Source organism: Streptosporangium sp. NPDC050284 (assembly GCF_044459525.1).
Classification (GTDB): domain Bacteria; phylum Actinomycetota; class Actinomycetes; order Streptosporangiales; family Streptosporangiaceae; genus Streptosporangium.
In genome coordinates this window covers 56,191-111,996 of the sequence record NZ_JBITIZ010000010.1, presented here as the reverse complement: position 1 = coordinate 111,996, position 55,806 = coordinate 56,191, and the positions used below count along the sequence as shown (strand labels likewise).

General features: G+C 67.2%; 54 protein-coding genes and 2 pseudogenes (1 of these 56 only partly in view). 16 read left to right on the top strand and 40 right to left on the bottom strand.

The window, feature by feature from the left end; genetic code table 11:
• Nucleotides 1–62: 62 nt before the first annotated feature.
• The 5 genes and pseudogenes from ACIBH4_RS23515 to ACIBH4_RS23495 all read left to right on the top strand — a co-directional run.
• Nucleotides 63–1,583 (top strand): recombinase family protein, encoded by a 1,521-nt coding sequence (locus ACIBH4_RS23515; protein WP_362764794.1) that lies wholly within the window; start codon nucleotides 63–65, stop codon nucleotides 1,581–1,583.
• A gap of 686 nt (nucleotides 1,584–2,269) precedes the next feature.
• Nucleotides 2,270–3,691, top strand: coding sequence for a replication initiator (locus ACIBH4_RS23510; protein WP_362764792.1), 1,422 nt, complete (start codon nucleotides 2,270–2,272; stop codon nucleotides 3,689–3,691).
• 491 nt (nucleotides 3,692–4,182) lie between these two features.
• Nucleotides 4,183–4,698, top strand: a complete 516-nt coding sequence (locus tag ACIBH4_RS23505) for a DUF4365 domain-containing protein (protein WP_362764789.1) — start codon at nucleotides 4,183–4,185, stop codon at nucleotides 4,696–4,698.
• 250 nt (nucleotides 4,699–4,948) lie between these two features.
• Nucleotides 4,949–5,857: a hypothetical protein gene (locus ACIBH4_RS23500; RefSeq protein WP_362764786.1), complete on the top strand. Its 909-nt coding sequence runs from the start codon at nucleotides 4,949–4,951 to the stop codon at nucleotides 5,855–5,857.
• Between the two features lie 170 nt (nucleotides 5,858–6,027).
• A pseudogene (locus ACIBH4_RS23495) lies at nucleotides 6,028–6,294 on the top strand (tyrosine-type recombinase/integrase); the annotation flags it as partial.
• Between the two features lie 287 nt (nucleotides 6,295–6,581).
• Here ACIBH4_RS23495 and ACIBH4_RS23490 read toward each other — a convergent pair.
• Nucleotides 6,582–7,352, bottom strand: coding sequence for a GntR family transcriptional regulator (locus ACIBH4_RS23490; protein ID WP_362764783.1), 771 nt, complete (start codon nucleotides 7,350–7,352; stop codon nucleotides 6,582–6,584).
• Between the two features lie 92 nt (nucleotides 7,353–7,444).
• Between ACIBH4_RS23490 and ACIBH4_RS23485 the strand changes: the two genes are divergently transcribed.
• The 4 genes from ACIBH4_RS23485 to ACIBH4_RS23470 all read left to right on the top strand — a co-directional run bounded on the left by ACIBH4_RS23485 (nucleotide 7,445) and on the right by ACIBH4_RS23470 (nucleotide 12,478).
• A complete protein-coding gene (locus ACIBH4_RS23485) occupies nucleotides 7,445–7,816 on the top strand; it encodes a hypothetical protein (protein ID WP_362764780.1) in 372 nt (123 codons plus the stop codon).
• Nucleotides 7,813–8,067: a hypothetical protein gene (locus tag ACIBH4_RS23480; RefSeq protein WP_362764777.1), complete on the top strand. Its 255-nt coding sequence runs from the start codon at nucleotides 7,813–7,815 to the stop codon at nucleotides 8,065–8,067. The genes ACIBH4_RS23485 and ACIBH4_RS23480 overlap by 4 nt, the downstream gene beginning before the upstream one ends.
• A complete protein-coding gene (locus ACIBH4_RS23475; protein WP_362764774.1) occupies nucleotides 8,064–8,276 on the top strand; it encodes a hypothetical protein in 213 nt (70 codons plus the stop codon). The genes ACIBH4_RS23480 and ACIBH4_RS23475 overlap by 4 nt, the downstream gene beginning before the upstream one ends.
• A gap of 782 nt (nucleotides 8,277–9,058) precedes the next feature.
• The gene (locus ACIBH4_RS23470) at nucleotides 9,059–12,478 is read left to right on the top strand and encodes a tetratricopeptide repeat protein (protein ID WP_362764771.1); all 3,420 of its coding nucleotides are present in this window, start codon (nucleotides 9,059–9,061) and stop codon (nucleotides 12,476–12,478) included.
• A 194-nt stretch (nucleotides 12,479–12,672) separates the two neighbouring features.
• Here ACIBH4_RS23470 and msrA read toward each other — a convergent pair whose 3' ends face one another.
• Nucleotides 12,673–13,335, bottom strand: coding sequence for a peptide-methionine (S)-S-oxide reductase MsrA (gene msrA, locus ACIBH4_RS23465; protein WP_362764768.1), 663 nt, complete (start codon nucleotides 13,333–13,335; stop codon nucleotides 12,673–12,675).
• A 136-nt stretch (nucleotides 13,336–13,471) separates the two neighbouring features.
• On the opposite strand from msrA, the gene rarD reads away from it, so the two are divergent.
• Nucleotides 13,472–14,503, top strand: coding sequence for an EamA family transporter RarD (rarD, locus tag ACIBH4_RS23460; protein WP_362515276.1), 1,032 nt, complete (start codon nucleotides 13,472–13,474; stop codon nucleotides 14,501–14,503).
• On the opposite strand, the gene ACIBH4_RS23455 is transcribed toward rarD, so the two are convergent.
• The 18 genes from ACIBH4_RS23455 to ACIBH4_RS23370 form a co-directional block, all read right to left on the bottom strand.
• Entirely contained in the window at nucleotides 14,416–14,769 is a 354-nt protein-coding gene (locus ACIBH4_RS23455) for a MarR family transcriptional regulator (RefSeq protein WP_362764765.1), read from the bottom strand. The two genes, rarD and ACIBH4_RS23455, sit on opposite strands and share 88 nt — an antisense overlap.
• 350 nt (nucleotides 14,770–15,119) lie before the next feature.
• The gene (locus ACIBH4_RS23450; RefSeq protein ID WP_362515282.1) at nucleotides 15,120–16,115 is read right to left on the bottom strand and encodes a polyprenyl synthetase family protein; all 996 of its coding nucleotides are present in this window, start codon (nucleotides 16,113–16,115) and stop codon (nucleotides 15,120–15,122) included.
• Nucleotides 16,116–16,129: 14 nt separating this feature from the next.
• Complete coding sequence (gene nuoN, locus ACIBH4_RS23445; RefSeq protein WP_362515285.1) at nucleotides 16,130–17,680, bottom strand: NADH-quinone oxidoreductase subunit NuoN; 1,551 nt, start codon at nucleotides 17,678–17,680, stop codon at nucleotides 16,130–16,132.
• Nucleotides 17,677–19,290: an NADH-quinone oxidoreductase subunit M gene (locus ACIBH4_RS23440; protein WP_362515289.1), complete on the bottom strand. Its 1,614-nt coding sequence runs from the start codon at nucleotides 19,288–19,290 to the stop codon at nucleotides 17,677–17,679. Before ACIBH4_RS23440 ends, nuoN begins: the two co-directional genes overlap by 4 nt.
• Nucleotides 19,290–21,152 (bottom strand): NADH-quinone oxidoreductase subunit L, encoded by a 1,863-nt coding sequence (gene nuoL / locus ACIBH4_RS23435; protein WP_362515494.1) that lies wholly within the window; start codon nucleotides 21,150–21,152, stop codon nucleotides 19,290–19,292. The genes ACIBH4_RS23440 and nuoL overlap by 1 nt, the downstream gene beginning before the upstream one ends.
• A 66-nt stretch (nucleotides 21,153–21,218) precedes the next feature.
• The gene (gene nuoK, locus ACIBH4_RS23430) at nucleotides 21,219–21,515 is read right to left on the bottom strand and encodes an NADH-quinone oxidoreductase subunit NuoK (RefSeq protein WP_350942636.1); all 297 of its coding nucleotides are present in this window, start codon (nucleotides 21,513–21,515) and stop codon (nucleotides 21,219–21,221) included.
• Nucleotides 21,512–22,345, bottom strand: coding sequence for an NADH-quinone oxidoreductase subunit J (locus tag ACIBH4_RS23425; RefSeq protein WP_362515292.1), 834 nt, complete (start codon nucleotides 22,343–22,345; stop codon nucleotides 21,512–21,514). Before ACIBH4_RS23425 ends, nuoK begins: the two co-directional genes overlap by 4 nt.
• Entirely contained in the window at nucleotides 22,338–22,853 is a 516-nt protein-coding gene (gene nuoI, locus ACIBH4_RS23420) for an NADH-quinone oxidoreductase subunit NuoI (protein ID WP_350942633.1), read from the bottom strand. Before nuoI ends, ACIBH4_RS23425 begins: the two co-directional genes overlap by 8 nt.
• On the bottom strand, nucleotides 22,840–24,189 hold the full coding sequence (gene nuoH, locus ACIBH4_RS23415; RefSeq protein WP_362515295.1) for an NADH-quinone oxidoreductase subunit NuoH: 1,350 nt from the start codon (nucleotides 24,187–24,189) through the stop codon (nucleotides 22,840–22,842). Before nuoH ends, nuoI begins: the two co-directional genes overlap by 14 nt.
• Complete coding sequence (locus tag ACIBH4_RS23410; protein ID WP_362515297.1) at nucleotides 24,189–26,774, bottom strand: NADH-quinone oxidoreductase subunit G; 2,586 nt, start codon at nucleotides 26,772–26,774, stop codon at nucleotides 24,189–24,191. Before ACIBH4_RS23410 ends, nuoH begins: the two co-directional genes overlap by 1 nt.
• Before the next feature lie 67 nt (nucleotides 26,775–26,841).
• Entirely contained in the window at nucleotides 26,842–28,128 is a 1,287-nt protein-coding gene (gene nuoF, locus ACIBH4_RS23405; protein ID WP_362515299.1) for an NADH-quinone oxidoreductase subunit NuoF, read from the bottom strand.
• 130 nt (nucleotides 28,129–28,258) lie between these two features.
• Entirely contained in the window at nucleotides 28,259–28,921 is a 663-nt protein-coding gene (nuoE, locus tag ACIBH4_RS23400) for an NADH-quinone oxidoreductase subunit NuoE (protein ID WP_362515496.1), read from the bottom strand.
• 161 nt (nucleotides 28,922–29,082) lie between these two features.
• Nucleotides 29,083–30,450: an NADH-quinone oxidoreductase subunit D gene (locus tag ACIBH4_RS23395; protein ID WP_362515301.1), complete on the bottom strand. Its 1,368-nt coding sequence runs from the start codon at nucleotides 30,448–30,450 to the stop codon at nucleotides 29,083–29,085.
• Nucleotides 30,447–31,133, bottom strand: coding sequence for an NADH-quinone oxidoreductase subunit C (locus tag ACIBH4_RS23390; protein WP_362515303.1), 687 nt, complete (start codon nucleotides 31,131–31,133; stop codon nucleotides 30,447–30,449). The genes ACIBH4_RS23395 and ACIBH4_RS23390 overlap by 4 nt, the downstream gene beginning before the upstream one ends.
• Nucleotides 31,130–31,684 carry an NADH-quinone oxidoreductase subunit B family protein gene (locus tag ACIBH4_RS23385; RefSeq protein WP_350942624.1) on the bottom strand — a complete coding sequence of 185 codons (555 nt, stop codon included), beginning with the start codon at nucleotides 31,682–31,684 and terminating at the stop codon, nucleotides 31,130–31,132. The genes ACIBH4_RS23390 and ACIBH4_RS23385 overlap by 4 nt, the downstream gene beginning before the upstream one ends.
• A gap of 2 nt (nucleotides 31,685–31,686) precedes the next feature.
• On the bottom strand, nucleotides 31,687–32,046 hold the full coding sequence (locus tag ACIBH4_RS23380) for an NADH-quinone oxidoreductase subunit A (RefSeq protein ID WP_362515305.1): 360 nt from the start codon (nucleotides 32,044–32,046) through the stop codon (nucleotides 31,687–31,689).
• A 121-nt stretch (nucleotides 32,047–32,167) separates the two neighbouring features.
• Nucleotides 32,168–33,445, bottom strand: a complete 1,278-nt coding sequence (locus tag ACIBH4_RS23375; protein WP_362515308.1) for a geranylgeranyl reductase family protein — start codon at nucleotides 33,443–33,445, stop codon at nucleotides 32,168–32,170.
• A gap of 152 nt (nucleotides 33,446–33,597) precedes the next feature.
• Complete coding sequence (locus ACIBH4_RS23370) at nucleotides 33,598–34,323, bottom strand: demethylmenaquinone methyltransferase (RefSeq protein WP_362515310.1); 726 nt, start codon at nucleotides 34,321–34,323, stop codon at nucleotides 33,598–33,600.
• A 78-nt stretch (nucleotides 34,324–34,401) separates the two neighbouring features.
• On the opposite strand from ACIBH4_RS23370, the gene ACIBH4_RS23365 reads away from it, so the two are divergent.
• Nucleotides 34,402–35,727 carry a hypothetical protein gene (locus ACIBH4_RS23365; protein WP_362764762.1) on the top strand — a complete coding sequence of 442 codons (1,326 nt, stop codon included), beginning with the start codon at nucleotides 34,402–34,404 and terminating at the stop codon, nucleotides 35,725–35,727.
• On the opposite strand, the gene ACIBH4_RS23360 is transcribed toward ACIBH4_RS23365, so the two are convergent.
• The gene (locus ACIBH4_RS23360; protein ID WP_350942619.1) at nucleotides 35,711–35,908 is read right to left on the bottom strand and encodes a DUF4229 domain-containing protein; all 198 of its coding nucleotides are present in this window, start codon (nucleotides 35,906–35,908) and stop codon (nucleotides 35,711–35,713) included. The two genes, ACIBH4_RS23365 and ACIBH4_RS23360, sit on opposite strands and share 17 nt — an antisense overlap.
• Before the next feature lie 263 nt (nucleotides 35,909–36,171).
• Here ACIBH4_RS23360 and ACIBH4_RS23355 point away from each other — a divergent pair, with 263 nt between their 5' ends.
• Complete coding sequence (locus ACIBH4_RS23355) at nucleotides 36,172–36,411, top strand: BldC family transcriptional regulator (RefSeq protein ID WP_012887349.1); 240 nt, start codon at nucleotides 36,172–36,174, stop codon at nucleotides 36,409–36,411.
• A 235-nt stretch (nucleotides 36,412–36,646) separates the two neighbouring features.
• On the opposite strand, the gene ACIBH4_RS23350 is transcribed toward ACIBH4_RS23355, so the two are convergent.
• Nucleotides 36,647–36,886 (bottom strand): hypothetical protein, encoded by a 240-nt coding sequence (locus tag ACIBH4_RS23350; RefSeq protein ID WP_362515316.1) that lies wholly within the window; start codon nucleotides 36,884–36,886, stop codon nucleotides 36,647–36,649.
• A gap of 10 nt (nucleotides 36,887–36,896) precedes the next feature.
• Nucleotides 36,897–37,655 (bottom strand): hypothetical protein, encoded by a 759-nt coding sequence (locus ACIBH4_RS23345; protein ID WP_362515318.1) that lies wholly within the window; start codon nucleotides 37,653–37,655, stop codon nucleotides 36,897–36,899.
• Nucleotides 37,656–37,847: 192 nt separating this feature from the next.
• Here ACIBH4_RS23345 and ACIBH4_RS23340 point away from each other — a divergent pair, with 192 nt between their 5' ends.
• Entirely contained in the window at nucleotides 37,848–38,144 is a 297-nt protein-coding gene (locus tag ACIBH4_RS23340) for a PLD nuclease N-terminal domain-containing protein (RefSeq protein WP_362515320.1), read from the top strand.
• Between the two features lie 163 nt (nucleotides 38,145–38,307).
• Here ACIBH4_RS23340 and ccsA read toward each other — a convergent pair whose 3' ends face one another.
• Genes ccsA through ACIBH4_RS23315 form a run of 5 tightly spaced genes read right to left on the bottom strand, consistent with a single transcriptional unit; the run spans nucleotide 38,308 to nucleotide 42,827 of the window.
• Nucleotides 38,308–39,264, bottom strand: a complete 957-nt coding sequence (ccsA, locus tag ACIBH4_RS23335; protein ID WP_362515322.1) for a cytochrome c biogenesis protein CcsA — start codon at nucleotides 39,262–39,264, stop codon at nucleotides 38,308–38,310.
• Nucleotides 39,254–40,825 carry a cytochrome c biogenesis protein ResB gene (locus tag ACIBH4_RS23330; protein WP_399172800.1) on the bottom strand — a complete coding sequence of 524 codons (1,572 nt, stop codon included), beginning with the start codon at nucleotides 40,823–40,825 and terminating at the stop codon, nucleotides 39,254–39,256. Before ACIBH4_RS23330 ends, ccsA begins: the two co-directional genes overlap by 11 nt.
• Nucleotides 40,825–41,559: a cytochrome c biogenesis protein CcdA gene (locus ACIBH4_RS23325; RefSeq protein ID WP_362515327.1), complete on the bottom strand. Its 735-nt coding sequence runs from the start codon at nucleotides 41,557–41,559 to the stop codon at nucleotides 40,825–40,827. The genes ACIBH4_RS23330 and ACIBH4_RS23325 overlap by 1 nt, the downstream gene beginning before the upstream one ends.
• Before the next feature lie 15 nt (nucleotides 41,560–41,574).
• A complete protein-coding gene (locus ACIBH4_RS23320; RefSeq protein WP_362515330.1) occupies nucleotides 41,575–42,144 on the bottom strand; it encodes a TlpA disulfide reductase family protein in 570 nt (189 codons plus the stop codon).
• Nucleotides 42,145–42,200: 56 nt separating this feature from the next.
• Complete coding sequence (locus ACIBH4_RS23315) at nucleotides 42,201–42,827, bottom strand: histidine phosphatase family protein (protein WP_362515332.1); 627 nt, start codon at nucleotides 42,825–42,827, stop codon at nucleotides 42,201–42,203.
• A gap of 87 nt (nucleotides 42,828–42,914) precedes the next feature.
• Between ACIBH4_RS23315 and ACIBH4_RS23310 the strand changes: the two genes are divergently transcribed.
• On the top strand, nucleotides 42,915–43,781 hold the full coding sequence (locus ACIBH4_RS23310) for a DMT family transporter (protein ID WP_362515334.1): 867 nt from the start codon (nucleotides 42,915–42,917) through the stop codon (nucleotides 43,779–43,781).
• A 42-nt stretch (nucleotides 43,782–43,823) separates the two neighbouring features.
• Here the strand turns inward: ACIBH4_RS23310 and ACIBH4_RS23305 are convergent, their stop codons facing one another.
• On the bottom strand, nucleotides 43,824–44,774 hold the full coding sequence (locus ACIBH4_RS23305; RefSeq protein WP_362515336.1) for a LysR family transcriptional regulator: 951 nt from the start codon (nucleotides 44,772–44,774) through the stop codon (nucleotides 43,824–43,826).
• Between the two features lie 74 nt (nucleotides 44,775–44,848).
• Here ACIBH4_RS23305 and ACIBH4_RS23300 point away from each other — a divergent pair, with 74 nt between their 5' ends.
• Together ACIBH4_RS23300 and ACIBH4_RS23295 are read left to right on the top strand one after the other, a co-directional pair.
• Complete coding sequence (locus ACIBH4_RS23300) at nucleotides 44,849–45,724, top strand: EamA family transporter (protein WP_362764760.1); 876 nt, start codon at nucleotides 44,849–44,851, stop codon at nucleotides 45,722–45,724.
• 78 nt (nucleotides 45,725–45,802) lie between these two features.
• Nucleotides 45,803–46,408 (top strand): Uma2 family endonuclease, encoded by a 606-nt coding sequence (locus ACIBH4_RS23295; RefSeq protein WP_399172796.1) that lies wholly within the window; start codon nucleotides 45,803–45,805, stop codon nucleotides 46,406–46,408.
• Nucleotides 46,409–46,416: 8 nt separating this feature from the next.
• Here ACIBH4_RS23295 and ACIBH4_RS23290 read toward each other — a convergent pair whose 3' ends face one another.
• The 11 genes and pseudogenes from ACIBH4_RS23290 to ACIBH4_RS23240 form a co-directional block, all read right to left on the bottom strand.
• Nucleotides 46,417–46,632 (bottom strand): DUF397 domain-containing protein, encoded by a 216-nt coding sequence (locus ACIBH4_RS23290; RefSeq protein WP_362764758.1) that lies wholly within the window; start codon nucleotides 46,630–46,632, stop codon nucleotides 46,417–46,419.
• Between the two features lie 45 nt (nucleotides 46,633–46,677).
• Nucleotides 46,678–46,872, bottom strand: a complete 195-nt coding sequence (locus ACIBH4_RS23285; protein ID WP_362764756.1) for a DUF397 domain-containing protein — start codon at nucleotides 46,870–46,872, stop codon at nucleotides 46,678–46,680.
• A gap of 61 nt (nucleotides 46,873–46,933) precedes the next feature.
• A complete protein-coding gene (locus ACIBH4_RS23280; protein WP_362764753.1) occupies nucleotides 46,934–47,137 on the bottom strand; it encodes a DUF397 domain-containing protein in 204 nt (67 codons plus the stop codon).
• Nucleotides 47,130–47,357: pseudogene (locus ACIBH4_RS23275) on the bottom strand (Scr1 family TA system antitoxin-like transcriptional regulator); the annotation flags it as partial. The gene ACIBH4_RS23280 and the pseudogene ACIBH4_RS23275, both read right to left, overlap by 8 nt.
• A 495-nt stretch (nucleotides 47,358–47,852) precedes the next feature.
• Nucleotides 47,853–49,151, bottom strand: a complete 1,299-nt coding sequence (gene hemL / locus ACIBH4_RS23270) for a glutamate-1-semialdehyde 2,1-aminomutase (protein ID WP_362515347.1) — start codon at nucleotides 49,149–49,151, stop codon at nucleotides 47,853–47,855.
• Between the two features lie 42 nt (nucleotides 49,152–49,193).
• Nucleotides 49,194–49,835: a bifunctional DNA primase/polymerase gene (locus ACIBH4_RS23265; protein WP_350942598.1), complete on the bottom strand. Its 642-nt coding sequence runs from the start codon at nucleotides 49,833–49,835 to the stop codon at nucleotides 49,194–49,196.
• A 192-nt stretch (nucleotides 49,836–50,027) separates the two neighbouring features.
• The gene (gene hemB, locus ACIBH4_RS23260) at nucleotides 50,028–51,014 is read right to left on the bottom strand and encodes a porphobilinogen synthase (RefSeq protein WP_362515352.1); all 987 of its coding nucleotides are present in this window, start codon (nucleotides 51,012–51,014) and stop codon (nucleotides 50,028–50,030) included.
• A gap of 253 nt (nucleotides 51,015–51,267) precedes the next feature.
• Complete coding sequence (locus tag ACIBH4_RS23255; RefSeq protein WP_362515355.1) at nucleotides 51,268–52,848, bottom strand: uroporphyrinogen-III synthase; 1,581 nt, start codon at nucleotides 52,846–52,848, stop codon at nucleotides 51,268–51,270.
• Nucleotides 52,845–53,717 carry a hydroxymethylbilane synthase gene (gene hemC / locus ACIBH4_RS23250; RefSeq protein ID WP_399172792.1) on the bottom strand — a complete coding sequence of 291 codons (873 nt, stop codon included), beginning with the start codon at nucleotides 53,715–53,717 and terminating at the stop codon, nucleotides 52,845–52,847. The genes ACIBH4_RS23255 and hemC overlap by 4 nt, the downstream gene beginning before the upstream one ends.
• A 44-nt stretch (nucleotides 53,718–53,761) precedes the next feature.
• Nucleotides 53,762–55,102, bottom strand: a complete 1,341-nt coding sequence (locus tag ACIBH4_RS23245) for a glutamyl-tRNA reductase (protein WP_362515359.1) — start codon at nucleotides 55,100–55,102, stop codon at nucleotides 53,762–53,764.
• Nucleotides 55,103–55,262: 160 nt separating this feature from the next.
• Nucleotides 55,263–55,806, bottom strand: the 3' portion of a protein-coding gene (locus tag ACIBH4_RS23240) for a redox-sensing transcriptional repressor Rex (protein ID WP_362515362.1). 164 nt of this gene lie beyond the right edge of the window; only the last 544 of its 708 coding nucleotides appear in the window; its start codon lies beyond the right edge, outside the window — the gene reads right to left on this strand; it ends in the stop codon at nucleotides 55,263–55,265.

The window sequence follows — 55,806 nt, the reverse complement described above, 5'->3', positions numbered from 1 at the left end:
CTTGTAGAGGTACTGCTGGTGGTAGACCTCTCACTCAGGCAATAATTCCTGCGGAGGTCCCCATGACACAGGTCGGCTCGGCTATCCCCGTCGTCTCCTACGCTCGCATCTCCGCGGACATCAGGAGGGACGAACACGGAGTTCAGGACCAGCACAAGCTCAACCGCGAGACGGCGGCACGGCAGGGCTGGACCGTGGTCCACGAGTTCACGGACAACGACAAGTCCGCGGCCAAGGCCGACGTGGTCCGTGACGGCTTCGAAGCGATGCTCAAGGCGCTTCGTGCCGGTGAGCTTTCCGACGGTACAGCGGTCCAGGGCGTCGTCATCGTGGCCGAGGACCGCCTTGCCCGCCGTCCGGGTGACTACGAACGTTTCGTAGAGGCGATCACATACCGGGACGGCCGCGTGTTCGCCGACGCCCGCGGGATGAAAGACCTCTACAGCGAGGACACCGAGAGCATGGGGCTCTTCGGCGCGGTCATCTCCAAGATGGAAGTCCGGAAGATGCAGCGCCGGATGCGCCGTTCACATCGGACGCGCGCGGAACTGGGCGTGCCCGCTGGCGGAACGCGTCCCTTCGGCTGGTTGCCCGATCGGCTGACACTCGACCCCCGCGAAGCACCTCTCGTACGGCAGGCCATCGCGGATCTGGTCAGCGGGCGCTCTCTTCACTCGATCGCGAACCAATGGCAGAAGGAAGACATCAAGACCACCCTGGGCAACGCCTGGACGCCAAGCTCTCTCAAGATCACAGTGACCAACCCCCGGGTCTGTGGCTGGCGCCAGATCAACAAGGAGCTCGTACGAGACTCGGAGGGGAACCCGGTCGTCGGACAGTGGGAGCCGATCGTCTCCCCCGAGCAGTGGATGGCGGTCAAGAACCTGTTCGACGCTCGCAAGGGCCACTACATCCACCGGGACGGGCGGATCGGCCACATCCTCTCGCGAGACTTCCGGGAGCCCAACTACCTGCTCACCGGTTTCCTACGGTGCGGGAGAGCCAAGCCCGACGGCACCCCCTGCAACACATCCCTGCGCGTCACTCACAGCAAGGACTGTGTCCAGCACATCTACATCTGCCCCGCCAAAACGGTCGGAGGGTGCGGCAGCCTCGGTAGACGCGGCGACATGGTCGACCTCTACATCTCGGAAGCGGTTCTCGCCAAACTCGAAGAGGTCCAAATGGCCTCCTCCGCCGAACCCACCGAATGGATGGGAAAGCAGGAGTACGAGGACACGAAATCCCGGCTCGAAGAACTGCGCAACCAGTGGACGGCCGGAAACATCAGCAACGAGCTGTTCTTCTCCATGGCTCCCGATCTCGAAAAGCGGATCAGCCGTCTGCGCACGGAAGCGCAGAACTTCACGGCATCCGTCGAACGTCATCTGGCCCGGTCCACTACAGACGTGGCCGAGATCCGGCGACGCTGGTACCTCACCGAGGAAGAGGGCGGCCTACCCCTGTCCATCAAGCGGTCGTACATCCGCGAAGCCCTGCATGCGGTGATCATCTACCCCAGCGGCGGAGGCCGTAGGCCCTTCAATCCCGATCTCCTCGAACCAATCTGGCGGGAGACTTGAGTCTCAGGACGTCCTGGACGTCTTCCACGAGCAGGCGAGCCGTTGCCCTTACCCAAAGGTGACGGCTCTCTTACTTCATACCCGGGGTAGCCGTACGCCACAGGACTTTAGAGGACGTGCACGGACGTCAGGGGACGCCGACGGACGCCTCTGAGCGGCCGGAACACGCGCAGTTCATGAGGCCTATTTAGCGACTCCCGGTGGTAAAAGAATAAGTAATCAAAACCGCGCCAAGAACGAGGGAGAACAGCGAGAAACCGGCCTGCGGCCCAATCCGAGCGTGTAAGAGAACCGGGCACGACCACATCACCTAGACAGCCATTCCGCTGGAGACACCCGGCCCAGCGGTAGGCCAGCAACGCACGGCACGCTCGCCGGTCATCGTCGCAGCAGACACTCCATTTCTCCTCTCGCTGGCAGTACCACGACTCGCCACCGGCTGTCTTCGGCATGTTCGCGATGCTGCTCGCCCTTCCCGTCCGTCGGCGACGGTTCCCTACTCGGAAAGGAGGCACTACGAAGTCCCTACCACCCACCGCGCAGGCCCAGGAGTGGGGCAGGCGCCAAGCAGCCCGATCCCCCAAGTGGGATCGCGACAAGTGGCGACGCGTCGCCACCGTCTTTGGTGTCGAGATCAGCGACGAGATCTCCGATGCCACCCCGGAGAGCGGCGAGAGGGGTGCCGCATGAGCAACGACCTCTCCTTCTCCTCTGACGTGCTCGCCGCCGTACAACGCGCGGCCATGCCGGACTTCGACCGGTGGCAGCGCATGGTGTACGCCACTGGCGGCTGCGCCCAGCCCGTCCGGCTCCACGGCGAACGCATCACCGTGGACGCCGGAACGGGCGAGGTCCTGGACGTCTACCGAACCGCCGACGAACCCACCGGTTTTCTACTGACCGCATGCTGCAACCGCCGCGCGTCCCGCTGTCCCGCCTGCTCGGCCACCTACAAGGACGACACCTACCATCTGGTCATCTCGGGATTACGCGGCGGTAAGGGCGTCCCCGAGGAGGTGAGTGGGCATCCCCGCGTGTTCGCCACCTTCACCGCCCCATCCTTCGGCGTGGTCCACGCACACCGGTCAGGCGAGAACGGTAAGCCGCTGCTGTGCCGTCCTCGGCGTGATCGTCCAGTATGCGAGCACGGGCGACCGGAAAGCTGCGGCGCACCTCATGACAGCGACGACTCCCAAGCGGGGCAACCACTCTGTGTGGACTGCTACGACTACCGCGGTGCGGTGCTATGGAACGCACACGCGGGCCGGCTCTGGCAGGAGTTCACCAAAACCGTCCCCTCGGCCTTTGCCCGACTGCTCGGAGTCAGCCGTACCGAGCTACGCCGGACACTGCGCCTGTCGTACGCCAAGGTCGCCGAGTACCAGGCCCGTGGCCTGGTCCACTTCCACGCGGTGATCCGCCTCGATGGTCCGGAGGGGCCAACCGATCGGCCTCCGGACTGGGCTACTGTCCCGCTCCTCGATCGCGCGATACGACAGGCCGTTGAGCAGGCCGCCCTCACTGTTCCCGGCGGAGCATCCGCCGGTTCCCCGCCGATCTCGTTGCGTTGGGGAGACCAACTCGACGTACGGCCGGTGTATGTCTCCACCGGCCTGGACGGGGTAAGTGATCAGCGGGTGGCGTCCTACGTGGCCAAGTACGCCACCAAGGGCGCGGAGTCAGCCGGGACGGTGGACCGACCGATCCGCAACATCTGGGACATCACCGGCTTGGATGTCACTGAACACACCCGCCGCATGATCATGACCTGCTTCACTCTTGATGAGCTACCCCAGTACCGAGACATCCCGTTGCGGCAATGGGCTCACATGCTCGGCTACCGGGGGCACTTCTCCACGAAGTCCCGCCACTACTCCACCACCCTCGGCAACCTCCGGCAGGTACGAGCCGACCACCGCGCCGAACAGGCTCGTCTGATTCTCGGCCTACCAGCTTCGGAAGACCATGCAACGGTCACTGTGCAGAACTGGCGCTATGGCGGGAGCGGCCATCGGCACGGCGAACCTCTCTGGGCTGAGCTGGCCCGGCAAGACATCATCACCGCGCGCAAAGTAGCCCGCGAGCAAGACCAAGACGAAACAGCCTGACCATCTGCGTTGCGACAAGCACTAGAACCCAGGCGTCCACGGAGTCAGTTTTCACCCGTCGTCGACAGACTTTTCGCTGACTCGCCAACCCCCTCCGCGGGGCTAATCAACCGACGTCCATGTCCATCGCCTTCCCCTGCCACCGGCGAATACGGCGGATGCGCTTCCAATCAGCTTCAGGATCATGGATGCCCCACCTCACCCGACGCTCGATACGCCTCTGCAAGATCTCACCAGGGGGTGCATCACGGAGCTTCTTCCAGCGCTTCGGCCGCCTGACGTATAGACGCTCTTCGACAGCTCCGCTCGACTGCTCGTCGGCGGCTCCCCGGGCATTCTCTTCGTCACATCTACATCAAACCAGACATTAAGCAATATACACATATAGAATCGTACATTTAGTTGCATTAGGGCATAATTAATCCGATGTCGCGCCGTTGCGATCAAATTGTGATCTTCACAGCGGGACTTTTTTTGTACACAATGAGCAAGTGGATGCAGTCGAAGTCTCACTTGAGGGCGATTTTTCGGACTTTGAAACACTTACCCCTAACGGCTCTAAGGCGCGATTCGGAGTGGCATACCTCAAGACAATATGCAGTCAGGCGGGTGTCGGAATATCAGAAACGCCTGCCGATGAGGACGTTAACGCTGTTGATTGTGCCATTGACTTCGAAGTCGGATCCGTCCGCGTGCAAGTTAAGTGCTCAGCTCAGTTCCGGGTGGACGGCAGGTCGGCCAGTTGGCCAGTGGAGCCAACATGGCGATTAAAATGGGCAAAGTGTGGCGTACCCGTATATCTGGTGCTAGTCATTGTCGGCAACGACGAAGCCCACCATTGGCTAGACCATCTACCTAAGGGAACCATGCAGCACGCCGCAGCATTTTGGGTGAGAGTCAACACACTAAAATCTGACCAGACTCGTATCAATGTCCCGAAGAGTCAACGCTTGACTGCCGCTACTCTGAAAACATGGGAGTCCGACCTCAACGCGTGCTTCGCCTGAACGGATGAGCGCCATGACCCAAGTAACCCTTCCTCGGCTCAGGGAAATCCACCGTTTCTTACGCGACGTAGGCTGGAATGAGATTGGTCAAGGTGACGTCGGTTCTATGTGGATGAAGAATGACCGTAGAGTAGGCGTACCCTCCGAGGAGTACGCGGAGCCGAGTTCAGTCGTAGGAGCATTACAGCGGATCGCCCGCGTAGAAGAACTTAGCCCTGCAGATTTAGTAGATAAAATCCACTATCGCTTGATGGATCGCACTGAACTCAAGGCTGAGGCAGATCGAGACATCGTAGATGCGATACCGCTGCGTGCGGCGAGCACCATGCTAGGGTCCGTACGATTCCTTCTGCGCTCAGCTGCAACGACAGCGATGTTTGAGAGAAGCGAGATCGCAGGAAACTACGCCACGAGGGGCGACGAGGTCGTTAAGCGCGCGCATATGGCTCACACTAAACGAGGCTCATTCATTATCCCAATACTCGTCCCCTTGCCCGATGTAAGCGATATCGAATCACCTCAAGCCCCTATTGAAGGCATTGAGTACCAAGCCCTCCCAGAGCCTTTTGAGAGACGCGTTACTCGAACGTTCGCACAATCACTCAACGCCCTTCAAGAAACAGTGATAGAACCCGCCCGAAATCCTACCCCCGAAATTCTTTACGAGTTAGTCGGCCGTGGGGTGAGTCGCGAATTCTGCTCCCACCTCGGAAAGATACTAAAGGAGCCCAATATAGGTGGGCTCAAAGCATCATTTGAATGGGCTAGCGGCGTGTCGACGTCGGTTAGCATTCCGCGTGAAGTCAGTATCGATGCAGGCGCCGTAAACCTGATTGAGATAACAGCTGAGAGACTCAAGCGTAGCAAAGTAGACTTGAGTCAGACGTTCTCAGGCAATATCGTGGCACTTAGGCACAGCCCAAAGGATCCCGTGGGAGAAGTTGCCGTCGCGACTATTCGCCGCGGACGCCCATGCGAGATCTGGATAACTCTCCCCCTTCGCGATTACGACGATGCGATTTCATGGCATCGTGAAGGGCGAATCATCCTCGCTGAGGGAGTCGTGCGGAGAGGTCCGGATCGACGACTAGAGGTGAGCGAACTGCGCCGTCTTACACCGATAGAGGACATGTATATACCTGGCGTCACCGCTTCCTAGTGGCGCGTCACGCAACCTTGGTGGGATAACTGGTTCACGGATCGGGGAGCTGGCCGCGAAGCTGACCTTGGGCCGGGCGTGCCGGACCCGGCTCAGGCTGCCCTCAGCTCCATCGCCCCGCTGCGACGGGGTCAGCGGCGAAGGTCTCTCACCTCCACTCGAATCACTACGCCTCACGGCGCACCCACGACCTCCGGCACTGCTATGCCACCTGGCTCGTCTCCAGCGGCGTCCCGGTCAACGACGTCGCTGGGCTCATCGGCCACGAGCAGATCTCGACTACGCTCAACCGTTACACGCACGCCTTACGCGACCGCAACACCAGGGCTCGCGCGGCGTTCGCTGACTTTTCGCTGACTCCCGCCCCGAATCAGCTCCCTGGGCCGGACATCCACAAGAGCAATCGGAAGACACCGAGTAGCCGAACAACCCTCTGAACAGCACAAAGGCCTGTCCGATCACCCCGGACGGGCCTTATTGTGTCTCGTGGAGATGAGGGGATTCGAACCCCTGACCCCTTCGATGCGAAGCCAAGTCATCCGGCCTGGGGCCTGGCCTTCGCGCTACTTAAGCTGCGGGGACAGTCCCTCATCGTCCGTGATCGTCCGGCCTCGTCCGTCGCCGTTGTCACCCATTTGGTCACTCAGTTCTCCGCGGGTCTGCCCTCGGTGTACGACAAAGCTCCCGCGCTGAAGCAGAGTGATGGCACGTCCCTCATGACGGGTCATCCGCTCGCGCGTTCGCCCACCGGACCGGAGTAACCGAGTTGCGAGGTCTCCGCCGGGACCACGATGTCGGCGACCTCGACCGGCCGCCCATCGGCGAGATAAGTCCGCTGGATCGTCAGCACGATGGACCCCGGCGAGATGCCGAGGAGCTTGGCCTCTTCTGGAAGAGCGGCGCGTGCGCTGACGTCCTCAACCCAGTCATCGACGATCACCCCGATCTCGGCCATCCGGTGCGTCACCCCGTGACCGGCCAGCGGTCCGTCTTCCGGCATCGCCACGATCGTGCCTCTGGTCAACTGCAACGGCTCGTAGGAATCCGACAGCATCCAGACCTGACCAGCGGCCCGGAAGACGTACCGGGTGTGCATGACGTCATCGCGGTCGTCCTCGGGCTCGTCGAGAGCGAGCCGGGCACGCACTTCCGGCGACGCGCGCACCGTGGCGGACTCGTAGTCCCAGCTTCCGGCCATCGCCTGCTCAAGCATGCTGGCGGCGAACGGTGAACCGGCCTTCCGCTCTCGGTGCCAGGAGCGGGGAATCCTCCGGACCGGTGGCCGCTCCCTCACGAAGGTCCCCGCACCGGGGCGGGAGATGACATGCCCTTCCTGGGCGAGCTGGCGGATCGCCTCACGGATGACGCCCTCGGCTACGCCGTGCTCGGCGGCCAGGTCCTGGCGCGCGGGCAGGCGGGTTCCGGCAGGTAGTTCGCCGGTGACGATTTGCCGCCGTATGAGCGCGACGAGCTGAAGGTACCTGGGCTGATCCACTCCACCAGGTTGACATCCGGATATCCGGCTTGCAAGCTGGACATCCGACTAGCGAGCCGGATAGCCGGATCGCTCTTCTCCTGGTGGTGATCATGTCGACCTACTCACAGGATTACGCGCCGTTGCCCGGCAGCGTCGACGCAGCCGTACAGCACGCTCGCACCATCGCCAAGCAGCACCAGCCTGACCGCATCGATGACGCCGAACAGGTGGTGCGCGCCATGGTCTCCGACTCCCTCACCCGAACCGAACAGGGCAGCGCCATCCGCCTCGTCACGACCATCGCCCCGAACTGCATCCGCTTCGAGGTTCGTGACCCAAATACGCCGAAGCCGGGTACCCCCAAACCCTCGGACGTATGGCAGCTGGTGTCCGCGCTCGCTGACCGGTACGGATCTCGCAGCACCCGAGACGACCACATGTCGTGGGCCGAGCTGTACGTCCGACAGGTGGCACCCGTATGACCCTCGTGCTACCTGACCCGAGTCTGCCGATCGACGACGCCGAGTGGCTAAAGATCCTCACCGAAGCCTTTCCCACCTGGAGCTTCTGGCACAGTCCCACCGGCTACTGGAGAGGCACCCACCACCAAGAGCTGACCGAGGAGCAAGCCGCTCCAGAGTCCCCGTTCCGACGCACCGTGGAGGCCGAGACCGCGCGGGAGCTGGCAACCGAGCTCGCCAGGCAGGAGATCCTTCGGGGAGCCTCGGCATGAGCTCCGATTTCGGCACGCCTCACGCGGTCTGCGACCACTGCGACTACGACCTTGAGCGGAAGTCCGCACTGGACGGGATCGTCTACCTGAACTGGCGCCTGGATCCGAAGCTCGATCGAGTCGCCTGCACGGCCAGCCCAAGCAAGAGACACGCACCCCGCCATAAGACGTCCATGAGCACTCGCCGAGGGGACAGCGAGCTTCCGTAATCCCCCGGCTGCCGGTGCTTATTGAAGCGGCGGCGGTCGGGCCAGACCCCCGCGGGCGGGTGCGCGCAGGCGCTCACTCGTGGGGTCCGTGGTCCCGCTCCGACCTGGAGGGGAGAGCCATCCCGAAGAGTGGGACGGCATGGGGCGGGACCACCCACCTCGTCCGGCAGGCAGCGCACCCCCTTGCACCGCCGGACCCCGGGCCCTCGTCCGCCTTCCCCAGTCAAGCGAGGGCCCACCCGTACACCGACGGGCGCGTTACCCGTCCCGCCCTCGCCCTCTCCCCGTGAGACGAGGGCTTCTCTCGTTCATTCGGAGACCAGATGCTTCCTCGCATGTCCGTTTTGGACCGCCTCCGCTTGCGCCTCCGCCGAATGAAGATCCGCTTACGTCTCCACAGAGCCAGGCGGGCCGATGCGGCCATTGATGAGTTGTTGCAGGAGATCAGCCGAGATCCGGCGAAGGCCATGGAGGCGTTACGAAAGCGCTTCCCACACGCCGACGACACCTGACGTAGAAGAAGCCTCCCCCAGCGGAAAGTAGGGGCCGCCTTATCCCTCTGTTGTACACACAGTCTTCAGGCAGGCGGCCAGCCCCGTCATCCGATGGCAAGGGGACCCGTACCGCAGGGCCGCCAGGCCTGAGGAACGGAAGCCCCGCGGCAGCTACTGATCGAACATGCTTCATGTGTGGTCTGGAGCAAACCGTTGTCGCGGGTGTGACCGATTCCGGTTAAGTAACAGAGGCTGCAATAGGCGATGACATGGGCTACAGATGGCGCTATGGCGGGGAAACGTGCGCTTGGGCTTGGCATCGCATTGGCACTCATGGGAGGTGCTGCGGCCGCGCTGGCGGAAGGAAAGCCGCTAGCGGCGGTGCTGGGGGCTGCTGCAGGTGCGGCATTGGGGGCATTTGCTCCTATGGTTTATGAGGCATGGCGAGCTGGATCTCACGCGCGAGAGGGCGCGGAGTTCGCAGCAAGGCTGATAAGCAGGGATGAAGGGCCAGCGAGTTTGCTCGCTGCGGATCGCAAGGTAGTCCGCTTCCTTGGGCGGCAGGCAGAGTTAGCCACACTAGAAGCATGGTGTGCCGATATTACCGAAACGCAAGTACGCTTAATCATCGGCCCAGGCGGAGTGGGAAAAACCCGATTGATGCTGGAGCTGGAATCTCGCCTAGACATGCAAAAGTGGGGTGTGCTTCACGTTAGAGATGGGCAGGAAACGACAGCACTAGAGCGCTTTCGTGAGGCCTCCAAGGGATGGGTCCTGCTAGTGGTGGACTACGCCGAGACTCGTACTGGGTTGGAAACGTTGCTGTCGTCGGTAGTAGCCGATGACGGAGCAGGTGTGCGGTTACTGCTTCTGGCCCGCAGTGCGGGTGAGTGGTGGGATCGCTTGAGTGCCGGCGAACGACCAGTTAGACAGATGCATGCCAGTGCGACAGTGGAGCAGATGCTCCTGTCTCCCCTACTGGGGGCAGAATTAATTGATATAGATCTAGTGAATGCCGCAGTGACGGACTTCGCTAGGGCGCGAGATGTAGTGCCTGTGCCCAAAATTGTGTTCGAAGAGATGAGCGGGCAAGCACGAGTTCTTGATCTGCATGCGTCTGCTTTGGTGGGTGTTCTGGAGGCAGAACAACGGCCAGGGACCGAGACCGTCCACGTTGATCTTGCTGGGGTACTTGAAGACCTCCTGGGGCATGAAGCTCGGTTTTGGCACGGTAGTGCGAAGGCGGCGGGGATATGTGATGGACCTAAAGGCCTGACAGTGAAGGTGCTCGGACAGATTGTGGCCGCAGCAACACTGCTAGGGGCACGTGATCGCGCCGAGGCGGCGGAACTGCTAGGCAGGATTCCTGGTGTTCCGCAGACCGAGAAGATCCTTTCCTGGCTGCATGGACTTTATCCTGCTGACGATGGACAGAGTTGGTTAGGGAGTCTGCGGCCGGACCGGTTGGCGGAACTGCACATCACTCGCCAGTTTGACGCATCAGAAGAGTTAGCTTCCTCGTGCCTAACTAATTTAAGCGAAACCCAGGCGCGTCACGCCTTAATAACACTAGGGCGAGCGTCGATCGATTATAAATCTGCCGAACGTCTGCTAGAGCGAATTGTGCCGTTGATTTCTCACGTGGCGTCTGACCTTGATGCGCCGCGCGAGACGTTGATAGCAATATCGAACGCAATCCCCTATCCCTCACTATCGCTAGCCGAAGCAGACTCGATTATTGCACACAAGATTCTTGAGAGTTTTCCTAAAGAGGAATGCAGCGCAGAACGCATTCGTTGGATGAGGCGTGTTGCCATGATTACGGTCGTGCTCGGCCGTCCAGATAAAACTCTGTCTATGAGCATGGAGGCAGTGGCAATCTGTCTAAGGTTGGCCACGCGCTCCCCTGACCGTTACCTTCCAGATCTTGCCGCCTCCCTGTCTGTTTTGGATGACCATTACGCAAGACTGGGTCGCCCCACTGACGCACTTCCCATCGCTGAAGAAGCCGTCGCTATCCGTCGTAAATTGGTTAAGGTCTACCCAGACCGCTACCGACCTGACCTCGCTGGCTCTCTGTCCAACCTCGGCGTTCGCTATGCAGAATTGAACAATTTATTCGAAGCGCTGCGTATTACTGAGGAAGCTGTCGCCATCTACCGTGACCTAGCTGAAGCCTACCCCGACCGCTACCGCCCCGACCTCGCCCGCAGTCTGTCCAATCTCAGCATAATATTCTCGAATCTTGGCCGCCTTAACAATGTCCTCGCAGCTATTGAGGAAGCTACCGCCATCTACCGCGGGCTGTCCGAGACTTCCCCTGACCCTTACCGACCCGACTTCGCCCGCTGCCTGTCCAACCTTGGTATGCATTATGCAGAGCTTGGCCGCTCAGTCGACTCTATCCCTGTGGCTGAAGAAGCAGTTGCTATCCGACGTGAGTTAGTTGAGATCTACCCCGACCGCTACCGACCCGACCTCGCGGCATCCTTGACAAACCTCGGTATGCACTACGCGGAACTTGGCCGTCGCGCTGACGCCCTCTCTGTAGTTGAAGAAGCCGTCGCTATACATCGCGAGCTAGCCGCACGCTACCCTGATCGCCACCGGTCGGACCTCGCTGCATCCCTATCGAATCTTGGCCTGGCACTCTCAGAGCAGGGCCGTCCCTCTGATGCCTTTCTCGCTGCCGAAGAAGCCACTTCCATCTACCGCGAGTTGGCTAGTGCCTACCCCGAGCGTTATCAGCCTGACCTTGCCCGTTCCTTAATGAATTTCGGTATCCGCTATTCGGCACTTGGCCGCATTAAAGACGCGCTTCATATTCTTGAAGAAGCTACTGCCATCTATCGCAATTTGGTCGAGATCTATCCCGATCAACACCGGTACAGTCTCGCTCGCTGCTTGACAAATCTAGGTCTGGCGCATTCGGAAATAGGACACTACGTCGACTCCCTTAATGCGGCCGAAGAAGCCACCGCCATCTATCGTAAGCTAGTTGAGGCCCACCCTGAGTCATACCGCATCGACCTTGCCCATTCCCTAACCAATCTAGGCAGTCATTATGCGAGATTGAATCGCTTTATTGATGCTCTTTGCGCTACCGAAGAAGGCCTTAAAATATATCGTGAAATGGATGAGATATTCCCTGGCTCCTACCGTTCTGACCTCGCTCGTTCTTTGTCCAACATAAGCGGCCGATACCGAGAACTGAACCGCCCTACTGATGCCCTAGCTGCCGAGTTAGAAGCCGTCGAAATCCGTCGCAACCTTGCCGCACTTTATCCAGAGCGCTTTCGCCCCGAACTCGCTAATTCCCTATCTAATGTAGGTGTCCACCTTTCAGAGCAAGACCGCATCGATGATGCTCTCACCAATGCCGAAGAAGCCGTCACTATATATCGCGAACTGTCGATCAAATTTCCCGATCGCTATCATCCTGATCTGGCGCTCTCCCTCTCAAATCTCTGCACATACCTTTCAGATCTAGATCGTATCGACGAAGCCTACCCCGTCATTGAAGAAGCTGTTGCCATATATCGCGAGTTGACCGCAAAATACCCCAATCGTTTCCGATCTAGCCTATCTGAAGCCCTAAATAATCTAGCAATCGTCCTTTCGCGAATAGGGCGACAAGAAGATGTCTCAGCCGTGGAAATTGAAGTGCGGATGCTTCGCAGCAACGACAGGAGCAATCACGAGCAATAAAGCGCGTGGGTGGCGCGGGCCGCGACCGGCCGAAGAGCCGCAGCGCGGCCAGCGACCGCCCGACGCGCGCAGGCCGCCGCAGGCGGGCTGCCTTGACCCTGTAGTGATACTTGTCGCCGAAAACAGCTCTGGCCCAAGATCGACACCGGATGCACCGGGTGATCAAGGGCCAGGATCTGGCTAAATCCGCAGGTCTACGCCTCGCCGGAGGTCAGACCCACCGGACAAGCGACGCCCGTCCCGCCGATCCCGCAGTAGCCGTTTTTGTTGCGGTGGAGGTACTGCTGGTGATACTCCTCGGCAAGGTAGTAGGCACCCGCCGGGGCGATCTCGGTGGTGATGGGGCCGTAGCCCGACTCGGTGAGCACCTGCTGGTAGGCGTCACGCGAGGTGAGAGCCGACTTCTCCTGCTCGGGGGAGTTGAAGTAGATCGCCGAGCGATACTGCGTGCCGACGTCGTTGCCCTGGCGCATGCCCTGGGTGGGGTTGTGCGCCTCCCAGAAGACGCGCAGCAGCTCCTCGTACGACACCTTGGAGGGGTCGAAGACGACGCGGACGAGCTCGGTGTGACCGGTCTGGCCGCTGCAGACCTCCTCGTACGTGGGGTTCTGGGTGTAGCCACCCGCGTATCCGACCGAGGTGGAGATCACGCCCGGGGTCTGCCAGAAGATGCGCTCGGCGCCCCAGAAACAGCCGAGGCCGAAGTCTGCGATCTCGCTTCCCTCGGGGTACGGCGGGGCGAGCGGAGAGTCGAGGACAGCGTGGCGGCCGGGCGCCATGATCGGTGTGGGGCGGCCCGGGAGCGCGTTCTCCGGGGACACCATCGTCGTCTTGTCCTTGCCGAACAACCAGCCCATTGTGAACCTCCTCCTGACACGTTCTCACCAGGAGGCAACCATGGGCCGCCCCTCCGTGTTCCCGTAAGGATCTCTTAACAGAGAGAAAAGCACTACTAAATTGTGTTAAATAAAGTAAGGGGCGAAGATGGGCTACATGCCTGAAACACGCCGGGGAGTCCTGTACGGCATCGCCGCCTACAGCATGTGGGGACTGTTCCCGCTGTACTGGCCGCTCCTGAAGCCCTCCACCGCCCTGGAGATCCTCGCTCACCGTATCGCGTGGTCCCTCGTCGCCGTGGTCGCCATCCTGGCGGTACGACGCCACTGGTCCTGGTTCCGCGCACTCCTGCGCACTCCGCGGAAGCTCGGCCTCCTCGTCCTGGCGGCGGCGATCATCACGGTCAACTGGGGCCTCTACATCTACGCCGTCAACAGCGGCAACGTGGTCGAAGGAGCTCTCGGCTACTTCATCAACCCGCTGGTCAGCGTGCTCTTCGGAGTGTTCCTGCTGAAGGAGCGGCTGCGAAGGTGGCAGTGGGTCGCGGTGGGACTGGGCACGGTGGCGGTGGTCATCCTCGCCTTTGACTACGGACGTCCGCCGTGGATCGCGCTCGTGCTGGCCGCCAGCTTCGGCACGTACGGGCTGGTAAAGAAGACCGCCGGGGTGGGCGCGGCGGAGAGCATGACGGTCGAGACGCTGGTGCTGCTGCTACCCGCGCTGGGCTACCTGGTCTATCTGGAACAGCAGGGGACGAACACGTTCGGCAACGTGGGAGCGGGCCACGCGTTGCTGCTGGCCGGGGCGGGTGTGGTCACCGCCGTCCCGCTGCTCTGCTTCACCGCCTCCGCGATCCGGATACCGCTCACCACGATCGGCCTGCTGCAGTACATCGCCCCGCTGCTGCAGTTCCTGTGCGGCGTGTTCGTCATGCGGGAGGTCATGCCGCCCAGTCGCTGGCTGGGGTTCTGTGTCATCTGGCTGGCACTGGCGGTCTTCACCTGGGACAGCCTCAGAACGGCCGCCCGGTCCCGCCGAACGGCCGCGAAATCCGTCCCGGTACGAGAGACCGGGAACGTGGAAACGGTGACCGGGGACGGTCAGGAGCCGCGTACGGCGAGGACGAGAGGGCTGAGCTCCGGGTCGATGTCGGCCTGTTCCAGGGCCGCGGCGAGGGAGCGCTCGTAGGTGGGCGTGGCCCCCGCCAGGCGGGTGCGCCCCTCATCGGTGATCACCGAGTAGACGCCTCGACGGTCGTCCGAGCAGAGGTCGCGCCGGGTCATCCCGGCCCCTTCGAGGCGGGCGACGAGACGGGTCACCGAGCTCTGGTTGAGTCCCACCGCCTCGGCGAGCTCCTGCATGCGCATGCAGCCGCTAGGAGCGGTGGCGAGCCGTCCCAGTGCGCGGTACTCCGACAGGCCGAGGCCGTGCCCGCGCTGGAGTGCCTTGGTCAACTCCGCCTCCACGCGAGCGTGTAAGAGGGCGAAACGGTCCCATGACATGGTGATTCCTCCCAGGGTGTTCCATCGGCAGGAGTCTACATGCACGTACATTATTTGCTTTTATCTGCAAGTAATATCGTGGAAAAGACACGAAAAACAGGCTTGGCCGAGCCGGCCGGTGATCATGCCCGCGACAGCCGGCCCGAACGTTTCACGACGTGGTCGCGCGGGTCAGGTGACCGGCCCCCGGCGGGGTCAGGGCCGGGCGAACAACTCCCCGACGTGGTCAGGACCAGGCAGAACGGCTCCCCGGCACGTGCCGGGCGACGGGACCCGGCCCGACCCACACGATGGGCCGGGCGTCAGCCGGACCGCTCCACCACGTAGTCGCACAGTGCCAGGTAGGCGGCGCGGGCCGGGATGTCGGGAAGGCCGGCGAGCGCCTCGCGGGCACGGTCGGCCCAGGCGAGCAGCTCGGCGCGGGCACGCTCCATGGCGGGGTCGGCGCGGAGCAGGCGCAGGGCCTCCTCGATGTCCTCCTCCGCCACCGGACCGGCCAGCAGCTCGCGTAGGCGGGCGTTCTCGGGAGCGTCCGAGGCGAGGACGTAGAGCACCGGAAGGGTCTTGATGCCCTCGCGCAGGTCGGTTCCTGGCGTCTTGCCCGACTCGCCCGTCTCGGCGGCGACGTCGAGCAGGTCGTCGCCGAGCTGCCAGGCGACCCCGATCGCCTCGCAGGCCCGGGTCACACGCTCGATGATCTCGGGCGGGGCACCGCTGAGCATCGCGCCCAACCGGCCGCCGGTGGCCACCAGCGAGCCGGTCTTGTCGGCCAGCACCCCGATGTAGTGGGCCACCGGGTCGTCACCGGGGCGCGGGCCGATGGTCTCGCGAATCTGGCCGCGCACCAGGCGGGAGAACGTCTGGGCCTGGATCCTGATGATGTCGGAGCCGAGGTCCGCGAGGATCTCCGACGCCTGGGCGAACAGGTAGTCGCCGGTCAGGATGGCCACGGTGTTGTTCCAGCGGGCGTTCGCCGAGGCGGAGCCCCTGCGGACCGAGGCCTCGTCCATCACGTCGTCGTGATAGAGCGTCGCCAGGTGGGTCAGCTCGATCACCACGGCCCCCGGCACCACGCCCTCGGACTCCGGTGAGCCGAACTGGGCGGCGAGCAGGACCAGCATCGCCCGGAACCTCTTACCGCCGGCCTCGATGAGGTGCTTGGACGCCTCCGTGACGAAGGCGTCCTCACTCTGCACCGAGGACCGCAGCAGCTTCTCGACCTCCGCCAGTCCGGTAGCGAGGTCCTGCGCCAGCCGTTCGTCGACAAGAGGGAGATCAACAACCGGTGGCGCAGCCATGAAACGTTACTCCTCTAGCGAATGAACAGCGCGGACGCAGCCTTGTCCGCGAGATCGAGCACCGGCTGCGGGAAGACTCCGAGCACTACCGTAGCCGCTGCCGCGAGAGCGACCACAGCCGAGGTGCCCACCGTGGGAGCCGCGATGGACGGCCCGTCGGCGGAGGGCTCGCTGAAGAACATCAGCACGATGACGCGGACGTAGAAGAACGCCGCGATCGCCGAGCTGACCACACCCACGACGACCAGCGGCAGCGCGTCACCGGCGACCGCCGCGGAGAAAACGGCGTACTTACCGAAGAAGCCGCTGGTGAGCGGGATGCCGGCGAAGGCGAGCAGGAAGAAGGCGAAGATGCCCGCGAGCACCGGGGCGCGCTTGCCCAGACCCGCCCACCGGGACAGGTGCCCGGCCTCGCCGCCCGCGTCGCGGACCATGGTGACGACCGCGAAGGCGCCGACCGTGGTGAAGCCGTACGCGGCCAGGTAGAACAGGATCGCCGACAGGGCCTGCGCGTTCTGCTCGGCGGCGCCGACCGCGACGACACCGGTGAGCAGGAAGCCCGCGTGCGCGATCGAGGAGTAGGCGAGCATCCGCTTGATCTCGGTCTGGGTGATGGCCAGGACCGCGCCGACGATCATCGTCAGGATCGCGACGCCCCACATGACCGGCTTCCAGTTCCACTCAAGACCGCCCAGAGCCACCCAGAAGACCCTGAGGACGGCGCCGAAGGCCGCGACGAGCACGGTGGAGGCCATCAGGGCGGTGACCGCGGTGGGCGCGCCCTGGTAGACGTCAGGCTTCCACGCCTGGAACGGCGCGGCTCCGATCTTGAAGAGCAGGCCGATGCCGAGCATCGCGGTACCGATCAGCAGCAGCGTCTCCTGGCCGCTGACCGCGCTGAGCGAGTCGCTGATGGCCCGCAGGTCCACCGACCCGGCGTAGCCGTAGACCAGGGCCATCCCGTACAGGAAGAAGGCCGAGGAGAACGCGCCGAGCAGGAAGTACTTGACCGAGGCCTCCTGCGAGAGCAGGCGGCGACGACGGGCCAGGCCACAGAGCAGGTACAGCGGCAGGGACAGGACCTCAAGCGCGACGAACATGACCAGCAGGTCGTTGGATGCGGCGAAGAGCAGCATGCCGCCGACCGAGAACAGCAGCAGCGGATAGACCTCGGTCTGGGCGTGACCGCTGAGGATCGCCTCCTCCTCGTCGGGGCTTCCCGGCACCGCCGCCGCCTGCGCGACGAACTGATCCTCGTCGTTGATCAGGAGCGTGCTGACCAGGGCGAGAACGAGGATGATGCCCCAGATGAACAGGGAGGGCCCGTCCACCGCGATGGAGCCCATCGCCGCCGGGGTGTCCGGCAGGCCGTTGACGGCGTTGAGCACCGTCATGAGGAACGCCCCGAGCAGGGCGAGCAGCGTGAGCGGCATGTGGATCGACTTGCGCAGGTAGCGGGGCGCGAACGCCTCGATCAGCACGCCGAGAATGGCCGCGCCGAAGACGAGCAGCACCGGCGAGAGCAACGCGTACTCGATCATCGGGGCTTTGATGGTGCCGTTCACTCGCCGGCCCCCTTCTGGTCTGCCACGGCGGGGTTGGGCTGGTCGATCTTGACGCTGGTGAGCGTCTTGTCCACCGCGGGATTGATCACGTCGAGCACCGGCTTGGGGAAGAAGCCCAGGGCGAGGAGCACCGCGATCAGCGGGATCACCACGAGCCTCTCGCGCCGGTCGAGATCGGGCATGGCGTAGGTCCTCTTCGGGGAGTCACCCTCGACCCGCACGGGCTCCTCCCCCGAGGAGACCGGCTCCTTCGCGGAGGAGGCGGCCACGGCGTACGCCGGGTTCGTGGCACCGGTCATCATGCGCTGGTACATCCACAGGACGTAGACGGCCGCGAGGACGACGCCGCTCGTCGCGATGATCGCCGGGATCGGGTAGCGCTCGTAGGTGCCGACCAGGACCATGAACTCGCTGACGAACGTGGACAGACCCGGCAGGGAGAGCCCGGAAAGACCGGCGATCAGGAAGGTGCCCGCGAGCAGCGGGGCGACCTTCTGCACGCCTCCGTAGTCGGCGATCTGACTGGAACCCCGACGGTAGATCAGGAATCCGGCGATGAGGAACAGCGCGCCGGTCGAGAAGCCGTGGTTCACCATGTAGAGGGTGGCGCCCGCGCCCGCGTTCGCGGTCATCGCGAAGACGCCCAGCGCGATGAAGCCGAAGTGCGAGATCGAGGTGTAGGCGATCAGGCGCTTCATGTCGGTCTGGCCGATCGCCACGATCGCGCCGTAGACGATGCCCACGACCGCGAGCACGATCACCAGCGGGGTGAAGAACTTCGACGCCTCGGGGAACAGCTCCAGGCAGAAGCGGAGCATCCCGTACGTACCGACCTTGTCCAGCACGCCCACCAGCAGCACCGCGGCACCGGCCGGGGCCTGCGCGGCGGCGTCGGGCAGCCAGGTGTGGAACGGCCACAGCGGCGCCTTCACCGCGAACGCGATGAAGAAGCCCGCGAAGAGCCACTTCTGCGTGGTCGGGTCCTGAACGGCCCCGATCAGTTCGGGGAACATGAAGGTGTTCTTCTCGGCGACCACGTAGAGCGCGATCACCGCGACCAGCATGAGCAGGCCGCCGAAGAGCGAGTACAGCAGGAACTTCACGGCCGCGTAGGACCGCTGCGCCCCGCCGTACGACCCGATCATGAAGTACATCGGGATGAGCATGGCTTCGAAGAAGACGTAGAACAGGAAGACGTCGGTCGCCGCGAAGACGCCGATCATCATCGCTTCCAGCACCAGCAGCAGCGCGAAGTAGGTCTTCACCGACCGCTTGGGCGGTGCCGCGGCCCCCGAGCCGTCGGCGTCGTGCCAGGAGGCGAGGATCACGATCGGCACGAGCACCGCCGACAGCGCGATCAGCACCAGGGCGATGCCGTCGACGCCGACGCCGTAGCGGACGCCGAAGCTCGGGATCCACTCGTAGACCTCGGCGAACTGGAACCGCGTCTCGGAGTTCGGGCTGAACTGGGCCGCGATGGCGCCGGTGAGCGCCAGCACGACGAGCGAGACCACCAGGGCCAGCTGCTTGGCGAGCTTGTCACTCTTGACAAGGGAGACACCCACCGCGCCCAGAACGGGCACGGCCATCAGGGTCGAGAGCCAGGGCATCACATGTTCCCTACGTAGAGCAGCGCGCCAACGACCACGGCGGCACCGAAGAGGATGGACAACGCGTAGGACCGCACGTAGCCGGTCTGGATGCGGCGCAGCCGCCCGGAGGTCCCGCCGATCCCCGCCGCCAGGCCGTTGACCAGGCCGTCGATGCCGCGGTTGTCGAAGAACACCGCGATGCGGGCCAGCCACTGGCCGGGGCGCATGAACAGCGCCTCGTTCAGCGCGTCGCCGTACAGGTCACGGCGGGCGAAGGTGGTGACGAACGAGCCGCGCGGGGCGACCCGGGGAACCTCGGCGGCACCGTAGCGGAACCAGGCGAGCACGACACCGACGGCGACCAGCGCGAGCGTGGTCAGGCCGGGGACGCTGAAGGGGTGGAACCCGGGGAGCTCCTCGGGCAGGCCCACCGCAGGGGCGAGGAACCTCATGAGCCGGTTGTCCAGGATCATGAAGGCGCCCAGGACGATCGAGCCGATCGAGAGCACGATGAGCGGCACGGTCATCACCGAGGGCGACTCGTGCGGGTGCACGTCGTCGGCCCAGCGCTTCTTGCCGAAGAAGGTCATGAAGACCATCCGCGACATGTAGAAGCCGGTGATGCCCGCGCCCAGGACCGCGAGCCAGCCCAGGATCTGGTTGTGGTGCATCGCCGTCTCGATGATGCCGTCCTTGGTGAAGTAACCGGACAGCAGCGGGAAGCCGATGATCGCGAGGTAGCCGACGATGAAGGTGGCCGCGGTGACCTTCATCACCGAGAACAGCCCGCCGTACTTGCGCATGTCGACCTCGTCGTTCATGGCGTGCATCACCGAGCCCGCCCCGAGGAACATGTTGGCCTTGAAGAAGCCGTGCCCGATCAGGTGCGCGATGGCGAACGCGTAGCCGACGGGGCCGAGGCCCGCGCCGAGCATCATGTAGCCGATCTGCGACATCGTCGAGCCCGCGAGGCCCTTCTTGATGTCGTCCTTGGCGCAACCGATGATCGCACCGGCGAGCAGCGTGGCCACACCGACGATCGTCACGACGAGCTGCGCGGTCGGGGCCGCCTCGAAGAACGCACCGGAGCGGACGACCAGGTAGACGCCCGCGGTGACCATGGTCGCGGCGTGGATGAGCGCCGAGACCGGGGTCGGGCCCTCCATCGCGTCCAGCAGCCACGACTGCAGCGGCAGCTGGGCCGACTTGCCGCAGGCGCCCAGGAGCAGCAGCAGGCCGATCGCGGTGATCGTGCCCTGCGAGGCGCCGCCGGACTGGATCGCCCCGCTCACGGTCTGGCCGGACAGCTCGCCGAAGGCGACCGTGCCGAACGTCGTGAACATCGTGAAGATCGCGATCAGCAGGCCGACGTCACCGACGCGGTTGACGATGAAGGCCTTCTTCGCCGCGGCCGCCGCCGAGGGCTTGAACTGCCAGAACCCGATGAGCAGGTACGAGGCGAGGCCCACGCCCTCCCATCCGATGAACAGGGCGACGTAGTTGTCGGCCAGCACCAGCAGGAGCATCGCCGCGACGAACAGGTTCAGGTACGCGAAGAACCTGCGCCGGTCCTGGTCGTGCGACATGTAGCCGATCGAGTAGATGTGGATCAGCGATCCCACACCGGTGATCAGCAGGGCGAAGCTGATCGAGAGCGGGTCGATCAGCAGCCCCATGTCGGCGAGGCCGGGGATGAACTGGTAGAGCGAGACGCCCTGACGGCGCTGCGCTTCGGGCAGGCCGAGGATCTCGACGAAGGCGGCGACCGCCACCACGAAGGCGCCCAGGGACATCGCGACGCCGAGGAGGTGCCCCCAGCGGTCGGTGCGACGCCCGCCCAGCAACAGGACCGCGGCGCCGAGCAGCGGGAGGGCGATCATGAGCCAGGAGACTCCGATCACGCCCCCGGAATGCTGGATGATCTCAGCGGGTTCCACGGCCACCTCTTAGTACTTCAGCAGGTTGGCGTCGTCCACCGACGCGGACCTGCGGGTTCGGAAGATCATCACGATGATGGCGAGGCCGACGACGACCTCGGCCGCGGCCACCACCATCACGAAGAACGCGATGATCTGGCCGTCCAGGTTGCCATGCTGCCTGGCGAAGGTGACGAACGCGAGGTTGCAGGCGTTGAGCATGAGCTCCACGCACATGAACACCACGATCGCGTTGCGCCGCACCAGCACACCGACGGCGCCGATCGCGAACAGCAGCGCGGAGAGCACCAGATAGTGAGTCGTCACTTGCCGTCCTCCTGCTGGAGTGCCGCGTCCCTCACATGGACGGGCTCGTCGCCCGAGTCGGAGTCACGGCCCTGCGCCGCCTCCTTCTCCAGGACCTGCTTGATGAGCGCCGCCTTCTCCGGGTCGGTCGGCTCAAAGCCCTCCGCGACCTGCCGGGCGAGCACCCGGTTGACGGACTTCTCCGAGACCGTGCCGTCGGGCAGCAGGGCCGGCATGTCGATCGCGTTGTGCAGCGCGTAGGTGCCGGGTCCCGGCAGCGGCGAGGGCTGCGGGCCGGCGAAGCGGGCGCGGGCCAGGTCACGCTGGGTGGCCTTGGGCCGGATGCGCTCGCGGTGCGCCAGCACCATCGCGCCGAGCGCGGCGGTGATCAGCAGCGCCGAGGTGACCTCGAAGGCGAAGACGTATCTGGTGAAGATGAGCTCCGCCAGGCCGGGCACGTTGCCGCCCGCCGCCTGCACGGCCGCGTCGAGGCCGACGGGCGCGGCGTAGACGGCGTTGCCGACACCCAGGGCGAGCAGCACCGCGAAGCTCAGGCCCGCGACGGACGCCCACAGGCGCTGTCCCCTGATCGTCTCGACCAGTGAGTCGGCGGAGTCGACGCCGACGAGCATCAGGACGAACAGGAAGAGCATCATGACCGCGCCGGTGTAGACGATGATCTGCACCGCGGCGAGGAAGGGGGCCTCCTGGACGGCGTACAGCACGGCGAGCGACAGCATGACGACGCCCAGCATCAGCGCCGAGTAGACCGCCCTGCGGCTGAAGACGAGCCCGAGGGCGGCCCCCACCGAGACGACCGCGAGAACCCAGAACGTGATGGTCTCACCCATTGTTACGTCCCAGCCGGTAGTAGTCCTCTTCGTTCTCGCCGAGACGCATGGGGTGCGGCGGGATCTCCATGCCGGGACCGAGCGGCGCGAGCAGCATCTCCTTGGTGTAGATCAGGCTCTCACGGCTGGTGTCGGCGAGGTCGTACTCGTTGGTCATCGTGAGCGCCCGTGTCGGGCACGCCTCGATGCACAGGCCGCACAGGATGCACCGCAGATAGTTGATCTGGTAGGTGCGCCCGTAGCGCTCACCCGGCGAGAACCGCTCCTCGTCGGTGTTGTCCGCGCCCTCGACGAAGATCGCGTCGGCCGGACACGCCCAGGCGCACAGCTCACAGCCGACGCACTTCTCCAGGCCGTCGGGCCAGCGGTTGAGCTGGTGCCGGCCGTGGAAGCGCGGCGCCGTGGGCCGCTGCTCCTCGGGATAGTTGACCGTCTCGACCTTCTTGAACATCGTGTGGAAGGTCACGCCGAACCCCTTTATCGGGTTCAGCCAATCAGTTGCTCCCACTGGGAACCTCCTTGCGCGCTACACCGTGGTAGTGCGGCAGGTCGAGCGGCGGCACCGGGAAGCCACCCGCGGACGGCTCGGCTTGGAGTTGCTCGAACTCGGCCTCGACCTGGGCGGCCTTGGCCTCCTTGCGCTTCTGCAGCACACTGTCGAAGCGCCACCAGATCCCGAGGCAGGCGATCATCACGACCGCGGCCAGGATGAGCACGAGCGAGCGGTCGGTGCCCTCCAGCTGCAGGGCCCGCACCGTGGCGACGAGCATGATCCAGGCCAGGTTGACCGGGATGAGGATCTTCCAGCCGAGGGCCATCAGCTGGTCGTACCTGACGCGCGGCAGCGAGGCGCGGCACCAGACGAAGAAGGAGAAGACCAGCACCATCTTGAGGAAGAACCACAGCAGCGGCCACCAGCCGGTGTTGGCCCCGTCCCACATCGAGATCGGCCACGGGGCCCGCCAGCCGCCCATGAACAGGGTGATGGAGACCGCGGAGACCACGAAGACGTTGACGTACTCGGCGAGCATGATGACCGCGAACTTCAACGAGTTGGAGTATTCGGTCTGGAAACCGCCGACCAGCTCGCCCTCACCCTCGGGCAGGTCGAAGGGGACCCGGTTCGTCTCGCCCAGCATCGTGATGATGTAGATCAGGAAGGACGGGATCAGCAGGACCATGTACCAGGAGGGCATCGAGAGCTGCAGGCCGAACAGGTTGAGCTCCCCGCCGGACGCCTGCTTCGCGACGATCTCCGAGGTGGAGAGGGTCCCGGCGAACAGGAAGACGCCCACGAACGACAGGCCCATCGCAATCTCGTACGAGACCACCTGGGCGCTGGCCCGCAGGCCGCCGAGCATCGAGTAGGGGGAGCGCGAGCCCCAGCCGGCCAGCACGATGCCGTACACGCCGATCGAGGCCATCGCGAGCACCAGCAGCACCGCGACCGGAAGGTCGGTGAGCTGCAGCGGCGTCTGCACCCCGAACATCGAGACCATCGGGCCCATCGGGATCACGGAGAAGGCCATGAAGGCCGGGACCGCCAGGACGACCGGGGCGATGAAGTAGATCACCTTGTCGACGGTCCTGGGCATCAGGTCTTCCTTCAGCCCCATCTTGAGACCGTCGGCCACCGACTGGAGCAACCCGAACTTGCCCGCCCGGTTGGGGCCGTACCGGTTCTGCATGCGGGAGATGAGCTTGCGCTCGAACCACACGCCGAACAGCACGCCCAGCATCAGGACGATGAAGATGACGACGGCCTTGATGATGCTGATCCAGAGCGGGTCCTTGCCGAAGTCGGCGAGGGTCGGATCGGCCGCTAGAAGAGTCCGGGCATTCATTACCGCTCCTCGTTGGCTTCGCCGGCGGCACGTGCCTCGCCGGCCGTCGTGCCGGTGGCACGCTCGTCGGGTCCGGTGCCCGCGACGGTGCTCGCCGAGCCCGGCGTGACCGGGCTCGCCGCGGCGGGCGCGACGGCGGCGTCTTCCCAGGACACGGGGCCTGGCGAGGAGGCGCCGATCCTGACGACGTCACCGGCGACGGCGCGCAGGTCCCGGGTGACCGAGCGTCCCGCGGAGTTGGCGGGCAGCCACACCACCCGGTCGGGCAGGTCCGCGATCCGCACCGGCAGGCTCAGCGAGCCGCGCTCGGTGCTGACGACGATCTCGCCGCCGTCGACCAGGCCGGACTCGGCCGCGGTCGACTCCGACACCAGCGCGTGCGCCGGGCGGGCGGTGCCCGCCAGGTACGGCTCTCCGGCCTGCAGGCGACCGTCGTCGAGCAGCAGGTGCCAGCTGGCCAGGACGGCCTCTCCCGCCCGCGGCCCGGCCGCGGTCCGGCCTGCCGCGTCGGGGGCGGCTGCCCTGGAGCCGCGCCACGCGCCGATCGAGCCGAGCTCGCGGCGGGCGGCGGCCGGGTCGGGCAGGCCGAGGTGCACGTCCATCGCGTCGGCGATGGCGGAGACGACCCGCAGGTCACTCATGATCCCCGGAACCGGGATCGCCTCGGCGAAGGTGCGCCCGCGTCCCTCCCAGTCGACGAAGGTGCCCGACTTCTCGGCCACCACGGCGACGGGGAGCACCACGTCGGCGCGGTCGGTGACCGCACTGGCGCGCTGCTCCAGGCTCACGATGAACGGGGTGTTCTCCAGGGCGAGCAGTGCGGCCTGCGGCGCCGGCAGGTCGTAGGGGTCGACACCGGCGACGACGAGGGCGTCGATCTGGCCGTCGAGCGCCGCCGCCAGCATGGCGGTGGTGTCGCGGCCCTCACCCTCGGGCAGTGAGGCGACGTTCCAGGCCCTCGCCACCTCGGCGCGGGCGGTCTCGTCGCCGACCGGGCGGCCGATCGGCAGCAGGTTCGGCAGCGCACCGGCCTCGATCGCGCCGCGCTCGCCGGCGCGGCGCGGGATCCAGGCCAGCCGGGCGCCGGTGGAGTCGGCGAGCCGCAGCAGCGCCGAGAGCGCGCCCGGCACGGTGGCGAGCCGCTCACCGGCGAGAATGATCGTGCCCGGCTGCCTGATCGCCTCGGCGGCGATCGCGTCCACGGTGGCCAGGTCGTCCAGCACGGCGGTCTCCGAGCCCGGCACCGCCGGGATGAGGGTGCCGCCCATCTTCGCCAGGCCGGGGCCGGCGAACGGCGCGACCGAGAAGACCTTCAGGCCCTTCTTCCGTGCCGCCTTGCGCAGGCGCAGGAAGACGATCGGCGACTCCTCGTCGGGCTCGAACCCCGCCAGAAGCACCGCGGGCGCCTTTTCCAGGTCGGCGTAGCGGACCTCGATGCCCCGGCCGGCGACGGCGTGCGCCAGGAACCGCGCCTCCTCCTCGGAGTGCGGCCTGGCGCGGAAGTCGATGTCGTTCGTGCCGAGGGCGATCCGGGCGAACTTCGCGTACCCATACGCCTCCTCGACGGTGAGGCGACCGCCGACCAGCACGCCCGCGCGCCCGCGCGCCGCGGACAGGCCCTTGGCGGCCGCGGCGAACGCCTCGGGCCAGGAGGCGGGGACCAGGCGTCCCTCCTCGTCACGGACGAGGGGGGTCTTCAGCCGGTCGGGCTGGGTCGCGTAGGTGAAGGCCCAGCGACCCTTGTCGCAGTTCCACTCCTCGTTCACCTCGGGGTCGTCCCCGGCGAGGCGGCGGGTGACCTTGCCGCGCCGGTGGTCGGTGCGCAGCGAGCAGCCGCTCGCGCAGTGCTCGCAGGCGCTGGGCGTGGAGACCAGGTCGAACGGGCGGGCCTGGAAGCGGTACGCGGCACCGGTCAGCGCGCCCACCGGGCAGATCTGCACGGTGTTGCCCGAGAAGTAGGACTCGAACGGGCGGCCGTCGGCGGTGGCGACCTGCTCCTTGGCCCCGCGCTCGAAGAAGTCGATGAGCGGGTCGCCGGCGATCTCGTCGGAGAAGCGGATGCAGCGCGCGCACTGGACGCAGCGCTCGCGGTCGAGCAGCACCTCCGAGGAGAGCGCGACCGGCTTCTCGAAGATCCGCTTCTTCTCCGTGAAGCGGCTCTCGCCCTGGCCGTTGGACATCGCCTGGTTCTGCAACGGGCACTCGCCGCCCTTGTCGCAGACCGGGCAGTCGAGCGGGTGGTTCAGGAGCAGCAGCTCCATCACGCCGCGCTGCGCCTTCTCGGCGACCGGGGAGGTGAGCTGGGTCTGGACGACCATGCCCTCGGCGACCTCGATCGCGCAGGAGGGCTGCGGCTTGGGGAAGCCGCGGCCGTTGCCGGCGTCGGGGATGTCCACCAGGCACTGGCGGCAGTTGGCGGCCGGCTCAAGCAGCGGGTGGTCGCAGAACCGGGGGATCTGGATGCCGAGCAGCTCGGCGGCCCGGATGATGAGCGTGCCCTTGGGGACGCTCACCTGGAAGCCGTCGATGGTGACGGTGACCAGGTTCACCGGCGCCTGCTGCTCCGGGGTGGTTTCGACGGTCATGGCGTCTCCTCCGTCGGCCTGGTGACCGAGACGGTGCTGTGCTTGCCGGTTGCCTGGATCCGCGCGCTCACTGGGCACCCCACACCGTGGACGGGGCGTGATCGAACGGGCAGCCGCCGATCTCGAAGTGCTTGAGGTATTCGTCGCGGAAGTGCTTCACCGACGAGTGGATGGGGCTGGTGGCACCGTCGCCCAGGGCGCAGAAGGAGCGTCCCAGGATGTTGTCGGCGATGTCGGTGATCGTGGTCAGGTCCTCTTCGGTGCCCTGCCCCTTCTCCAGCCGCTTGAGCACCTGCTTGAGCCAGAAGGTGCCCTCCCGGCAGGGGGTACACTTGCCGCACGACTCGTGCGCGTAGAACTCCGTCCAGCGGAGCACCGCGCGCACCACGCAGGTGGTCTCGTCGAAGATCTGCAGGGCTCGGGTGCCGAGCATCGAGCCCTTCGCCCCGACGGACTCGAAGTCCAGCGGGACGTCGAGGTGCTCGTCGGTGAAGATCGGGGTGCTCGACCCGCCGGGGGTCCAGAACTTGAGCCGGTGGCCCTCGCGGATGCCGCCGGACATCTCCAGCAGCTCGCGCAGCGTGATGCCGAGCGGGGCCTCGTACTGGCCGGGCCTGGTCACGTGGCCGCTCAGCGAGAAGATGCCGAAGCCCTTGGACTTCTCCGTGCCCATCCCGGCGAACCAGTCGGCGCCGTTCGCGATGATGGAGGGAACACTCGCGACAGACTCGACGTTGTTGACGACGGTCGGCGAGGCGTACAGGCCCGCCACGGCGGGGAAGGGGGGCTTGAGCCGAGGTTGGCCGCGGTAGCCCTCCAGCGAGTCGAGCAGCGCCGTCTCCTCGCCGCAGATGTAGGCGCCGGCGCCACTGTGCACGACCAGATCCAGGTCGAAGCCGGAGCCGAACAGGTCGGTGCCGAGGTGGCCCTTGGCGTACGCCTCGGCCACGGCCGCCTGCAGGCGGCGCACGACGTGCAGCACCTCGCCGCGCACGTAGATGAAGGCGTGGTTGGCCCGGATCGCGTACGCGGTGATGATGACGCCCTCGACGAGCGCGTGCGGGTTCGCCATCATCAGCGGGATGTCCTTGCACGTGCCCGGCTCGGACTCGTCGGCGTTCACCACCAGATAGTGCGGCTTGCCGTCCCCCTGGGGGATGAAGCCCCACTTCATGCCGGTGGGGAAGCCCGCGCCGCCTCGGCCGCGCAGTCCGGAGTCCTTGACGGCCTGGATGACGGCGTCGGGGTCCATGCCCAGCGCCTTCTTGGCCGCCGAGTAGTCGCCGTAGCCCTCCAGGGTGAAGGAGTTGGGCTGGTCCCAGTTCGCGGTGAGAACCGGGGTGAGAGTGGTCACTTCGTCTCCTCGCCTGACAGCCCGTCGCTCCGTGACGAGGCCGCGCCGTGCCTGTCGGCACGCTCGTTACGCCCGCACGCGCCGGTCTGACCGGCGCGCCCGCTCGTGGTGGCTCCGCTCCGTGTCACGCTCACGCCTCCGGAGCCTTCCATCCGTTCGCCTTCGCGATCTTCAGGCCCTCCAGGGAGGCGCCCTTCGCGGAGGGGCCGTCGCCGGCCAGGCCGTCGGGCAGGCCCGCGAGCACCCGGGAGGCCTCCTTGAACGTGCAGAGCTTCTTCGGACCCCGGGTCGGGGAGAGTTCCTTGCCGTCCCTGAGGTCGTCGACGAGCTGCTTGGCCGACGCCGGGGTCTGGTTGTCGAAGAACTCCCAGTTGACCATCATCACCGGGGCGAAGTCGCAGGCGGCGTTGCACTCCAGCCGCTCCAGCGAGACCTTGCCGTCGGAGGTCGTCTCGTCGTGGCCGATGCCGGTGTGCTCGGACAGTTCGTCCCAGATCTGGTCGCCGCCCATCACCGCGCAGAGCGTGTTGATGCACACGCCCACGTGGTACTGGCCCATCGGCCTGCGCTTGTACATCGTGTAGAAGGTGGAGACACCGACCACCTCGGCCTTGCTCAGGCCGAGTATCTCGGCGCAGAACTCGTGGCCGTCGTCGGAGACGTAGCCGTCCTCCGACTGCACCAGGTGCAGCAGGGGCAGCAGGGCCGACCGCGGCTTCGGGTAGCGGCCGATGATCTCCTTGGCGTCGCGCTCCAGGCGCTCCCGCACTTCCGGCGCGTACCCCTTGGTCACGGTCGCGCTCACCTCCTCGCCGCCCGTGCGGGCGGCCTCGTTCGAGGGCTCGCCGCCCAGGGCGGTGGTCGTCCCGAGGGCGCTCTCGCCCGTCAGGCCGGTGCCCGTGCTCGCGTCGAGCTTCTCGTGCGCCGGCCGGCCGTCCTGGCCCTTGCTGGAACTCATCGGTCGACACCTCCCATCACCGGGTCGATCGAGGCCACCGCCGAGATGACGTCGGCGATCATGCCGCCCTCGCACGTCACGGGCATGGCCTGCAGGTTCGTGAAGGACGGGTCGCGGAAGTGTACGCGGTAGGGGCGGGTCCCGCCGTCGCTGACCACGTGGGCGCCGAGCTCGCCCCTGGGCGACTCGACGGCGGCGTACGCCTGCCCCGCCGGGACCCGGAAGCCCTCGGTCACCAGCTTGAAGTGGTGGATCAGCGCCTCCATGGAGCCGCTCATGATGTGCGCGATGTGGTCGGGCGAGTTGCCCAGGCCGTCGGGGCCGAGCGCGAGCTGCGCGGGCCAGCCGATCTTCTTGTCGTCGACCATCACCCGGCCGTTCTTGAGCGGCCCGGAGAGACGGTCGAGAGCCTGCTCAATGATCTTGAGCGACTCCTCCATCTCGGCGACCCGTACCAGGTAGCGGCCGTAGACGTCGGCGGTCTTCTCGGTCGGGACGTCGAACTCGTAGGTCTCGTAGCCGCAGTAGGGCTGCGACTTGCGCAGGTCCCACGGCAGGCCGGCGGCCCGCAGCATCGGGCCGGTGACGCCCAGCGCCATGCAGCCGGTGAGGTCGAGGTAGGCGACGTCCTTGGTGCGGGCCAGGTAGACCGGGTTCGCGTCCAGCATCTTGCGCATGTCCCTGATGCGCCCCGGCATGACCTTGAGCAGCTCGCCGACCTTGTCGACGGCGCCCGCGGGCAGGTCGACGGAGACGCCTCCCGGCCTGACGTAGGCCATGTTCATCCGCAGGCCGGTGATGTACTCCATCACGTCGAGCACCATCTCGCGCTCGCGCGACCCGAAGAGGAACGGCGTGGTCGCGCCCAGCTCCATGCCGAAGGTGCCGATCGCCACCATGTGCGAGGAGATCCGGGTGAGCTCCATCATCATCACGCGGATCGCCTGGGCCCGCTCGGGGACCCGGTCGGTGATGCCCAGCAGCCGCTCGACGCCCATGCAGTAGGCGGTCTCGTTGAAGATCGGCGCCAGGTAGTCCATCCGGGTGACGAACGTCGTGCCCTGGGTCCACGTCCGGTATTCGAGGTTCTTCTCGATGCCGGTGTGCAGGTAGCCGATGACCGTGCGGGCCTCGGTGACCGTCTCGCCGTCCAGGTTCAGGACCAGGCGGAGCACGCCGTGCGTGGACGGGTGCTGGGGGCCCATGTTGATGACGAGCTGCTGGTCCTGCTGGCCGGAGAGGCTCTCGACCAGCTCGCTCCAGTCGTTGCCCGAGACGGTGTAGACCTTGCCCTCGGTGGCCTCGTCGTACGCGTCGTACGGGCCGTCGATGGTCTCTTTCGTCTCCTGGTGAGGGACGCTCATGTGTAGGACCTCCTCTGGTCCGGCGCGGGGATCTCGGCGCCGCGGTACTCGACCGGGATGCCGCCGAGCGGGTAGTCCTTGCGCTGGGGGTGACCGTCCCAGTCGTCGGGCATCATGATCCGGGTCAGCGCCGGGTGCCCGTCGAAGACGATGCCGAAGAAGTCCCAGGTCTCGCGTTCGTGCCAGTCGTGCGTCGGGTAGACGGAGACCGTGGAGGGGATGTGCCGGTCGTCGTCGGGGCAGGAGACCTCGACGCGCAGGCGGCGGTTGTGGGTGATCGAGCACAGGTGGATCACCGCGTGCAGCTCCTCGCCCTCCAGGTGGGGGTAGTGCACGCCGGAGACGCCGAGCGAGAGCTCGAAGCGCAGGGCGGCGTCGTCGCGCAGGATCCTCATCACGTCGAGCAGGCGCTCACGCTTGACGTGGAAGGTCAGCTCGCCGCGGTCGACGACCACGCGCTCGACGGCCTCGCCGAGGTCGCCGCCGAGGGCGCGCTCCAGCTCGTCGGCGATGGTGTCGAAGTAGCCGCCGTACGGGCGGGCGCTGGACAGTTCGGGCTTGCGCCGCACGACGAGGCGGCCGTAGCCAGAGGTGTCACCGGTGCCCGAGGCGCCGAACATGCCCAGATGGGCGATCGGCTGCTTCGGCACCTCGGGGAGGTTCTCGGTGGGTTCGCTCGTCATTTCTTGGCGCTCCCCTGGTCGATCAGCGGCAGCGTCCGCAGGGCCTGCAGTTCGAGCTCGTCGATCTGCTTGGCGCGGTGCGCGCCGAACTTCATGTTCTGGATCTTGTCGTGCAGCTTGACGATCGCGTCGATGAGCATCTCGGGGCGCGGCGGGCAGCCGGGAAGGTAGATGTCGACGGGGACGACGTGGTCGACGCCCTGCACGATCGCGTAGTTGTTGAACATGCCGCCGCTGGAGGCGCAGACGCCCATCGCGATGACCCACTTGGGCTCGGCCATCTGGTCGTAGATCTGGCGCAGCACCGGGGCCATCTTCTGCGAAAGCCGTCCCGCGACGATCATCAGGTCGGCCTGGCGCGGAGACGCCGAGGCGCGCTCCATGCCGAAGCGCGCCAGGTCGTGCTTGGGACCGCCGGTGGACATCAGCTCGATGGCGCAGCACGCGAGGCCGAACGTCGCCGGCCAGACGGAGTTCTTGCGCGCCCAGCCGGCGACCTGCTCGACCGTGCTGAGCATGAACCCGCTCGGAAGTTTCTCTTCAAGACCCATATCTAGTCCCAGTCCAGACCCTTGCGGCGCCACACGTACGCGTAGGCCACGAGCACGGTGACGATGAACAGCAGCATCTCGACCAACCCGAAGATCCCGAGCTTGTCGAACGCGACCGCCCACGGATAGAGGAAGATGATCTCGATGTCGAACACGATGAACAACATCGCGGTGATCATGTACTTCAGCGGGAAGCGTCCTCCGCCCACGGGCTGGGGCGTCGGCTCGATGCCGCATTCGTAGGCGTCGAGTTTCGCGCGGTTCCAGCGCTTGGGACCGGTGAAGGGGGCGATCGTCACCGAGAAGATCGCAAATCCCGCCGCGAGCACGGCGAGCACCAGGATGGGTGCGTACAACTCCATCGCTACGCCTCCTCTCCCATCTCCACGCGCGCCGGCGCGTAGCTCTGCGTTGTGGTGTATTTCGAAAGTCTAGGCAAAGCGATCATCGCCCACGGCTCCAGGTGCTCGGCACTTGTCGACCTCATGCCGGTGGCGCCACCTTCGACAGGGCGTTGATGATGCGGTCGGACGCGTCACCTCGCCGGTCGGTGAGATTAGCAAGGAGCTTGAGCGCGAACCGCATCAGGTGGGGGTGCGGCAACGCGTGACGCGTGGCGAAGTTCATCACCCCGCGATGCCCGATCAGCTCCACGAACCCCCTGCCGAGGGTGAAGTAACCACCGTATGCGTCTTTCAGCCTCTGGGGGTAAGCGCGCAGCACGCGCTCCCGCTGCGCGGGGGTGACCCTGCCGAGCGCCTGGACGACCGTCTCGGCGGCGATGTGGCCGCTCTCCATCGCGTACGCGATGCCCTCGCCGTTGAACGGGTTGATCATCCCGCCCGCGTCGCCCACCAGCACCAGGCCCCGCGTGTAGTGCGGCTGGCGGTTGAAGGCCATGGGCAGCGCGGCGCCCCTGATGGGGGTCGTCATGTTCTCCTCGACGTAGCCCCACTCGGGGGGCATCCCTTTCACCCAACGCTTGAGCAGGTCGCGGTAATCCATGCCCTTGAAGGACTCGCTGGTGTTCAGCAGTCCGAGGCCCACGTTGGAGGTGCCGTCGCCGACGCCGAAGATCCAGCCGTAGCCGGGCAGCAGGGTGTCGCCGTCCCACAGCTCCAGCCAGGTCTCCAGGTAGTCGTCGTCGTGGCGGGGGCTCTCGAAGTATGTCCGCACCGCGACGCCCATCGGGCGGTCCTCGCGCTTGTGCAGCCCCATCGCGAGGGAGACGCGGGTGGAGTTGCCGTCGGCGGCGACCACCAGCCGCGAGCGGTAGGTGACCTCCTCGCCGTCCCGCTTCGCGACGACGCCGACGATGTGCCCGCTGCGCTCGTCGAGGATCGGGGCGGTGACGTTCACCCCCTGCAGCAGGCGGGCGCCCGCCTTGACCGCGTTGGCGGCGAGGATCTCGTCGAAGTCCTGGCGGGTGCGGACCAGGCCGAAGTCGGGGTAACTCGACAGCTCGGGCCAGTCGAGCTCGAAGCGCATCCCGCCGCCGACCACGCGCAGGCCCTTGTTGCGGACCCAGCCGGGGGCGTCGATGTCGATCCCCATCGCGATGAGCCGCTTCACCGCCCGGGGGGTCAGCCCGTCGCCGCAGACTTTCTCGCGCGGGAAGGTGGTCTTCTCGAGCAGCAGGACGTCGAGCCCCGCCTGCGCGAGATGGAAAGCGGTTGTCGAACCGGCGGGCCCGGCGCCGACGACGATGACGTCGGCGTCAGCCTCAGCGACTTTCCGCTGTGTGGCGGCTGGCACGGTCACGGGACCTGTCCTGTCCTGTCCTACACGCTGTGGGGGCCTCGGGGTAAGGGGCCTTTCGTTCCTTTGTGAAGGTCTTCACAAACTTGTCGCGCCGAAGTCTAACGCCTTCGGAGGGCAAAGTGTCAGGCGGGTGTCGCCATCGCCTGAGAAACTCAGGAGGGCTTGTACGCACGGTGGAGGGCCACGATCCCCATCGTCAGATTACGCCAGGCCACGCGCTCCCAGCCCGCCCCCTGGATGATCTTCGCCAGCCCCGCCTGGTCCGGCCAGGCCCTGATCGACTCCGCCAGATACTCGTAGGAGTCGTCGTTGGAGCCGAAGAGCTTCGCGGCGCGCGGCATCAGCTTCATCAGGTACTGCGAGTACACGAGGTCGAACGACTTCGGCGTCGGGTGCGAGAACTCCAGGATCACCAGCCGCGCGCCCGGCCTCGCCACCCGGTACATCTCGCGCAGCGCCTGGCCGGTGTCGTGCACGTTGCGCAGCGCCGTGGAGATCGTCACCGCGTCGAAGACCCCGTCGGCGAAGGGGAGCCGCAGCGCGTCGCCCGCGACGAAGCTGACCCCCCGCACGCCCCCTCCGTGGATGCCGGAGCCGCCCCTGCGCCTCACCCCGGTGCTCAGCATGCCGAGCGAGAAGTCGGAGGCGATGGCGCGGGCGCCCAGCGTGGTGAACGCGTCGGTGGACGTACCGGTGCCCGCACCCAGGTCGAGGACCAGCTCGCCGGGGCCCGCGTCGACGGCCGCGGCGGCGGCCTTGCGCCACAGCCGGACCTGGCCCAGGGAGATAACGTCGTTGACAAGGTCGTACCGCCTGGCCGTGCGATCGAACATCGCGGCGACCTCGTGCGGCTGCTTGTCCAGAGAAGCGCGCGTCATGACTCCCACCCTAGGGCCGCCCCGACAATCCACGGAAAGTAGTCATTCCATTACCGTCGGCATGCTAAAAATTGTCGAATGTTTGCCAGAGCCACTTACGCGCTGGTCGCGGCCCTCACCCTGCTCCCCGCGGGGGTCGCCGTCGCAGGCACCACGAAGCACGGCGGGGTCGTCTCGGCCGACCCGGTGGACACCACTCCCCACGTGCTCGACGGGATCGTGAACGCCATCGCGCTGGTGGGCGGCACGGTGGTGGTGGGCGGCTCGTTCGGCGAGGTGCGCGAGGCCGGGAGCGCGACGGTGCTGGCGCGCTCCAACCTCTTCGCGTACGACCTGGCCACCGGCCGGGTCCTGCCCGGATTCGCGCCGCGCCTGGACCGGCCGGTCCAGGCGCTGGCGGCGGGGGTCCGCGGCACCGTCTACGCGGGCGGGCGGTTCACGAAGACCGGCGGGGCCCAGACGCGGGGCCTGGTCCTGCTCCGGCTCTCCGACGGCTCACCGGTCTCCCACTTCGGCGCCCAGGTGCGCGGCGGCGCGGTCACCGGCCTGGCCAGGCTCGGACGCCACCTCTACGCGGGCGGCGACTTCACCCACGTCGGCCCCCTCGCCCGTACGGCGCTGGCGAGGCTCGACGCCGTCACCGGCGCGGCCGACCCGTCCTTCACGATCGAGCCCGGCGCGCCCAGGGGCGGCAGGACGAGGATCCACGCGATGGCCCTCAGCCACGGCAGGCTCGCGGTCGCCGGCGACTTCACCACCCTGGGCGGCCTGTCGCGCGCCCAGCTCGGCCTGATCTCCGTCACCCCTCCCGGCCTCGTCGCGCCGAACGCCGCCTCACCCGACGGCTCGTCGCCCGGCCTCGCCCCCTCCCCGGCCGCGGTCGCGCCGTGGCGGACCGACGCCTACCGGGGCCGGTGCATGGCCGACTTCCCCGGCTATCTGCGAGGGGTGGACTTCGCCCCCGACGGGAGCTATCTCGTCGTCGTCACGACCGGCGGGCCCGGAGGTCCGGACAGGATGTGCGACACCGCAGCCCGCTTCGAGACCGGTGCGCGCGGCGCGGTGAAGCCGACATGGGTGAACCACACCGGGGGCGACTCGCTGTATTCGGTGGCGGCGACGGGGGCGGCCGTCTACGTCGGCGGGCACCAGCGCTGGCTGAACAATCCGGACGGACGTGACTCCGCGGGTCCGGGGGCGGTGGCGCGGCCGGGAATCGGCGCGATCCATCCGCGCACCGGCAGGGCCCTGGCATGGAACCCCACGCGGGACCGCGGAATCGGGGTCAAGGCATTCCTCGCGCATCCCGGCGGATTACTGGTTGGTAGTGACACAACTCGCCTTGGTCACGAGTACCATGCCCGGGTCGGCATGTTCCCGTTGCCGATCACTCCCGGTTCTTAGTGATTCGCTCGCTCACCGCGTCTCTCTGCTTCGAGAGCAGGACGTAACTGGCCACACCGCTGACCAGGAATGCGGCGATCAGGAGAACCAGGGGCTGACGCAGGCCGAGGATATAGAGCACTCCCAGGCTCACGGCCAGCAGGCCGATCCTGGACGCGGTGTAAACGATGACGGGATGCACAGCGTCGAGGCTACGTCACTCCACCCACCCGGTCGCGATCGCGGTGGCCCTACGGGTAACTCTTCGCATGGACTGCGAGCGCTGCTAGTCTTCCCAAGAGATCTGTTTCGTAAAGAAACACCCACGAGAGTCCCAAAAAGGCTCTATCATATAACAATCGGGCAGGCAGTAGATAACAACCCGTGATCTTTGTTGGAAAGCACGGATAAATCAGGCTTCGCTCGGCACACTGGTTACCTGTCCGCCCGCTGGCAGGAAGCGGGATGCGAGGGGGAGAGATTGTGGAGAGTAGCAGCGAGCGTCTGCTGACGCCCGGAGAGGTTGCCGCCCTCTTCCGGGTCGACCCAAAGACGGTTACACGCTGGGCCGCGGCAGGCCGCATCAGCAGCATCCGTACCCCCGGAGGGCACCGGCGTTTCCGCGAGTCGGAAGTGCACGCCCTTCTGCGTGGAGAGGACGTCTTGACGGCCGAACGGCCGGCAGGCGAGTCCCCGCGCGTCTGACGACTTAGGACGTCACACCATCGGTGATCCTGCGCGCCTTACCCGGAAGCCGCAGGGTCACCGTGGAGTCGTGTGAGCCACGACACGACACGGACGGTGACCTCCCCCGTCACCGGCCCACCCGCTCCACAGCCTTCCTCGCTTGAACCCGCCCGGCGCGCTCCGGCTCCCGATCTCCCCGGTTCCGGCTTTCTCGCCCGGCCTCGAACGACGCCCTGTGCGGCCCTCGGAGCCTCTAGGTCTCCTGCTCGGCCTTGAACGCCAGGAACTCCCGCTCCAGCTCGTCGTTCTCCTCCAGCCATCGGCGCCGTCGCTCGGCCCACTCTTCCTCGGTGAGTGACTCGGCAAGCCATCGGTCGTAGTCGGGATCTCCCGGAGAGACCTCCACGTAGGCGTTGCCGATCAGACGCCCGTCATCGCCGACCAGGGTCTGCGGCACGCGCAGGGTCCCGTCGGCGAGCCTGACGACGTACATCCCAGATCACCTAGATTCCGTAGCGCCGGTTGAAGAACAACATGACGTTGAGCGCCATTCGTGTGTCGCCGCCCAGCATGTCGACCAGCGCGGGGCGCTGCCGGGAGACGATCGCGGCGAAGGCGTCGGCGAAGAACTCCTTGCGGCCCAGGTCCGCAGACTGGAGATGGAACGCCGAGGCGAGCGCGGGAACACACTGGTCGTAAAGGGCGGCGAACTCCGGGGAGTCGGACACCCAGCCGCCGCCGGGGGCGTCCACGTCGTCCAGGGCGTGCCCGACCTCGTGCATCATCACGTCGGGGGTGGGTGAGGGCCGGTCTCCCACCACGATCTTGCGGTCGCCGTACGCCCCGGCGCAGATGTCCCACGTCGCCCGGCCCGAGGGGAGCGGCGCGCCGCGCAGGTATCCCATGTCGTCCAGGTCGGGCACGCCGCCCGCGCCGACGTAGATGCCGTCGAGCCCGTCGGCCAGCTTGTCCTTCAACGCGTCGGGCAGCCTCGCGAGGCTCTCCACCGCCCGTACGGCCTCGGGGGGCGGCGCCTCCCACCGCGAGTCCCACTGGCGGTGCAGGATGCGCTCCAGACGCCCGCAGTGGCGCAGGCCGTCACCCAGGTCGGGGGTGTCGGGAGAGTTGGGCTGGGCCCGGGGACTCTCGTCGTCGAGCTCGAAGTCTCTCCAGGTGTACTGCGGGCGGTCGGCCACCGGGGCCGTGACCGTCCCGACCCTGCGCTCCGCCTCGCGGGGAACCTCACGCGGAGCCTCCCTCACGGCACTCTCCGCACGCGTGGCCGGACCTCGCTGCCACCACCGCCGTCGATGGCGGCCCTTGTCGCCCGAATGTGCCATCACACCCCCTGGGGAAGTGGCAACGGCTCCTACGGTAAGGGGTGGGAGCCTTGCCAGTCATCCGTAACGTGGTGCCGGACCGCAGCAGGTCTCATGATGGCTTACAGTTCGGGCATGCCCCTGCTTGGTCTGGCGATACTCGCCTTCTGGCTTTACTGCCTGTTTGACGTCATCACCACGCCGGACAAGGAATCCAGGAACCTCCCCAAGCTCCTCTGGGTGCTCATCGTGGTGCTGATGCCGGTGGCGGGGGGTGTCTTCTGGCTGTTGCTCGGTCGGCCGACCGGCCCCAGGCCGCCCCGCTTCCTCCGTGTCGAGGACAGGCCGTCGCGCCCCGAGGCCCCGAAGGGCCCCGACGACGACCCCGACTTCCTCAAGGATCTCGACCGCCGACTGCGCGACGACGACTGAGAACGCACCGGAATCGATCTTTGTGCGTGACCGATACGGTCGTTAAGGTCGGCCGAATTCCCGCGCGAACCCCGGTGCGAGGATCGGCGGGAAATTCGGCGTGGGAATTCGGCCGGAAATCCCAATGGAAGAATTCAACCCGAGGAAATCTCGGTGTCGAGAATCAGCCGGGCATCTCGGCGTAGGAGTGCAGCCCTCCGATGAAAATGTTCACCCCGACCAGGTTGAACAGCAGGCAGGCGAAGGCGATGAGCTGCACGATCGTGGCCGCCTTTCCCTTCCAGCCCGCGGTGGCCCTGGCGTGCAGGTAGGCGGCGTAGACGATCCAGGTGATGAACGCCCAGATCTCCTTGGGGTCCCAGCCCCAGTAACGGCCCCACGCCTTGTCGGCCCAGAGCGCCCCGGCGATGACGGCGAAGGTCCAGATCGGGAAGCCGATCACGATGGCCCGGTGCGCGACCCGCTCCAGGTCCTGCCGGGACGGCAGCCGGACCGAGGTGTCCTTCCTGACCAGATAGAGGATGCCGCAGACTCCCGCCACGATGAACAGCCCGCTCGCGACGATCGCCGCCGACACATGGATCACGAGCCAGTACGAGTTCAGCGCGGGCACCACGGGACCGGCCTGCACGTGCAGGTACCGTACGGCGAAACCGAGCCCCAGCGCGGCCGCGACCGTGACGAACGCGCCGAGGAAGCGGATCGGGTAGCGGAGCTGCATGAACAGGAACGCGCTCACCGCCGCGAAGCACATCGCGACGACGAACTCGTACATGTTGCCCCACGGCCACCGGTCCACGGCCAGGCCACGGGTGAGAATGGAGGCGAGGTTGGCGGCCCAGCCGAGCCAGCTCAGCCCGACACCCACCGGCCCCACCCACACCACCCAGGCGGGCGGCGCCTTGACCGCGGGACCGCCCTCGGCGGGGGCCGCGTCGGCCGGCTCGCTCCCGCCGACACCTGCCAGGACGGGCCGGTCCACGCGGGCCGACGCCCTCGCCGGTCGGCCGAAGGCCAGGTCGAAGGCGTAAGCGATCATTGCGAAGACGTAGAACAGCACCGTCGCCAAGATGAGCTGATCGCTCAGCGTGGCGAGACCGACGTCGACCTCAGCGGACATCCTTCACTCCTGAATCGGGAACTCCTGGGTTCAAAACGGAGACGATCTCGGTGAACTCCTCGCTGAAATCGCCGCCCTCGGTGCGCGTGAGGCCGCCCGCCTCGACCTTGCGGTCCCCGTGGATCCGCACCCATATCCTGCGGCGACGGACGGTCAGGGTCAGCACGAGGCCGACGACACAGAGGATCGAGGCCACGAGCGCGGGCATCCGGCCCGGGTCGTGGGTGATCTGCAGGGCGATCCACTCCCGCACGCCGGTGAACTCGATCGAGCCCGCGCCGTTCGGCAGCGTGAGCTTCTCGCCGAGCGCCAGCGGGTCGGCCTTCATGACCAGCGGCTTCATCTTCTTCAGGCTCGCCGGGTCGAGCTCGTAGACCGACTGCGGCCGGCCGTCCTTCAGCCCCAGGTCACCGGCGAACGCGCCGTACACCTGGGCGGTGGGGTTCGCGGCGCCGGGGAAGACCGAGACCCACTCCGAGCCCATCGGGACGGTCGTCGGCAGGAAGCCGACGAGGACGCCGAGCTGCTCCGGCCGCGCGTCCGGGACCTTGATCACGCACTCGGAGGTGAAGGTGGCGGGCTGGACCACCAGGCAGGGCACCGGCCCGTCGAAGGCGACCTCGCCCTCACCGTCGGTGATCTTGAAGGTCGGCGCGTAGCCGTGGTCGATCAGGTAGCTCAGCGTGCCGTTGACGTCCAGCGGCTCGTTCACCTTCAGCACGTAGTCGCGCGGGGCCGCGCCCGGGGCGTCCTCGACCTTGAGCCTGGCCTCGTAGTCGAGGGCCTGCCCCCTCTTCTCGCCCTGCGCGATGTAGGTCGCCTGGAAGTCGTCGACGGTGAAGGAGAACGGCTCCAGCGACTCGGCGTTCACCTGGGTGCCCGGCATGTAGCGGTCGTAGGCCGCGACCGTGTTGGCGAACCCCTCGCCCTCCACGACCAGCACGTTGCCCCGGTAGCCGTACAGCGACCCCATCCCGACCGCGACCAGCAGGCCGAGCAGGGCCACGTGGAACAGCAGGTTGCCGGTCTCGCGCAGGTAGCCCTTCTCCCCGGCGACCCAGCCGGGCCCGGTGGTCACCCGGAACCGCCTGGCGCGCAGCCTCGCGGCGGCCTCCTCGACGGTGAGATCCGCCTCGAAGGAGGCGTGCTGGGGCAGCCTGCCCAGGTTGCGCGGCGCCGCGGGCGGCTTCCTGCGCAGCTCCCGCAGGTGGGTCGCGGTGCGGGGAAGCACGCAGCCGATCAGGGACACGAACAGCAGAAGGTAGATCGCGGCGAACCAGGGCGCCCTGAAGACGTCGAACAGCCAGAACCTGTCCAGCCACTCGGCGAGCCCGGGGCTGTCGTCGAAGTACTGGGCGACCATGGCGTCGGAGACCCCGCGCTGCGGCCAGATCGAGCCGGGAATGGTGCCCAGGGCGAACAGGAACAGCAGGATCAGCGCGGTCCGCATCGAGGTGAGCGTCCGCCAGAACCAGCGCGCCCACCCCACGACCCCGAGACCCGCGGGCCGCCGCGCCTCGCTCACCGTTCGCTCCCCCGTCTTCGGGTCGACCGACACCATCAGATCACCGGCTCGAATCCGCCGACCCAGCCCTGCGTCATCGCGACGAGCTGCCCCCAAAGCCCGGTGACGAGCAGCACCCCAACAACAACCAGCATGACGCCGCCCGCCCTCGTGATCAGCCGCGAGTGCCGGCGTACCGCCTTGAACGTCCTCAACGCCCTGCTGTACGCCAGCCCGGCCGCCACGAACGGCAGGCCGAGGCCGAGCGCGTACGCGAAGGCGAGTATCGCGCCGCGACCGGCGCTGCCCTCGTTCAAACCGAGGGTGAGCACGACCCCGAGGGTGGGGCCGATGCAGGGGGTCCAGCCCAGGCCGAACACCAGGCCGAGCAGGGGCGCCCCGGCCAGCCCCGCGGCCGGGACCCGATGGATGCGGAAATCGCGCTGCAGACCCGGAATCACCCCCATGAAGGCGAGGCCGAGCACGATCGTGAGGACGCCGAGCACCCGCGTGATGATCCCCGCGTTGGTGAACAGCACCGCGCCGAGGCCGCCGAAGAGCGCTCCCCCGGCCACGAACACGACCGCGAAGCCCAGGACGAACAGCACGATGCCCGCCACCATGCGCCCCCGCCTGGGGTCGGCGCTCATGCCCGTCACGTACGACAGGTAGCCGGGGACCAGCGGCAGCACGCACGGCGACATGAACGACACCAGCCCGGCCGCGACCGCGATCGGCAGTGCCAGCGCCAGCGAGCCGCCGGCGACGGTGCCCACGAGGTCGGCGCTCACGACGACCCCGAGCGGTTATCTCTCATCGCCGACCTTGGTCACGGCGTCGAGAAGGTCGTTGTACTTCACCGCGCCGAGGGCCCTGGCGGCGATCCTGCCCTGCCGGTCGATGATCAGGGTCGACGGGATGGCCGCCGGCGGGACCGTCCCCTGGAAGGAGAGGGCGACCTTGCCCGGCTGGTCGAAGATGCTCGGGTAACCCGGCTCGTGGCTGCGTTCGAAGGCGAGGGCGTCGGCCTTGCGGTCCTTGAAGTCGATGCCGAGGAACTCCACGCCCTCGGCCTTCTTCTTGGCGTAGATGTCCTTGAGCACCGGCGCCTCGGCCCGGCAGGGCGCGCACCATGAGGCCCAGAAGTTGAGCACCACGATCTTGCCCTTGTGCGCCGCGAGGTTCGCGGTGCCCCCGTCGAGGGTCTCCCCCTCCACCTGCGGGGCGACCTTGCGGTCAGCGGCCTGGAACAGGGTGATCTTTCCGTCACCGGCCACGAAACGGGTGTCACCGCTCTGTGGCTGCGACCCCTGGTTTCCGGCGCATCCGGCCACGGCGATCAGCAGCGCGACGGCGGCGAAGGATTGTGCGCGCATGGGTGACGGAGGCTCCCTGTACTACAACCGGTAGAGCAATCACTGTACCGGCGGAGTCAGGCGCCCGGCACAGTGGGGCGTTTGACGAGCGCGGCCGCGGGCTCGCTGTATCCGACGCTGATCAGACGGTTCCCCTCGAAGGAGAAGCTCGTGAGGCTGGCGAGGCCGCACTGTCTACGGCGCGGGTCGTGCGGCAGGCGCCTGCCCTCGGCCGCGAGCCTGATCGTCCAGATCGGGAGCTGGTGGCTGACCATGATCGCCTCATGGCCGCGCGCCGCGTCACGGGCGGTGTCGATCGCGGCCCTCATCCGGCTGACCATGTGGATGTAACGCTCCCCCCAGGAGGGGCGGAGCGGGTTCCACAGGTAGCGGTAGAAGCGCGGATTACGGAAGCTACCGACGGAGAGGCCCTCGAAGATGTTCTCGGCCTCGATGAGCCGCTCGTCGATCGTGACGTCCAGGTGGAAGGTCGCGGCGAGCGGGGCCGCCGTCTCCTGGGCGCGCTCCAGCGGCGAGGAGAACAGCGCGGTGACGTCGCGTCCGGCGACCGCCTTCGCCACCGTCTCGGCCATCTGGATGCCGTTGTCGGAGAGGTGGTAGTCGGGAAGCCTGCCGTACAGGACGTTCGCGGGATTGTGCACCTCACCGTGGCGCAGGAGGTGAACGACGGTGGTCTCAGCCATGGTGTTCGCCAGCCTACCGAGAGGCACGGGGTGATGGCCTGGCAGGTGGGTCACTCGAGTCGAACGAGGCAGGATAGGGTCACCCCCGTGAGCCCCCTCGCGCTCGCCCTCGTCCTCTCCTCCGCCGTCGCCCACGCCTGCTGGAACCTCATGAGCAAGCAGGCGGCGGACGCCGACGGTGTCGTCTTCGTCTGGATGGTCGCCGCCGCGTCCACCCTCGTCTGGACCCCGGTCGCGGTGGGCTATCTCCTCCTCGGCGGCACCGGCCCCTCCTGGGCCGACCTCGCGGTGATCGCCGCCAGCACCACGCTGCACCTGGGCTACTTCATGCTGCTCCAGCGCGGCTACCGGCACGGCGACCTCTCCATGGTCTACCCGATCGCCCGGGGCACCGGGCCGATGCTGGCCAGCCTGGTGGCCATCCTCTTCCTGGGCGAGCGGCCGGGCGCGGTCGGCGTCGCGGGAATCCTGCTCGTCGGGGTGGGCGTCTTCCTGCTCGGCGCGGCGCACGGGCCCAGCCGCCAGGACCTGGGCGGGATCGGGTACGGGCTCGCCACAGGACTGTTCATCGCGGCGTACACCGTCTGGGACAAGCAGGTCGTCAGCGCCTTCGCGGTCGCGCCGATCCTGCTCAACTACGGCGGCGACCTCGGCCGCGCCCTCGTCCTCACCTCGCCGGTGCTCGGCTCCCGCCGCAGGGGCCTGATCCTGCCCGTCTGGCGGAAGCACCGGGCGCGGGTGCTGGGCGCGGCGGTGCTGATGCCCCTCTCCTACCTCCTCGCGCTGACCGCGTACACGTTCTCGCCGATCAGCGCGGTGGCCCCGGTACGCGAGGTCAGCGTGCTCGTGGCGGTGGTGCTCGGCGGCAGACTGCTCGCCGAGGGCGACCTGACCCGGCGGCTGCTCGCGGCCTGCGTCATCGTCGGCGGCGTGGTGACGATCGCCCTCGGCTGACAGTGAGGACGGAGGTGAACGCCCCGATCGACCTGGCGTCGCTCACCCACCGACCGGAATCGTCGCCGACTCGACGGGCTCGGACACAGGCCCGCGAAATTCGACCGAGACGGCCTTCAGCGCCTCCACCGCGGCGCGGATGGCCGGGCGGCGGGCGGCGTCACTGCGCCAGAGCGCGTAGATCCTGCGCGTCGGACGCGACCGGATCGGGACGACCCGCACCCCCTGCGGGACGAAGTCGCGGCCCAGCCGGGGGATGATCGCGCACCCCTGCTCCGCCGCGACCAGGGCCATCTGGGTCGGATACTCGTCCGCCATGCAGGTGATGTCCGGCTCCAGCTCGGCCGAGCGCAGCGTGTAGACCAGCCAGTCGTGGCAGACCGTACCGGGTGAGGAGCTGATCCACTGCTCCCCCGACATCTCGGCGAGCTCGATCTCGGGACGCCCCGCCAGCGGATGCGACGCGGGCAGGATCACGTCGGCGATGTCGTCGAAGAGCGTGGCCCGGGACAACCCCTCGGGGATCGCCATCGGACGGTTCATCCAGTCCTGGATCACCGCGAGGTCGAGCTCGCCCCTCGCCACCTCACGGATCTGCCGTTCCGGCTCGCGCTCCATGAGCTGCAGGCGCAGGTCGGGGTGGCGTGAGCGCAACAGTGCGAGCGCGGCGGGCATCAGGCCCCTCGCCGCCGTGGGGAAGGCGCCGATGCCCAGCCGCCCCACGACCTCGCCGCGCAGCGCCTCGAAATCGGCCTCCGCCATCTCGACCAGCGCGAGGATGCGCTCGGCGTGGTCGGCGAGCAACCCGGCCGCGTCGGTCAGCCGCACCCCGCGCCCGTGACGCTCCAGCAGGGGCGCCCCCGTCTCCCGCTCCAGCTTGGCCAGCTGCTGGGAGACCGCCGACGGAGTCACCATGAGCGCCTCGGCCGCGGCCCCCACCGAACCGTAGACGGAAACCGCGTGCAGGGCCTTGAGCCGGTTGAGATCCAACATGTAAGCAACTCTAAACGACACAAGCAAGAAGTTCTCGCTTGTGCTGAAATGTCGTCGGAAACGACGATTGCTGCATGCGTACCCGGCACCTCCTCCTCGCCATCACCCTCACCGCCCTGTGGGGCTTCAACTTCGTGGTGATGGAGGCCGGGCTCCGGCACTTCCCCCCGCTGCTCTACGTGGCGCTGCGCTTCCTGCTCGCCGCCTTCCCCGCCGTACTGCTCGTCGGCGGCCCCGGGGTGCCCTGGCGAAAGGTCCTCGTGGCCGGCGCCACGCTCGGCATCGGCCAGTACGCCCTGCTGCTGACCGGCATGCGGGCGGGCATGCCCGCCGGGCTCACCTCGCTCGTCGTCCAGGTCCAGGCGATCTTCACCGCGATCCTGGCGGTCGCCCTCCTGGGCGAACGGCTCACCCGGCGGCGGATCACCGGCATGGCGGTCGCGTTCGCCGGTCTGGCGCTGATCGCCACCGACCTGGGCACCGGCAGCCCCGTCGGCGCGTTCCTGCTGGTCATCGGCGCGGCGTTCTTCTGGGGCATGGGCAACATCGCGGTCAGGAACGCCGCCCCACCCAACTCGTTCCGCTTCATGGTCTGGGTCAGCGCGGTCGCGGCCCTGCCCATGACGGCCCTGTCCCTGCTGGTCGAGGGCGTCCCCCACCTGGAGTTCTCCGTGGAGGGCAGCCTCTCGGTCCTCTACGTCTCACTGATCTCCACCCTCGGCGGCTTCGGCATCTGGGGCTTCCTGCTCCAGCGCTACGACGCCTCGGTGGTCGCCCCCTCCGCCCTGCTCGTCCCGGTCTTCGGCATGTCCTCCGCCGCCCTGTTCACCGGCGAGTCGATCTCCCCCACCAAACTCCTCGCCGCCACCCTGATCATCTCCGGCGTCCTCTACTCCAGCACCCGCGCCCGGCCTCTTCCCTCCTCAGTGCCCTCACCTTCTTCCGTTTAGGCCAAAACGGGAGAGAATGAAACGAGGGCAACGGAGACGATCTGAATGAACACACCAAGTGACGGGGACGATGTTACGGTGACCGACGTGAGCGCCGCACTCGACTACTGGCCCTCCCCTCCCCCGTGGGGATGGACCGCCGACGACCTCGACAACCTCCCGACTGAGGGGCCGAACGGCGAACCCGACTTCTTCAAGCACGTCGAACTCATCGATGGAGCTCTCGTCTTCATGTCCCCCCAAAAACGCTTCCACGAGCGTGTGCTGTTCGGCCTTCGCGTGGCCCTGAACTCCCAGGCTCCCGAGCACGTCGCGGCCGTGCTCCAGATGGACGTCAAGCTCGGCCACCGGATGCGTCCCTGCCCCGACGTCGTGGTCGTTGACGTGAAAGCAGCCGATGACGATGAACGGACTTTCTACACCCCCGGCGAGGTGCACCTCGCCGTCGAAGTGGTCTCCCCCGAGTCCGAGGACCGCGACCGCAAGACCAAGCCCTCCCGCTACGCCGAGGCGGGCATCCCACACTTCTGGCGGGTGGAGAACAACAGCGGCTCCCCTGTGGTCTACGTCTACGAACTCGACCCAGCCACCCACGCATACGCTCTCACCGGCATCCACCACAACCGGTTGACCGTACCCGTCCCCTTCCCCATCACCATCGACCTCAGCAACCTTCCCAGGTAGACCCCGGATCAGCCCAGGTCGTCGAAATCACCGCCCTTGACGCCCCTGACGAAGGTTCGCCAGTTCTCAAAGGAAAAAAGCAGCACCGGGCCTGAGGAATCTTTGCTGTCTCGAAGGCCCACAACACCAGGAAGGCCAACGGCGACCCCCACGCAGTCGGCACCCCCATTGCCACTGAGACTGCTCTTACGCCACAAGACATCGGCCAGGTAAGACCGAGGCATTTGCACCCCCTCACGACTGGGGATCTTCGTAGACCGATCACACACTCAAGGGCGTGTGTCGAAGTCGCCGGTCTTGACGCGACTCAGGAAGGCCGTCCAGCCACCCGACGAGAAGGAAAGTACGGCGCCGTCGGGATCCTTGGAGTCACGGACGAGGTAGCGATTGTCCATACGGGCGACTTCAACGCAGTTGCCGCCGTTAGTGCTGTAGCTACTCTTACGCCATATGGCGTTGGCCATGGAATGCGGGGACACCCATCTTCCCCATTGCATCTGGAACCCTTCCCCGACCGTCACGCGGTCAGGGATGCGTGTCGAAGTCTCCAGCTTTGACGCGACCGAGGAAAGCGGTCCAGTCACCCGGGGGGAAGACAGGCGTGGCGCCGTCGGGGTCCTTGGAGTCGCGGACAGCGATCAGGTCCGCGACGGAGGCGACTTCAACGCAGTTGTTGCCGCTGCCGCTCAAGCTGCTCTTGCGCCAGAGGATGTTCGTCAGATCAGTCATGGTGTAACTGCTCCTTCGCCTCGGTGATCAGTCCCATGGATGCCTCTGGGGACAGAGCCGCACCACATATGCGTGCGAATGTCATTTTATAGCGATCTACCTGATCTGAGCTCTCGATATAGACGTCACCGGCCGTACCTTCGACGTAGGCGACGGCGGGATCGATCTCTTCCGAAAAGGACAGGACGGTGAACGCCCCTTCCAGTCCAGCGTGTGCTCCGGCGCTATACGGCGAGTCCCCTGCGCTCCTTTCCGTACCGGCGCTTCAGCTACGGCGACGGACCCCGAACGACCCCGTACGGATTGCTTCAGCGTCCCCAGCGCACACTGGGCGGCCCGTAAGAAAGCCACTACGGACCGCACCACCTACGGCGAGACGGGCCGTGTGCGGAGGTGGGTGGGTGTTCCGGGCGGCTTATAAAAATCCGCAACCAGCGCGCCCGCCAGGCCGGAGGCCTGACCCACCAGACGACCACCAACGACGGCCGCCCGGAGCACCCGCCCACCGGAGCGCGCACCCACCTTGAACACCGGCCGGACACCCAGACCCGTCACCAACGACGACCGCCCGGAGCACCCGCCCACCAAAGCACCCACCAAAGCGCGAACGCGTCCCCCACGAGCGAACCCTCACCGCCCGAAGCAGGAACACATCCCCACAAGAAACCCTGACCACCCGAAACACCCAGCCGGGCACCAACGAACACTCACACCGCTAACCAGAAACAGAAGCCGCGGCCTTAGCGGCAGCGGGAAGCGCCTCGGCGATACGGGAAAGAGCCTCATCATCATGGGCGGAGGACAGGAACCACGCCTCGTACGCCGAAGGAGGCAGGTAGACGCCCTGCTCCAGCATCGAGTGGAAGAACGCCCGGTAGGCGGCGGTGTCCTGCTTCTGGGCGATGCCGAAGTCGGTGACCCGCTCGTCGGTGAAGAAGATGGAGAACAGGCTCCCGGCCCGCTGCAGGCGGTGCGGCACCCCGGCCGCCGAGAGGGCGTCGGCGGCGGCGCGGCCGATGACCAGAGCGGCGGCGTCGACCCGGTCGTAGACCCCCTCGTCGCAGGCGCGCAGGGTGGCGAGGCCGGCGACGCAGGCGAGCGGGTTTCCCGACAGGGTGCCCGCCTGGTAGACCGGCCCCTCAGGGGCCAGGTGCGCCATCACGTCCGCCCGCCCGCCGAACGCGGCGGCGGGCAGGCCCCCGCCCATGACCTTGCCGAAGGTCATGAGGTCGGCCTCGACCGGGTCGAGCCCGTACCAGCCGGACTCCGACACCCGGAACCCGGTGAGCACCTCGTCGACGATGAGCAGGGCGCCGTGCGCGGTGCACAGCTCGCGCAGCGTGGCGTTGAACCCGTCGAGCGGCGGGACGACACCCATGTTGGCCGGACACGCCTCGGTGATCACACACGCGATCTCGGCGCCGAAGGTCTGGAACGCCTCCGTGACCGCCTCGACCGAGTTGTACGGCAGCACCACGGTGTCGGCGGCCGAGGCGCCGGTCACCCCCGGGGTGTCGGGCAGACCGAAGGTCACCACTCCGGAGCCGGCCGAGGCGAGGAGGGCGTCGACGTGGCCGTGGTAGCAGCCCGCGAACTTCACGATCTTGGACCGGCCGGTGAATCCGCGGGCCAGCCGCACCGCGGACATGGTGGCCTCGGTACCGGAGCTGACCAGGCGGACCTTCTCCACCGGCTCGACGCGGGCGACGATCTCCTCGGCGAGCTCGACCTCGCCGGGTGTCGCCGTACCGAACGAGGTGCCGTCGCGCAGCGCCTCCTGAAGGGCCTCGATCACGGCGGGGTGCCGGTGGCCGAGGATCATCGGTCCCCACGAGCAGACCAGGTCGACGTAGCGGTTGCCGTCGACGTCGGTGATGTAGGGCCCCTGCCCCGAGGTCATGAAGCGCGGTGTCCCGCCGACGGCGCCGAAGGCTCGGACCGGGGAGTTGACGCCTCCGGGGACGATCTCACGTGCGCGGGCGAACAGGGCCTCGGAGTTCTCAGTACGGCTCACGCCCTCCAGGGTAGTAGTCACCGAAGGGCCCCGGAAAAAGCGTCACTCGCAGGTGTCGGCGAGCCAGTCGAGGACGCGCAGCGGGTCGGGCAGCGGGCGTCCGTCTGGCGGGCGCAGCCATGAGCCGGATCCACCGGTCGGCAGGAGCGAGGGCGGGGCGAGGACGTAGCTGTCGCGGCAGTGCCAGCGCAGGCCGGGCATCTCCTCGATGGTGGAAGGACCGAAGTCCAGCGCGCAGGTCCACCACTCGTCCTCGTCGTCGGAGGCGTTCCTGGTGGCCACATAGAACAGGGCCCGGTCGCCGTTGACGGCGACCGGGCCCGAGGCGACTCCGGCGGAGTCCATGTTCGCGAGGGTGGTGCGCCCCGCGGCGAGCGGTACGTCGAAGACGTCGAACACCCGTCCCGTGGGGAGGATCACGTTCGCCTCCGGCTCGTACCGCCACCAGTTGGTGAGCAGGGCCGGGTCGGTGGTGGCCTGCATCTGCCAGGCCCGCGAGAGCGGGTGTGCCCCCGGGTCGGGGCAGCCGATCCTGTCGCAGGAACAGGAGCGCGAACCGCCCTTCAGCGGCTTCGCGCCGGGACAGCTCGCCCAGCCCAGGGCGGCGTACTCCAGCACAAAGTTGATCATCTGCTTCGGATGGCCATGCCGTCTGCTTCGACGAACCATCGGTACCCCGACCATTGTGTCCTCCGTCGTCCGCGCATCCCGCGTGCACCCCGGATGCGGTCGACCTGTCCACACTCTGGTCAGTCAGAACGTCGAATATCCAGGGTTTACGCCACCTGGGACACATCCGCACCGGTTATCGCACTCTAACGCACCCGCTTCTCCATCAAGCGGCGAACCTCCAGTTCTCGGCACGCGCCGCCGGTCTCATCTCAGTTTCCCCGCCACCTCGGTGGCCCAGTAGGTGAGGATCATGTCGGCCCCGGCCCTGCGGATCGCGACCAGCGACTCCATGATCACCCGGTCCCGGTCGACCCAGCCGTTCGCCGCCGCGGCCTCGACCATCGCGTACTCGCCGCTGACCTGGTACGCCGCCACCGGCACGTCCACGGCGTCGCGCACCTGGCGCAGGATGTCGAGGTAGGCCAGCGCGGGCTTGACCATCACGGCGTCGGCGCCCTCGTCGAGGTCCAGCCTCACCTCGCGCAGCGCCTCACCGATCGGTCCCGCCGCGTCCTGCTGGTAGGCGTTGCGGTCACCGAACCGGGGAGCGCACTCGGCCGCCTCGCGAAACGGGCCGTAGAACGCCGAGGCGTACTTCGCCGAGTACGCCAGGATCGGGACCTGCTCGAAGCCGTCACCGTCCAGGGCCGCCCTGATCGCCGCGACCTGGCCGTCCATCATGCCGCTCGGCGCGATGACCTGCGACCCGGCCCGCGCCTGGGCCACCGCGGAGGACGCGTAGCGCTCCAGGGTGGCGTCGTTGTCGACCTCCCCCTCGGGGGTCAGGATGCCGCAGTGCCCGTGGTCGGTGAACTCGTCCAGGCAGGTGTCGGTCATCACGACCAGCGCATCGCCCACGTCGGCGACCAGGTCGGCGACGGCGCGCTGGACGATTCCCTCCGGGTCGTCGGCCGCCGAGCCCCGGCCGTCCTTCACCTCGGGGATGCCGAACAGGATCAGCCCGCCGACCCCGGCCTCGGCGGCCTCGTGGGCGGCCTTGCGCAGCGAGTCGCGGGTGTGCTGGAACACCCCGGGCATCGAGCCGATCGGATTCGGCTCGGTGATGCCCTCCTTCACGAACATCGGCAGCACGAGCTCCGCCGGGTGCAGCCGGGTCCCGGCCACCATCCGGCGCATCGACGCCGTACGACGGAGCCTGCGCGGACGCGCGACAGGGAACTGAGCCGTCATGGTGCTTCCCCTCCCCCCGGCCGGTAAGGGAACCGCGGGCCGGAGGATCTCGGTTGTGTGTTCCTGACTCACCACGCGACGCGGCACCGATCGTGCCGCCGACCGCAACGCCGATCATGAGATCGATCGTGCTATCGATCATGAGACCGATCGTGGTGTCACCGCAACGCCGATCACGGCCCGCGACGCTCGCCGGGGGCCGTCGAACGCGGCCCGCCCGCCCGTCGTGCGCGGGCGGCGACCACTTCCAAGGTTACTTCGCGCGGCGCCGGGCTCCCCGCCGGGTCTGCGAGGGCCTACGAGGGGTGTCCCCCGCCATGACCGCGGCCTGCCGCTGCTTGGCACCATACTCGGCGAGCGCCGCCGCGAGGGCGGAAGCCGCAGGTTTGTCGGCCATGACGTCGACGCGGAGTCCGAACTCCTCGGCGGTTTTGGCGGTCTGCGGGCCGATCACGGCGATGACCGTGACGTTGTGCGGCTTGCCCGCGATGCCCACGAGGTTGCGGACGGTGCTCGACGAGGTGAACAGCACCGCGTCGAACCCGCCGCCCTTGATGGACTCGCGGGTCGGGGCGGGCGGCGGCGCGGCACGGACGGTCCGGTAGGCGGTCACGTCGTCGCACTCCCAGCCGAGCTCGGTGAGCCCCGCCACGAGTGTCTCGGTCGCGATGTCGGCGCGCGGCAGCAGCACCCGGTTGATCGGGTCGAGCATCGAGTCGTACGGCGGCCACTCGGCGAGCAGGCCCTCCGACGACTGCTCGCCGGTCGGCGTCAGGTCGGGCTTGACGCCGAAACTCACCAGCGCCCGCGCGGTGCTCTCGCCCACGGCCGCGACCTTGAGACCGGCGAACGCGCGTGCGTCCAGGCCGTACTCCTCGAACTTCTCACGCACGGCCTTGACCGCGTTCGCGCTGGTGAAGGCCACCCACTCGTAGCGTCCCGTGACCAGGCCCTTGATCGCGCGGTCCATCTGCTGCGGGGTGCGCGGCGGCTCGACGGAGATCGTGGGGACCTCCTCGGGCACCGCGCCGTACGACTGCAGCTGCTCGACCAGGCCGGCCGACTGCTCCTTGGTCCTGGGGACGAGCACCCGCCAGCCGAACAGCGGCTTGGTCTCGAACCACGACAGCCGGTCGCGCATGCCGACGGCCTCGCCGACCACGATCAGCGCGGGCTCGGCCATCCCGGCGTGCTTGAGGTCGGGCGCGAGCCTGCCCAGCGTGGTCACCACGGTGTGCTGCTCGGTCGTGGTGCCCGCGCTGCTCACCGCCACGGGCGTCGAGTCGGGGCGGCCCGCCGCGATCAGCGCCTTCCCGATCGGGACGGCCTCGGCGATGCCGTTGTAGATCACCAGAGTGCCCGATCCGGTGGCGTACGCGGCCCAGTCGTCGATCTGGGTCGCGTCCACGACCCGGAACTCGGGCACCGAGACCGCGGCGGGGATCCCCGCGTAGGTGAGCACCGCCGTCGCCGGTGGCACGCCGGGCACGATCTCGAACTCCACGTCCGCCTTGGCGCAGGCCGCGACCTCCTCGGTGATCGAGGAGAAGAACATCGGATCGCCCGCGCACAGCCGTACGACGCAGCTCCCGCCCTTGGCCGCCTTGACGACCTTCAGCGAGACGGCGCCGTCCTCGGCCGCGTCGACGACGTCGACGCCCTCACGGCAGTGGCGCAACAGCGGGCCGTACGCCTCCCGGTCGAGAATGACGACGTCCGCCTTGGAAAGCAGGTCGGCGCCGCGCAGCGTGAGCAGGCCCTCATCACCGGGACCGGCCCCGACGAAGGCGACGAACCCGGACGGGCGCTCGAAGGTGGTACTTCCGGAGCTCAATGTGCTCGCTCCCCTATCAACGTGCCGGCCCCTTCCGCGATCATCTCGGCCGCGAGGTCGCGACCGAGATCCATGGGCGTGGAAGAGCTTCCGGCGGTGGACTTGCGCACCGCTCGCCTGCCGTCGACGGCGACGACAGCGGCGGTCAGGATCAGATCGTGCCCGTTCTCGGCCGCGTACGCGCCCACCGGGGCGGTGCACCCCGCCTCCAGGGCGTTGAGCACCGCACGCTCGGCGGTGACCGCCGCGCGGGTGCGCGCGTCGTCGAGCACGCTCAGCAACTCGACCAGGTCGGTCCGGTCGGAGCGGCACTCCACGGCCAGCGCCCCCTGCCCGGGGGCGGGCAGTATCTCCTCGACCTCGAAGATCTGGGAGATCTCGGCCTCGCGGCCCAGCCGGCCGAGCCCGGCGGCGGCGAGCACGATGCCCTGCAGCTCACCGGAGGTCACCCTGCCGATGCGAGTGTCGGCGTTACCGCGAATGGGCACGTAATCAAGATCAGGACGAATCACCCGAAGCTGGGCGATCCGCCGCGGTGATCCCGTGCCGATCGCCGCGCCGGACGGCAGGTCGGCCAGTTTGGCGACGCTCACCAGGGCGTCCCTGTGGTCGTCGCGCGGCGGGATCGCCGCGATGACCACGCGCGGGTCGGGCGTGGTGGGCAGGTCCTTCAGGGAGTGCACCGCGAAGTCGATCGCACCCTCGATCAGCTTGTCGCGCAGCGCGCTGACGAAGACCCCGGTACCGCCGAGCTGCGTGAGGTCGCCTCTGGTCACATCGCCGAAGGTGGTGACACCGACCAGCTCGACGGCCGCGCCGGTCAGCTCGGTGAAGCGGGCGGCGACCAGGCCGGACTGCGTCGTCGCCATGACGCTCCGCCTCGTCCCCAGCCGGAGCGGAGAGGAAACGCTGCTCACAGGCCTGCCTCCTTCTTGCTCGGCTCGGTGTTCTTACCCGGCTCGGCATCGATCGTCTCGATGCGCCTCACCGCTTCTGGCACCTTCGGGTCAAGATTGAACAGCTCCCGCAGCGCCTCCGCGTAATGATCGCCCGCCGGGGACTCCGCCAGCTGTTTGACACGCACGGTGGGCTCGTGGAGCAACTTGTCGACCACGCGCCTCACGGTCTGCCCGACCTCGTCCCTGACGCGCCCCTCAAGGTCGGGCACCCGCGCGACGAGCCGTCCGAGCTCCGCCTCGACCACCTGGGCCGCCTTGCTCCGCAGCGCCACCACGGTCGGCGTGACGCGCGCGGCGCGCTCGGCCGACAGGTAGGCGGTAACCTCCTCGGCGACGATCTCGCGCACGGCGATGACCGCCTCGGCGCGACCGCCGTCGTCGGTGCCGGCGTCGGCCTCACCCTCCTGCATGGACTCCAGGTCGACCAGCGTCACACCGGGCAGTCGCCGTACGGCGGGATCGATGTCGTGCGGCAGGGCCAGGTCAAGCAGGAACGTCTCACGGGGAGCCACCATGTCGGCCGTGATGACCACGTCGGTGGCGCCGGTGCAGGAGATGACCAGGTCGGCCCCCGCCAGCTCGGCCGCCAGGTCGCCGAATCCGGCTGCCCTGCCGCCGACCGTCCGCGCCAGCCGCACCGCGCGGTCGTGGGTCCGGTTCACCACCACGATGTCGGTGACGCCCGCCCGCTGCAGGGTCGCGGCCGACAGGGCGCTCATCGAGCCCGCGCCGACCACCAGGGCCCGCTTCCCTTCCAGGGGACCGAGGGCGCGCTCGGCGAGGGTGAGCCCCACCCCGACGAGGGAGGCACCCGCCCGGTCGATGCCGGTCTCGGTGTGGGAGCGCTTGCCCACCCGCAGTGACTGCTGGACGAGCTCGTTGAGCGTCGGGCCGAGCGTGCCCTCCTGCTGGGCGAGCCTGAGCGCCGAACGCACCTGGCCGAGGATCTGTCCCTCTCCCACGACCATCGAGTCAAGGCCGGAACCGACGGAGAACAGATGCTCGACGGCGCGATCCTCGTAGTGCACGTAGAGGTGGGAGGCCAGCTGCTCCATGGGAACGCCGGAGTGGGTGCTGAGCAGCCGGGAGATCGAGGTCACCGCGGCGTGGAACCGGTCGACCTCGACGTAGACCTCGACCCTGTTGCAGGTCGAGACGACTATGGCCTCGGCGACGTGGGCGTCCTGCTGGACGTCCTGGAGCAGCTTCACCAGCGAGTCTCCGGAGACGGAGACCCGTTCCAGCAGGGCCACCGGTGCCGTCCGGTGACTCAGGCCGACGACGAGAACGCTCATCGGCCCCCTCCCGCCTTCCGGGAGAGGACGCGATCCGCTCTCGCCGTACTCGGCCTCGCAGTGCCGGCGTACGACCTGGTCAGCACGCTCGTCGTAGTCGTCATGGCCGTCATGACCGTCCGGGAGACGCCGTGCCCGCCGACCCGTGTGCCGTGTCTCTTCACAAGTCCACCGCCTCGGGCCACTCCTCGGCCATCACGGGCCCCCCAGTCATCCGATCCGCCTTGCGTTGCTCGTGGAACGCCAGGATCTGGAGTTCAATCGATAGGTCGACTTTACGGATATCCACGCCTTCTGGCACGGAAAGGACGACAGGGGCGAAGTTCAGGATGCTGGTAACCCCCATGGCGATGACCCGGTCGGCTACCTGCTGGGCCGCCGTAGCCGGTGTTGCAAGCACCACGATCGACACCCCCCGCCGCGTTATCACGGCTTCCAACTCGTCGATGTGCTCCACATTCAATCCCGCGATGTGGTCGCCCACCACCTCGGGGTCCGCGTCGAGCAGCGCCGCGACCCTGAACCCGCGGGAGACGAACCCGCCGTAATTGGCGAGCGCACGCCCGAGGTTACCCACTCCGACGATGGCGACGGCCCAGTCCTGGGTGAGGCCCAGCTCGCGGGAGATCTGGTAGATGAGATATTCGACGTCGTAGCCGACCCCGCGGGTGCCGTACGACCCCAGGTGGGAGAGATCCTTGCGA

Excerpts from the sequence above, each read along its gene's own strand:
- ACIBH4_RS23515 (WP_362764794.1), top strand. The coding sequence starts at position 63 with ATGACACAGGTCGGCTCGGCTATCCCCGTCGTCTCCTACGCTCGCATC.
- ACIBH4_RS23510 (WP_362764792.1), top strand. The coding sequence starts at position 2,270 with ATGAGCAACGACCTCTCCTTCTCCTCTGACGTGCTCGCCGCCGTACAA.
- ACIBH4_RS23500 (WP_362764786.1), top strand. The coding sequence starts at position 4,949 with ATGGATCGCACTGAACTCAAGGCTGAGGCAGATCGAGACATCGTAGAT.
- ACIBH4_RS23485 (WP_362764780.1), top strand. The coding sequence starts at position 7,445 with ATGTCGACCTACTCACAGGATTACGCGCCGTTGCCCGGCAGCGTCGAC.
- ACIBH4_RS23480 (WP_362764777.1), top strand. The coding sequence starts at position 7,813 with ATGACCCTCGTGCTACCTGACCCGAGTCTGCCGATCGACGACGCCGAG.
- ACIBH4_RS23475 (WP_362764774.1), top strand. The coding sequence starts at position 8,064 with ATGAGCTCCGATTTCGGCACGCCTCACGCGGTCTGCGACCACTGCGAC.
- ACIBH4_RS23470 (WP_362764771.1), top strand. The coding sequence starts at position 9,059 with ATGGCGGGGAAACGTGCGCTTGGGCTTGGCATCGCATTGGCACTCATG.
- msrA (WP_362764768.1), bottom strand. The coding sequence starts at position 13,335 with ATGGGCTGGTTGTTCGGCAAGGACAAGACGACGATGGTGTCCCCGGAG.
- rarD (WP_362515276.1), top strand. The coding sequence starts at position 13,472 with ATGCCTGAAACACGCCGGGGAGTCCTGTACGGCATCGCCGCCTACAGC.
- ACIBH4_RS23450 (WP_362515282.1), bottom strand. The coding sequence starts at position 16,115 with ATGGCTGCGCCACCGGTTGTTGATCTCCCTCTTGTCGACGAACGGCTG.
- ACIBH4_RS23440 (WP_362515289.1), bottom strand. The coding sequence starts at position 19,290 with ATGCCCTGGCTCTCGACCCTGATGGCCGTGCCCGTTCTGGGCGCGGTG.
- nuoL (WP_362515494.1), bottom strand. The coding sequence starts at position 21,152 with ATGATCGCCCTCCCGCTGCTCGGCGCCGCGGTCCTGTTGCTGGGCGGG.
- ACIBH4_RS23425 (WP_362515292.1), bottom strand. The coding sequence starts at position 22,345 with ATGGGTGAGACCATCACGTTCTGGGTTCTCGCGGTCGTCTCGGTGGGG.
- nuoH (WP_362515295.1), bottom strand. The coding sequence starts at position 24,189 with ATGAATGCCCGGACTCTTCTAGCGGCCGATCCGACCCTCGCCGACTTC.
- ACIBH4_RS23410 (WP_362515297.1), bottom strand. The coding sequence starts at position 26,774 with ATGACCGTCGAAACCACCCCGGAGCAGCAGGCGCCGGTGAACCTGGTC.
- ACIBH4_RS23395 (WP_362515301.1), bottom strand. The coding sequence starts at position 30,450 with ATGAGCGTCCCTCACCAGGAGACGAAAGAGACCATCGACGGCCCGTAC.
- ACIBH4_RS23390 (WP_362515303.1), bottom strand. The coding sequence starts at position 31,133 with ATGACGAGCGAACCCACCGAGAACCTCCCCGAGGTGCCGAAGCAGCCG.
- ACIBH4_RS23385 (WP_350942624.1), bottom strand. The coding sequence starts at position 31,684 with ATGGGTCTTGAAGAGAAACTTCCGAGCGGGTTCATGCTCAGCACGGTC.
- ACIBH4_RS23380 (WP_362515305.1), bottom strand. The coding sequence starts at position 32,046 with ATGGAGTTGTACGCACCCATCCTGGTGCTCGCCGTGCTCGCGGCGGGA.
- ACIBH4_RS23370 (WP_362515310.1), bottom strand. The coding sequence starts at position 34,323 with ATGACGCGCGCTTCTCTGGACAAGCAGCCGCACGAGGTCGCCGCGATG.
- ACIBH4_RS23365 (WP_362764762.1), top strand. The coding sequence starts at position 34,402 with ATGTTTGCCAGAGCCACTTACGCGCTGGTCGCGGCCCTCACCCTGCTC.
- ACIBH4_RS23355 (WP_012887349.1), top strand. The coding sequence starts at position 36,172 with ATGCGAGGGGGAGAGATTGTGGAGAGTAGCAGCGAGCGTCTGCTGACG.
- ACIBH4_RS23350 (WP_362515316.1), bottom strand. The coding sequence starts at position 36,886 with ATGTACGTCGTCAGGCTCGCCGACGGGACCCTGCGCGTGCCGCAGACC.
- ACIBH4_RS23340 (WP_362515320.1), top strand. The coding sequence starts at position 37,848 with ATGCCCCTGCTTGGTCTGGCGATACTCGCCTTCTGGCTTTACTGCCTG.
- ccsA (WP_362515322.1), bottom strand. The coding sequence starts at position 39,264 with ATGTCCGCTGAGGTCGACGTCGGTCTCGCCACGCTGAGCGATCAGCTC.
- ACIBH4_RS23330 (WP_399172800.1), bottom strand. The coding sequence starts at position 40,825 with ATGGTGTCGGTCGACCCGAAGACGGGGGAGCGAACGGTGAGCGAGGCG.
- ACIBH4_RS23320 (WP_362515330.1), bottom strand. The coding sequence starts at position 42,144 with ATGCGCGCACAATCCTTCGCCGCCGTCGCGCTGCTGATCGCCGTGGCC.
- ACIBH4_RS23315 (WP_362515332.1), bottom strand. The coding sequence starts at position 42,827 with ATGGCTGAGACCACCGTCGTTCACCTCCTGCGCCACGGTGAGGTGCAC.
- ACIBH4_RS23305 (WP_362515336.1), bottom strand. The coding sequence starts at position 44,774 with ATGTTGGATCTCAACCGGCTCAAGGCCCTGCACGCGGTTTCCGTCTAC.
- ACIBH4_RS23300 (WP_362764760.1), top strand. The coding sequence starts at position 44,849 with ATGCGTACCCGGCACCTCCTCCTCGCCATCACCCTCACCGCCCTGTGG.
- ACIBH4_RS23290 (WP_362764758.1), bottom strand. The coding sequence starts at position 46,632 with ATGCCTCGGTCTTACCTGGCCGATGTCTTGTGGCGTAAGAGCAGTCTC.
- ACIBH4_RS23285 (WP_362764756.1), bottom strand. The coding sequence starts at position 46,872 with ATGGCCAACGCCATATGGCGTAAGAGTAGCTACAGCACTAACGGCGGC.
- ACIBH4_RS23280 (WP_362764753.1), bottom strand. The coding sequence starts at position 47,137 with ATGACTGATCTGACGAACATCCTCTGGCGCAAGAGCAGCTTGAGCGGC.
- ACIBH4_RS23265 (WP_350942598.1), bottom strand. The coding sequence starts at position 49,835 with ATGGTCGGGGTACCGATGGTTCGTCGAAGCAGACGGCATGGCCATCCG.
- hemB (WP_362515352.1), bottom strand. The coding sequence starts at position 51,014 with ATGACGGCTCAGTTCCCTGTCGCGCGTCCGCGCAGGCTCCGTCGTACG.
- hemC (WP_399172792.1), bottom strand. The coding sequence starts at position 53,717 with ATGGCGACGACGCAGTCCGGCCTGGTCGCCGCCCGCTTCACCGAGCTG.
- ACIBH4_RS23245 (WP_362515359.1), bottom strand. The coding sequence starts at position 55,102 with ATGAGCGTTCTCGTCGTCGGCCTGAGTCACCGGACGGCACCGGTGGCC.